The sequence below is a fragment of the Achromobacter sp. 46006 genome (assembly GCF_059761975.1).
In genome coordinates, this window is the sequence record NZ_JCBANN010000011.1 from 54105 (window position 1) to 108987 (window position 54883).

At 67.0% G+C, this 54883-nt stretch carries 55 protein-coding genes and 3 pseudogenes (2 of these 58 only partly in view); 37 read left to right on the forward strand and 21 right to left on the reverse strand.

All coding sequences use genetic code 11. From position 1 onward, the window contains the following. The 4 genes in view from ctaD to AC6LKG_RS08590 are tightly spaced (at most 38 nt apart) and all read left to right on the forward strand, a layout consistent with a single transcriptional unit that may run on beyond the window. A protein-coding gene (gene ctaD, locus AC6LKG_RS08575; protein WP_498163919.1) for a cytochrome c oxidase subunit I crosses the window boundary here: on the forward strand, positions 1 to 95 show its end. 1513 nt of this gene lie to the left of the window's left edge; 95 of the gene's 1608 nt are visible here — the last part of the coding sequence; the start codon falls outside the window, past its left edge; its stop codon occupies positions 93 to 95. A 35-nt stretch (positions 96 to 130) separates the two neighbouring features. Beyond that, entirely contained in the window at positions 131 to 259 is a 129-nt protein-coding gene (locus AC6LKG_RS08580) for a cytochrome oxidase small assembly protein (protein WP_020925592.1), read from the forward strand. An 11-nt stretch (positions 260 to 270) separates the two neighbouring features. Then, entirely contained in the window at positions 271 to 495 is a 225-nt protein-coding gene (locus AC6LKG_RS08585; protein WP_053497776.1) for a DUF2970 domain-containing protein, read from the forward strand. Positions 496 to 533: 38 nt separating this feature from the next. Beyond that, positions 534 to 1409 (forward strand): cytochrome c oxidase subunit 3, encoded by an 876-nt coding sequence (locus AC6LKG_RS08590; RefSeq protein ID WP_498163920.1) that lies wholly within the window; start codon positions 534 to 536, stop codon positions 1407 to 1409. Between the two features lie 161 nt (positions 1410 to 1570). On the opposite strand, the gene AC6LKG_RS08595 is transcribed toward AC6LKG_RS08590, so the two are convergent. Continuing rightward, on the reverse strand, positions 1571 to 1771 hold the full coding sequence (locus AC6LKG_RS08595; RefSeq protein ID WP_498163921.1) for a twin transmembrane helix small protein: 201 nt from the start codon (positions 1769 to 1771) through the stop codon (positions 1571 to 1573). A gap of 36 nt (positions 1772 to 1807) precedes the next feature. Between AC6LKG_RS08595 and AC6LKG_RS08600 the strand changes: the two genes are divergently transcribed. The 5 genes from AC6LKG_RS08600 to AC6LKG_RS08620 are packed head-to-tail and all read left to right on the forward strand — an operon-like array spanning position 1808 to position 5848. Next, positions 1808 to 2605, forward strand: a complete 798-nt coding sequence (locus AC6LKG_RS08600; RefSeq protein WP_498163922.1) for an SURF1 family protein — start codon at positions 1808 to 1810, stop codon at positions 2603 to 2605. A 45-nt stretch (positions 2606 to 2650) separates the two neighbouring features. Continuing rightward, positions 2651 to 3265, forward strand: a complete 615-nt coding sequence (locus tag AC6LKG_RS08605) for an SCO family protein (RefSeq protein WP_498163923.1) — start codon at positions 2651 to 2653, stop codon at positions 3263 to 3265. 21 nt (positions 3266 to 3286) lie between these two features. Beyond that, complete coding sequence (locus AC6LKG_RS08610; protein ID WP_498163924.1) at positions 3287 to 4321, forward strand: COX15/CtaA family protein; 1035 nt, start codon at positions 3287 to 3289, stop codon at positions 4319 to 4321. A gap of 13 nt (positions 4322 to 4334) precedes the next feature. Beyond that, entirely contained in the window at positions 4335 to 5225 is an 891-nt protein-coding gene (gene cyoE / locus AC6LKG_RS08615; protein ID WP_498163970.1) for a heme o synthase, read from the forward strand. Positions 5226 to 5242: 17 nt separating this feature from the next. Continuing rightward, entirely contained in the window at positions 5243 to 5848 is a 606-nt protein-coding gene (locus tag AC6LKG_RS08620; RefSeq protein WP_498163925.1) for an SCO family protein, read from the forward strand. Between the two features lie 87 nt (positions 5849 to 5935). Here the strand turns inward: AC6LKG_RS08620 and AC6LKG_RS08625 are convergent, their stop codons facing one another. After that, positions 5936 to 6157, reverse strand: coding sequence for a DUF3717 domain-containing protein (locus AC6LKG_RS08625; protein WP_498163926.1), 222 nt, complete (start codon positions 6155 to 6157; stop codon positions 5936 to 5938). A gap of 131 nt (positions 6158 to 6288) precedes the next feature. Between AC6LKG_RS08625 and AC6LKG_RS08630 the strand changes: the two genes are divergently transcribed. The 6 genes from AC6LKG_RS08630 to AC6LKG_RS08655 all read left to right on the forward strand — a co-directional run bounded on the left by AC6LKG_RS08630 (position 6289) and on the right by AC6LKG_RS08655 (position 13137). Then, entirely contained in the window at positions 6289 to 6945 is a 657-nt protein-coding gene (locus tag AC6LKG_RS08630) for an outer membrane lipoprotein (protein ID WP_498163927.1), read from the forward strand. Between the two features lie 43 nt (positions 6946 to 6988). Continuing rightward, positions 6989 to 7777 carry a PhaM family polyhydroxyalkanoate granule multifunctional regulatory protein gene (locus AC6LKG_RS08635; protein WP_498163928.1) on the forward strand — a complete coding sequence of 263 codons (789 nt, stop codon included), beginning with the start codon at positions 6989 to 6991 and terminating at the stop codon, positions 7775 to 7777. Positions 7778 to 7838: 61 nt separating this feature from the next. After that, on the forward strand, positions 7839 to 9212 hold the full coding sequence (glmU, locus tag AC6LKG_RS08640; RefSeq protein WP_498163929.1) for a bifunctional UDP-N-acetylglucosamine diphosphorylase/glucosamine-1-phosphate N-acetyltransferase GlmU: 1374 nt from the start codon (positions 7839 to 7841) through the stop codon (positions 9210 to 9212). Further along, on the forward strand, positions 9209 to 10609 hold the full coding sequence (locus AC6LKG_RS08645; RefSeq protein WP_498163930.1) for an MFS transporter: 1401 nt from the start codon (positions 9209 to 9211) through the stop codon (positions 10607 to 10609). The genes glmU and AC6LKG_RS08645 overlap by 4 nt, the downstream gene beginning before the upstream one ends. A 147-nt stretch (positions 10610 to 10756) precedes the next feature. Beyond that, positions 10757 to 12079: a UDP-glucose dehydrogenase family protein gene (locus tag AC6LKG_RS08650; RefSeq protein ID WP_498163931.1), complete on the forward strand. Its 1323-nt coding sequence runs from the start codon at positions 10757 to 10759 to the stop codon at positions 12077 to 12079. Further along, complete coding sequence (locus tag AC6LKG_RS08655; RefSeq protein ID WP_498163932.1) at positions 12076 to 13137, forward strand: glycosyltransferase family 4 protein; 1062 nt, start codon at positions 12076 to 12078, stop codon at positions 13135 to 13137. Before AC6LKG_RS08650 ends, AC6LKG_RS08655 begins: the two co-directional genes overlap by 4 nt. Before the next feature lie 9 nt (positions 13138 to 13146). Here the strand turns inward: AC6LKG_RS08655 and AC6LKG_RS08660 are convergent, their stop codons facing one another. Beyond that, positions 13147 to 13638, reverse strand: a complete 492-nt coding sequence (locus AC6LKG_RS08660; RefSeq protein WP_498163933.1) for an Lrp/AsnC family transcriptional regulator — start codon at positions 13636 to 13638, stop codon at positions 13147 to 13149. Between the two features lie 151 nt (positions 13639 to 13789). Between AC6LKG_RS08660 and glmS the strand changes: the two genes are divergently transcribed. From glmS to AC6LKG_RS08685, 5 genes and pseudogenes are all read left to right on the forward strand, one after another. After that, positions 13790 to 15622, forward strand: a complete 1833-nt coding sequence (gene glmS, locus AC6LKG_RS08665; protein ID WP_498163934.1) for a glutamine--fructose-6-phosphate transaminase (isomerizing) — start codon at positions 13790 to 13792, stop codon at positions 15620 to 15622. 463 nt (positions 15623 to 16085) lie between these two features. Next, positions 16086 to 16235: pseudogene (locus tag AC6LKG_RS08670) on the forward strand (helix-turn-helix domain-containing protein); the annotation flags it as partial. After that, a pseudogene (locus AC6LKG_RS08675) lies at positions 16215 to 16403 on the forward strand (VRR-NUC domain-containing protein); the annotation flags it as partial. The pseudogenes AC6LKG_RS08670 and AC6LKG_RS08675, both read left to right, overlap by 21 nt. Positions 16404 to 16861: 458 nt before the next feature. Further along, positions 16862 to 17719, forward strand: coding sequence for a type VI immunity family protein (locus AC6LKG_RS08680; RefSeq protein WP_498163935.1), 858 nt, complete (start codon positions 16862 to 16864; stop codon positions 17717 to 17719). Continuing rightward, positions 17611 to 18039, forward strand: coding sequence for an amidase family protein (locus tag AC6LKG_RS08685; protein ID WP_498163971.1), 429 nt, complete (start codon positions 17611 to 17613; stop codon positions 18037 to 18039). Before AC6LKG_RS08680 ends, AC6LKG_RS08685 begins: the two co-directional genes overlap by 109 nt. A gap of 119 nt (positions 18040 to 18158) precedes the next feature. Here AC6LKG_RS08685 and AC6LKG_RS08690 read toward each other — a convergent pair whose 3' ends face one another. Further along, positions 18159 to 18626: a nuclear transport factor 2 family protein gene (locus AC6LKG_RS08690; RefSeq protein ID WP_498163936.1), complete on the reverse strand. Its 468-nt coding sequence runs from the start codon at positions 18624 to 18626 to the stop codon at positions 18159 to 18161. A gap of 117 nt (positions 18627 to 18743) precedes the next feature. On the opposite strand from AC6LKG_RS08690, the gene AC6LKG_RS08695 reads away from it, so the two are divergent. Then, a complete protein-coding gene (locus tag AC6LKG_RS08695; RefSeq protein WP_498163937.1) occupies positions 18744 to 19313 on the forward strand; it encodes a TetR/AcrR family transcriptional regulator in 570 nt (189 codons plus the stop codon). An 81-nt stretch (positions 19314 to 19394) separates the two neighbouring features. On the opposite strand, the gene AC6LKG_RS08700 is transcribed toward AC6LKG_RS08695, so the two are convergent. From AC6LKG_RS08700 to AC6LKG_RS08710, 3 genes and pseudogenes are all read right to left on the reverse strand, one after another. Continuing rightward, positions 19395 to 19619: a hypothetical protein gene (locus tag AC6LKG_RS08700; RefSeq protein ID WP_498163974.1), complete on the reverse strand. Its 225-nt coding sequence runs from the start codon at positions 19617 to 19619 to the stop codon at positions 19395 to 19397. Between the two features lie 124 nt (positions 19620 to 19743). Next, the gene (locus AC6LKG_RS08705; RefSeq protein WP_498163938.1) at positions 19744 to 20757 is read right to left on the reverse strand and encodes an alpha/beta hydrolase; all 1014 of its coding nucleotides are present in this window, start codon (positions 20755 to 20757) and stop codon (positions 19744 to 19746) included. A 64-nt stretch (positions 20758 to 20821) separates the two neighbouring features. Beyond that, a pseudogene (locus AC6LKG_RS08710) lies at positions 20822 to 20998 on the reverse strand (OsmC family protein); the annotation flags it as partial. Between the two features lie 100 nt (positions 20999 to 21098). Here AC6LKG_RS08710 and AC6LKG_RS08715 point away from each other — a divergent pair. Then, positions 21099 to 21971 (forward strand): cupin domain-containing protein, encoded by an 873-nt coding sequence (locus AC6LKG_RS08715; RefSeq protein ID WP_498163939.1) that lies wholly within the window; start codon positions 21099 to 21101, stop codon positions 21969 to 21971. A 190-nt stretch (positions 21972 to 22161) separates the two neighbouring features. Beyond that, positions 22162 to 22452 (forward strand): hypothetical protein, encoded by a 291-nt coding sequence (locus tag AC6LKG_RS08720; protein WP_498163940.1) that lies wholly within the window; start codon positions 22162 to 22164, stop codon positions 22450 to 22452. A 113-nt stretch (positions 22453 to 22565) separates the two neighbouring features. Here AC6LKG_RS08720 and AC6LKG_RS08725 read toward each other — a convergent pair whose 3' ends face one another. After that, the gene (locus AC6LKG_RS08725; RefSeq protein ID WP_498163941.1) at positions 22566 to 23060 is read right to left on the reverse strand and encodes a hypothetical protein; all 495 of its coding nucleotides are present in this window, start codon (positions 23058 to 23060) and stop codon (positions 22566 to 22568) included. A 92-nt stretch (positions 23061 to 23152) separates the two neighbouring features. Beyond that, positions 23153 to 24229 carry a hypothetical protein gene (locus tag AC6LKG_RS08730; RefSeq protein ID WP_498163942.1) on the reverse strand — a complete coding sequence of 359 codons (1077 nt, stop codon included), beginning with the start codon at positions 24227 to 24229 and terminating at the stop codon, positions 23153 to 23155. Between the two features lie 176 nt (positions 24230 to 24405). Between AC6LKG_RS08730 and AC6LKG_RS08735 the strand changes: the two genes are divergently transcribed. The 4 genes from AC6LKG_RS08735 (at position 24406) to AC6LKG_RS08750 (ending at position 27286) form a co-directional block, all read left to right on the forward strand. Next, positions 24406 to 25203, forward strand: coding sequence for a fused MFS/spermidine synthase (locus tag AC6LKG_RS08735; RefSeq protein WP_498163943.1), 798 nt, complete (start codon positions 24406 to 24408; stop codon positions 25201 to 25203). Positions 25204 to 25450: 247 nt separating this feature from the next. Beyond that, positions 25451 to 26128, forward strand: coding sequence for a CsgG/HfaB family protein (locus AC6LKG_RS08740; protein ID WP_498163944.1), 678 nt, complete (start codon positions 25451 to 25453; stop codon positions 26126 to 26128). A 74-nt stretch (positions 26129 to 26202) separates the two neighbouring features. Beyond that, positions 26203 to 26628 (forward strand): DUF4810 domain-containing protein, encoded by a 426-nt coding sequence (locus AC6LKG_RS08745; RefSeq protein WP_498163972.1) that lies wholly within the window; start codon positions 26203 to 26205, stop codon positions 26626 to 26628. Between the two features lies 1 nt (position 26629). Beyond that, entirely contained in the window at positions 26630 to 27286 is a 657-nt protein-coding gene (locus AC6LKG_RS08750; RefSeq protein ID WP_498163945.1) for a DUF799 domain-containing protein, read from the forward strand. 95 nt (positions 27287 to 27381) lie between these two features. Here the strand turns inward: AC6LKG_RS08750 and nadB are convergent, their stop codons facing one another. The 3 genes from nadB to AC6LKG_RS08765 form a co-directional block, all read right to left on the reverse strand. Continuing rightward, positions 27382 to 28947, reverse strand: a complete 1566-nt coding sequence (nadB, locus tag AC6LKG_RS08755) for an L-aspartate oxidase (protein WP_498163946.1) — start codon at positions 28945 to 28947, stop codon at positions 27382 to 27384. Between the two features lie 23 nt (positions 28948 to 28970). Next, positions 28971 to 30107, reverse strand: coding sequence for a quinolinate synthase NadA (gene nadA / locus AC6LKG_RS08760; protein WP_498163947.1), 1137 nt, complete (start codon positions 30105 to 30107; stop codon positions 28971 to 28973). A 247-nt stretch (positions 30108 to 30354) separates the two neighbouring features. Further along, entirely contained in the window at positions 30355 to 31593 is a 1239-nt protein-coding gene (locus tag AC6LKG_RS08765; protein WP_498163948.1) for an MFS transporter, read from the reverse strand. Between the two features lie 112 nt (positions 31594 to 31705). Between AC6LKG_RS08765 and AC6LKG_RS08770 the strand changes: the two genes are divergently transcribed. Both AC6LKG_RS08770 and ocd read left to right on the forward strand, forming a co-directional pair. After that, positions 31706 to 32653, forward strand: a complete 948-nt coding sequence (locus AC6LKG_RS08770; protein WP_498163949.1) for a LysR family transcriptional regulator — start codon at positions 31706 to 31708, stop codon at positions 32651 to 32653. A 153-nt stretch (positions 32654 to 32806) separates the two neighbouring features. Continuing rightward, positions 32807 to 33865, forward strand: a complete 1059-nt coding sequence (ocd, locus tag AC6LKG_RS08775; protein WP_498163950.1) for an ornithine cyclodeaminase — start codon at positions 32807 to 32809, stop codon at positions 33863 to 33865. 18 nt (positions 33866 to 33883) lie between these two features. Here ocd and AC6LKG_RS08780 read toward each other — a convergent pair whose 3' ends face one another. From AC6LKG_RS08780 to AC6LKG_RS08795, 4 genes are all read right to left on the reverse strand, one after another. Continuing rightward, positions 33884 to 35965, reverse strand: a complete 2082-nt coding sequence (locus AC6LKG_RS08780) for a putative bifunctional diguanylate cyclase/phosphodiesterase (RefSeq protein WP_498163951.1) — start codon at positions 35963 to 35965, stop codon at positions 33884 to 33886. A gap of 167 nt (positions 35966 to 36132) precedes the next feature. Further along, the gene (locus AC6LKG_RS08785) at positions 36133 to 37242 is read right to left on the reverse strand and encodes a GTPase family protein (RefSeq protein WP_498163952.1); all 1110 of its coding nucleotides are present in this window, start codon (positions 37240 to 37242) and stop codon (positions 36133 to 36135) included. An 83-nt stretch (positions 37243 to 37325) separates the two neighbouring features. Beyond that, positions 37326 to 38156 (reverse strand): 3-methyl-2-oxobutanoate hydroxymethyltransferase, encoded by an 831-nt coding sequence (panB, locus tag AC6LKG_RS08790; protein WP_498163953.1) that lies wholly within the window; start codon positions 38154 to 38156, stop codon positions 37326 to 37328. Positions 38157 to 38217: 61 nt separating this feature from the next. Then, positions 38218 to 39135: a LysR family transcriptional regulator gene (locus AC6LKG_RS08795; RefSeq protein ID WP_498163954.1), complete on the reverse strand. Its 918-nt coding sequence runs from the start codon at positions 39133 to 39135 to the stop codon at positions 38218 to 38220. A gap of 253 nt (positions 39136 to 39388) precedes the next feature. Between AC6LKG_RS08795 and AC6LKG_RS08800 the strand changes: the two genes are divergently transcribed. Both AC6LKG_RS08800 and speB read left to right on the forward strand, forming a co-directional pair. Further along, positions 39389 to 40789: a sodium:solute symporter family protein gene (locus AC6LKG_RS08800; protein ID WP_498163955.1), complete on the forward strand. Its 1401-nt coding sequence runs from the start codon at positions 39389 to 39391 to the stop codon at positions 40787 to 40789. Next, positions 40786 to 41832, forward strand: coding sequence for an agmatinase (gene speB / locus AC6LKG_RS08805; protein ID WP_498163956.1), 1047 nt, complete (start codon positions 40786 to 40788; stop codon positions 41830 to 41832). The genes AC6LKG_RS08800 and speB overlap by 4 nt, the downstream gene beginning before the upstream one ends. Before the next feature lie 92 nt (positions 41833 to 41924). On the opposite strand, the gene AC6LKG_RS08810 is transcribed toward speB, so the two are convergent. After that, the gene (locus tag AC6LKG_RS08810; protein WP_498163957.1) at positions 41925 to 43034 is read right to left on the reverse strand and encodes an S-(hydroxymethyl)glutathione dehydrogenase/class III alcohol dehydrogenase; all 1110 of its coding nucleotides are present in this window, start codon (positions 43032 to 43034) and stop codon (positions 41925 to 41927) included. Positions 43035 to 43060: 26 nt separating this feature from the next. Continuing rightward, positions 43061 to 43351: a metal/formaldehyde-sensitive transcriptional repressor gene (locus tag AC6LKG_RS08815; protein WP_498163958.1), complete on the reverse strand. Its 291-nt coding sequence runs from the start codon at positions 43349 to 43351 to the stop codon at positions 43061 to 43063. Positions 43352 to 43484: 133 nt separating this feature from the next. Between AC6LKG_RS08815 and hutC the strand changes: the two genes are divergently transcribed. The 5 genes from hutC to hutI all read left to right on the forward strand — a co-directional run bounded on the left by hutC (position 43485) and on the right by hutI (position 49499). After that, a complete protein-coding gene (gene hutC, locus AC6LKG_RS08820) occupies positions 43485 to 44228 on the forward strand; it encodes a histidine utilization transcriptional repressor HutC (protein WP_498163959.1) in 744 nt (247 codons plus the stop codon). Continuing rightward, positions 44225 to 44842, forward strand: a complete 618-nt coding sequence (locus tag AC6LKG_RS08825; RefSeq protein ID WP_498163960.1) for a HutD/Ves family protein — start codon at positions 44225 to 44227, stop codon at positions 44840 to 44842. The genes hutC and AC6LKG_RS08825 overlap by 4 nt, the downstream gene beginning before the upstream one ends. A gap of 134 nt (positions 44843 to 44976) precedes the next feature. Further along, positions 44977 to 46668: a urocanate hydratase gene (gene hutU, locus AC6LKG_RS08830; RefSeq protein WP_498163973.1), complete on the forward strand. Its 1692-nt coding sequence runs from the start codon at positions 44977 to 44979 to the stop codon at positions 46666 to 46668. Between the two features lie 56 nt (positions 46669 to 46724). Then, positions 46725 to 48254, forward strand: coding sequence for a histidine ammonia-lyase (hutH, locus tag AC6LKG_RS08835; RefSeq protein WP_498163961.1), 1530 nt, complete (start codon positions 46725 to 46727; stop codon positions 48252 to 48254). 27 nt (positions 48255 to 48281) lie between these two features. Continuing rightward, complete coding sequence (gene hutI / locus AC6LKG_RS08840) at positions 48282 to 49499, forward strand: imidazolonepropionase (RefSeq protein WP_498163962.1); 1218 nt, start codon at positions 48282 to 48284, stop codon at positions 49497 to 49499. A 47-nt stretch (positions 49500 to 49546) separates the two neighbouring features. Here hutI and AC6LKG_RS08845 read toward each other — a convergent pair whose 3' ends face one another. Together AC6LKG_RS08845 and AC6LKG_RS08850 are read right to left on the reverse strand one after the other, a co-directional pair. Next, positions 49547 to 51166: a methyl-accepting chemotaxis protein gene (locus AC6LKG_RS08845; protein WP_498163963.1), complete on the reverse strand. Its 1620-nt coding sequence runs from the start codon at positions 51164 to 51166 to the stop codon at positions 49547 to 49549. A gap of 142 nt (positions 51167 to 51308) precedes the next feature. Beyond that, on the reverse strand, positions 51309 to 52718 hold the full coding sequence (locus tag AC6LKG_RS08850) for an MFS transporter (protein ID WP_498163964.1): 1410 nt from the start codon (positions 52716 to 52718) through the stop codon (positions 51309 to 51311). A gap of 201 nt (positions 52719 to 52919) precedes the next feature. Between AC6LKG_RS08850 and AC6LKG_RS08855 the strand changes: the two genes are divergently transcribed. Further along, positions 52920 to 53570 (forward strand): spore coat protein U domain-containing protein, encoded by a 651-nt coding sequence (locus AC6LKG_RS08855; RefSeq protein ID WP_498163965.1) that lies wholly within the window; start codon positions 52920 to 52922, stop codon positions 53568 to 53570. On the opposite strand, the gene AC6LKG_RS08860 is transcribed toward AC6LKG_RS08855, so the two are convergent. Next, a protein-coding gene (locus AC6LKG_RS08860) for a site-specific recombinase (RefSeq protein ID WP_498163966.1) crosses the window boundary here: on the reverse strand, positions 53560 to 54883 show its 3' portion. Its footprint extends 737 nt past the window's final position; only the last 1324 of its 2061 coding nucleotides appear in the window; the start codon falls outside the window, past its right edge; its stop codon occupies positions 53560 to 53562. The two genes, AC6LKG_RS08855 and AC6LKG_RS08860, sit on opposite strands and share 11 nt — an antisense overlap.

The window sequence follows — 54883 nt, forward strand, 5'->3', positions numbered from 1 at the left end:
CGGCAAAGCCGTGGGAAGGCGCCGAAGGGCTGGAATGGACGGTGCCGTCGCCCGCGCCGTTCCACACCTTCGAGACGCCGCCCGAAGTCAAGTGAGCGCCACTCCGAAACCCGCAACAGGCAGCATGGCCATGACACCCGAGCAGCGCCGACGCAACAAGATCGCAGGACTGGTCCTGCTGGTATTTGTCATCGCCGTGTTTGCCTGGACCGTGTTCCGCGGTTCGGCGCTGCTGGCGGGCAAGGCCATCGGCGGCTAGCGGGCCACGAGATGAGCGACGACCTGCGTGAATCCGCCCAGCGCAAGCTGAGCTTCTTCCAGACGATGAAGGCGGTGGCGTGGGGATTTTTCGGCGTCCGCAAGGGCGCGGGCTACCGCGAGGACAGCGCCAGGCTCAATCCCGTGCACGTGATCGTGGCGGGATTGTTGGCGGCGGCGATCTTCGTGACCGTGCTGGTGTTAATTGTGCGTTGGGCGGTATCCAGCCTGACTTGAATCACTTAATTCTATAAATCAGTACCAGGGAGAAAGCCATGAGTGCAAGCCACTCGGTTCAAGGTAAAGAGGCACCCTATTACTACGTGCCCGCCGATTCGGGACACCCCGTGCGCACGGCGGTGGCGCTGCTGCTCATGGGCCTGGGCGCCGCCGGCTGGGTCAACGGCGTGAGCTGGGCCAAGTGGTCGGTGCTGGTCGGCTTCATCGCGCTGATCGTGGTGCTGTACTACTGGTTCGGCGACGCCATCCAGGAATCCGAGGCCGGCATGAACAGCAAGCGCATCGACGGTTCGTACCGTTGGGGCATGAGCTGGTTCATCTTCTCGGAAGTGATGTTCTTCGCGGCGTTCTTCGGCGCCCTCTGGTACGTGCGCACCATCACCACGCCGTGGCTGGGCGACATGGACCACCGCCTGATGCTGTGGCCCGACTTCCAGGCGGTGTGGCCCAACTTCGGTCCGGCCGGTGTGGTCGAGCACTTCCAGACCGTGGGCCCCTTCTGGCTGCCGACCATCAACACCGCGCTGCTGCTGAGTTCGGGCGTGACGCTGACCATCGCCCATCACGCGCTGCGCGAGAACCATCGCGGCAAGACCATGTTCTGGCTGGCCGCCACGGTCATCCTGGGTTTCATCTTCGTGGCCTGCCAGGCCGCCGAATACCACCATGCGTACACCGAGCTGAACCTGAAGTTCAATTCGGGCGCCTATGGTTCGCTGTTCTACATGCTGACGGGCTTTCACGGCTTCCACGTGATCCTGGGCGCGACCATGCTGACGGTCATCCTGATCCGCCTGATGCGCGGCCATTTCCGGCCCGACCATCACTTCGGCTTCGAGGGGGCCGCCTGGTACTGGCACTTCGTCGACGTGGTGTGGCTGGGCCTGTATCTGTTCGTCTACTGGTTCTGAGAACCTGGCCCGGCCGCGCCGGGCCAGGTGGTTGGACGGGGCGAGGCTGGCGGGCCGCCGGGAAACCGGTGCCGCGGGTCTCGCCCTTCGCTCGATGGCGGTCCGTGTTCCAATACGGCTGGAGCGCGCGGGCCGTTCTGGGGAACCGGTGGCGCGCTGGCCTATCTAAAACCGGTGCTTTCGATCCAGCCCATGTAATGGGCGAACAGCACGAACAGGAACAGCGCCACTGACAGCCCGATGCGCACCGTCAGCGCATTGACCGTGCGGTTGGTGCTGCCTTTGTCCCGCATCAGGTAGACCAGGGCGGATGCCAGACTGGCCAGGATACCGATGAAGGCCAGTACGACGAAAACGCGCATGATGGTCTCCGGACAAAATCGATTGATTCAAGACAAATGGCCCGACCGCATTCAACCCGCTACACGGTAGCCGCCTTGCTCCTGCTGGGGATCGCCGTGGTGATCCTGGCCTCGCTGGGCCAATGGCAACTGCGGCGGGCCGACGAGCGACGCGACATTCTGGCGGCTATCGAGGCCGGCCGCAAGCAAGCGCCGCTGGTGCTGGCGCCGTCGACCGACCCGGCCGACATGAAGCCGTGGCGCGTGGCGCAGGCCAGCGGCACCTGGCTGCCCGAATTCAGTGTACTGCTGGACAACCGCAACCACGACGGCAAACCGGGCTATTGGCTGGCCACGCCGCTACTGCTGGACGCCGGCAGCCGCAGCGCGGTGCTGGTGCTGCGCGGCTGGTTGCCGCGGGTGATGCAGGGCCAGGGCGCGCCGGTGCTGCCGGCCACGCCCGAGGGCGTGCAGACCATCAAGGGCGAGCTGTCGCCGCGCGTGCCGCGCATGTTCGAGCTGTGGTCGCTGGGCGGCCAGGACGCTTCCAGCCTGCCGGCCAGGCTGCCGGCCGCCGGCGGCGCCGTGCCGCAGGTGCAGAACCTGCCGCTGGACGCCTACGCGAAAGTCACTGGCCTGACGCTGCTGCCCGCCGTCATGAGCCAGTTCGGCACTGGCGAGGACGACGGCCTGGTGCATGACTGGCCGCAACCATCGGTGAATTTCCAGCAGAACACCGTCTATGCCGTGGAATGGTTTTCCTTCGCCTTGTTTGCCGCCATCGCGTGGCTGGTGGTGCTGGGGGGCGCCATCAAGCGCATGCGCCAACGCGCGGCCAACGACCCGGCGGCCTGACCGCCTTTTCCGACAACAGAATCCATGACCCAGGTGGCTCGCGACATGACTGCTTCCCAACCCGCCCGGCGTTCGCTGACGCCGATGGTGCTGGTGTTCCTGTGCACGCTGGCGCCGATCGTGGCGGCCTTCGTGGTCTACATGAACCCGCAATGGTGGCCGGCGGACGCCAGCAACTACGGCCAACTGGTCGAACCGCAGCGGCCGATGCCCGCGCCCGAGGCGCTCAAGTTGACCACGCTGGACGGCAAGCCGTTCGACCTGCAAAGCCTGAAGGGCAAATGGCTGCTGGTCGCGGCCGACGGCGCGGCCTGCCCGGAAAGCTGCGCCCGCAAGCTCTACATCACCCGCAACACCCACGCCAGCCAGGGCAAGAACGTCGACCGCCTGGCACGGGTCTGGTTCATCACTGACGACGGCCCGGTGCCGGACAAGGTGCTGCAGGCTTACCAGGGCACGATCATGCTGCGCGCCGATCCGGACCAATTGGCGCGCTTCCTGCTGGCGCGCGACGCCGCGGCCGGCCAGCCCGGCCTGGCGCAGCCGATCTGGGTGATCGATCCCCTGGGCAACCTGATGATGCAGTATCCCGCCGACGCCGACGGCGTGAAGGTGCGCAAGGACATCAGCAAGCTGGTCTATAACTCGCGCATCGGTTGAATCGGTATTTAGTTGATTTCCATGGAACGCATCAAAGCGCGGTATCGCAAACTCGTCTTCTTCACCTGGTTCCTGACGCTGGACCTGATCATGTTCGGCGCCTTCGTGCGCCTGACCGACTCGGGCCTGGGGTGCCCGGACTGGCCCGGCTGCTACGGCAGCGTCACGCCGTTGGGAGCGATGGGCGACATCCACCAGGCTTCGCAGGCCATGCCGTTCGGCCCGGTGACGCTGTCCAAGGCCTGGATCGAGATGATCCATCGCTATGTCGGCTCTATCCTGGGCATGCTGATCATCGGCATCGTCTACATGGCCTGGCGCTACCGCCGCGAGTTGGGCCGTTCGCCGGCCCTGGCGGTGGCGGCGCTGGTGGCGGTGTGCGTGCAGGGTGCGTTCGGCGCCTGGACCGTGACGCACAAGCTGATGCCCGCCGTGGTCACGGCGCACCTGGTGTTCGGCCTGTCGGTGCTGGCGCTGATGACCTGGCTGTCGGCGCGCGAGCGGCCACACCATGCCGTGGCCGCCGCGGCGCGGCGCTTCAAACCGTGGGTGATCGGCGGCTTCGTGCTGCTGCTGATCCAGGTGACGCTGGGCGGCTGGGTCAGCACCAACTACGCGGCCCTGGCCTGCATGGATTTCCCCATGTGCCATGGCAAATGGGTGCCTGACATGGATTTCCATGGCGGCTATTCGATCATCCGCGGGCTGGGCGAGCTGCCGTCCGGCGAGATGATCTCGCAGCCGGCGCTGACGGCCATCCACTGGGTGCACCGCAATTTCGCCTTCGTCGTGTTCGCCTACCTGGGCGTGCTGGCCTGGCGCCTGCGCGCCGACCGCGGCCTGCGCGGCCCGGCCACGCTGATGTTGGCGTTGCTGGGGGCGCAGTTGCTGACCGGGCTGACGACCATCTTCTTCCAGTGGCCTTTGTTGATCGCGGTGTTGCACAATGGTGGGGCCGCCGGCCTGACGCTGGCCGCGGTGGTCCTGATGGTGCGCCTGTCCACCGCGGGCGGGGCGCCGGCCCGGGGCTGCGGCCCCAATTCGGTGCGCGTTTAAAATAGGGTGCATGATGACCAGTCTTGCCGCTCCCCAACCCGGATTGCTCCGCCAGTATTTCGTTCTCACCAAGCCGCGCGTCACCCAATTGGCGGTGTTCTGCGCGGTGATCGGCATGTTCCTGGCCGTGCCGGGGGTGCCGGACATGCGCCGCGTGCTGTTCGGCACGCTCGGCATCTGGCTGCTGGCGGCCGCCGCCTTCGCCATCAACTGCCTGATCGAACAGGAAGTCGACGCCCGCATGCTGCGCACGGCGCGGCGCGCCACTGCGCGCGGCACCATTTCCGCGTTCCAGGTGCTGAGCCTGTCGGGCCTGTTGGGCGGGGCCGGCATGTTCGTGCTTTACACGCTGGTCAACCCGCTGACCATGTGGCTGACCTTCGCCACCTTCGTCGGCTACGCCGTCATCTACACCATCATCCTGAAGCCGCGCACGCCGCAGAACATCGTCATCGGCGGCCTGTCGGGTGCGATGCCGCCGGCGCTGGGCTGGGCGGCGGTGGCCGATTCGGTGCCGGCCGAGGCCTGGCTGCTGGTACTGATCATCTTCATCTGGACGCCGCCGCATTTCTGGGCGCTGGCCCTGTATCGCAACCATGACTACGTCAAGGCCGGCCTGCCGATGCTGCCGGTCACGCATGGCCAGCAGTTCACCCGCCTGCAGATCCTGCTCTACAGCATCGCGCTGGTCGCCACCACGCTGCTGCCCACCGCGATCCGCATGAGCGGCGCGTTGTACCTGGCGGCGGCGCTGGTGCTGGGCGGCATGTTCGTGTCGTACGCCTGGCGGCTGTACCGCAACTACAGCGACGAGCTGGCGCGCAGCATGTTCCGTTTTTCCATCCTCTACCTGGCGCTGCTGTTCGGCGCCCTGCTGGTGGACCACTGGGTCGCGCTGATCTGACCCCCTGGAGAGAGTCGATGTCCGTATTTTCCGCCAGCCGGCGCCTGGCCCTGCGCCTGGCCACGGCCGCCGTATTCACCGCCGCGCTGGCCGCCTGCGGCGACAACGCGCCCCAGTTCAAAGGCAGCGACATCAGCGGCACGCAACTCGGACGTGGTCTCGAACTGTCGGACTACAACGGCAAGGCGCGCACGCTGCAGGACTTCGCCGGCAAGGTGGTGGTGGTGTTCTTCGGCTTCACGCAGTGTCCCGATGTCTGCCCGACCTCTCTGGCCGAACTGACCGAGGTCATGAAGAAGTTGGGGCCGGACGCCGAGCGCGTCCAGGTGCTGCTGATCACGGTGGATCCCGAGCGCGACACGGCGGAAGTGCTCAAGCAATACGTAACCGCATTCGACCCGCGTTTTCTGGGTTTGACCGGCACGCCGGACCAGGTGAAGAAGGCAGCGGCCGCGTTCAAGGCTTATTACGCCAAGGCGCCGACCAAGGACGGCAACTACACCATGGATCACACCGCGGCGTTCTACCTGCTCGACGGCAAGGGCGAATCGCGGGTGCTGGCCAACAACAACATCGGGGTGGATGCCCTGGTGCACGACATCCAGGCCCTGCTCAAGGGCTGAGACCGCGACCTTCGCGGGCCCGCCCCGGGCCGGCTGGCGCGGACGGACGCCGCGACTGGTCGGCGACGCGTGTTCAAGGGGGCGGCGTCATTCACCGCCGGCCGCGCGCCAGCGGGCCAGCGCGTCGCGCGCCGGGTCGGCGAGTTCCGCCTCGGGCACTTCGCGGCGGTGCGACATGATCATCAGCGCATAGGGGGCGGCCAGCGCGGCCGCTTCGGGACACAGGCGGGATTCGTCGCCGGTCGAGGGCGAGAGGTTACGCCAATAGTTGATGGCCGCTTCGATCTGAGGCAAGGTGATGGCATTCATGAGCCTATTGTCCACGAATGCCGGGAGCTGTCCAATCGCATTGATGCGGCAATGAAGCGTCACCATCGCAACATGCCGAAACCGCGTCAGGGTGCTATACCACAGCCGGTTAGTAACGATGGAGCACCGTCATGAATTATCCCGCCCCTGCCGAATCATCCTCCCGCCGCGGCCTGCATCCGCTGGTCGCGGCCGCCGCCATTGCGGTGATCGTCATGTGTTCGGTCGGCGTGGCCGCCGTGATGGGCTGGCTGCCGACGCCGTCAGCCACGCCCCATGCCGACGATCCGGCGCTGGCGCAGGCTGGCCCGGAGGGCGCCAACCTGGCGCCGGTCCCGCCTGGCGCCGCTGGCCGGCCGCAGGCACCGGCCACGCGACCACCGGCGGCCCAGGCCCAGGCGCAAGGCCGGCCAGCACCCGCGCCGGCCGCGCAGGCCTGCCGTACCTGCGGCGTGGTGGAAACCATTCGCCAGGTGCAGGTGCCAGTCAAGGACAATAGCGACCACCTGGTCGGCACCATCGCCGGCGGCGTCGCTGGCGGGGTGGTGGGCAACCAGTTCGGCGGCGGTAGCGGCAAGACCGCGCTGACGGTGCTGGGCGCGGTGGGCGGCGCTTTGGCAGGCCGTGAAGTTGAGCGTAATATCAGGCAGCAACAAACGGTGACGCACTATGAGCTCACGGTCCGCATGAACGACGGCAGCACGCGCCAGTTCCGCAGCGCGCAGCCGTTCGCTTTCGCGTCCGGCGACCACGTGCGCGTGGAGAACAACCAGCTGCTGCCGGGATGACCGTGCCGGCCGGCAGCGTTTCTTGATCTATGGGAAGACCGGAATGAGCGACCAACACAGCAACCCGTTCGTCCTGCCCGGCATGGGCCAGAATTCCGACCTGTCGGGCAACCCGTTGCTGGCCAGCATGGAAATGATGCGCCAGGCCTGGGCCGGCCTGACCGGGCCGGGCGGGCTGGCGAGCAGCCTGCCGATGGCGCCGCCCATGAACCTGGAAGACCTGGATCGACGCATCGCCGAGCTGCGCTCGGTGGAGAACTGGCTGCGCATGAACCTGTCGATGCTGTCCAGCACGATCCAGGGCATGGAAGTGCAGCGTTCCACCATCAGCACCTTGCGGGCCTTTGTCGACTCGGCCGCCAATCTGGACCTGGGCGCGGTGCGCGAAAGCGGCGCCGCATCGCCGCTGGAAGTGGTGCTGGGCCTGAAGCCGGCGCCGGCCGCCAAGCCCGCGCCGTCCAAGGCCTCCCCTGAAGCAGCCGCCGGAGCGGCCGATGCCAAGGAGGCGCCGGCCGGCGGTGGCGAAGGCCACGCGCCCCAGCCGGGCATGAGCGAGCAGATGGGCGCGGCGGCGCAATCGGCCTCCAAGGCCTGGTGGGACCTGTTGCAACAGCAGTTCAGCCAGATCGCCGCGGCCACGGCCGCGTCGATGCCTGGCGGCCAGGCGGACGCGGGCCAGCCCAAGTCCAGGCCGGCAGGCCCTCAGGCCGCGGCCGCGCCGGCGGCCAAGGCCACCAGGACGGCGGCCAAGTCCGCCGCCCGCAAGACCGCGCGTAAACCGGCCGCCAAGGCGGCCGCCAGAAACAGCGGGCCTGCCGACGGCAAGCCCTGATTTTTTCAATCCAGGCCCGGCCCGCGGCACGCGGCGCCGGGCATTTTCGATACCGGAACCTATGCTCAATGTAGTGATTCTCGCCGCCGGACTCGGCAAGCGCATGCAGTCCGACCTGCCCAAGGTGCTGCACACCCTGGCTGGCAAACCGATGCTGGCCCACGTGCTGGACAGCGCCCGCCAGCTCGAACCGGCACGCATCATCGTCGTGGTTGGCCATGGCGCCGACCGCGTCAAGCAGGCCTTCGCGGGCCAGGACGACCTGCAGTTCGCGCTGCAGCAGCCGCAGCAGGGCACCGGCCACGCGGTGCAGCAGGCCGTGCCGCTGTTGCGCGAAGGCGATGGCAAGGACGACGTGACCCTGGTGTTGTATGGCGACGTGCCGCTGGTGCAGCCCGAGACGCTGCGTCGCCTGTTGCAGGCGCGTGGCGCCGGCGCCGCCGTGCTGACCGAAGTATTGGCCGACTCCACCGGCTATGGCCGCATCGTGCGCGATGGCGCCGGCAATGTCTGCCGCATCGTCGAGCACAAGGACGCCTCCGAGGCCGAGCGCGCCCTCAAGGAAGTGAACACCGGCATCCTGGCCGCGCCGACCGCGCAGCTCAAGGACTGGCTCTCGCGCATCGATAACAACAACGCCCAGGGCGAGTACTACCTGACCGACGTGGTCGGGCTGGCCGTGGCCGATGGCGTGCCGGTGGGCGCGGCCCAGCCGGGCGCATCCTGGGAGACGCTGGGCGTGAACAGCCGCGTGCAGCAGGCCGAACTGGAGCGCCGCTGGCAAGGCGAGCAGGCGCGCCGCCAACTCGAAGCCGGCGTGACGCTGGCCGATCCGGCGCGTTTCGACGTGCGGGGCACGCTGACTTGCGGCCGCGATGTGTTCATTGACGTGGGTTGCGTGTTCGAGGGCCAGGTGACGCTGGCCGACGGCGTGCGCGTCGGTCCGCATTGCGTGCTGCGCGACGTGAACGTCGGCGGGGGTACGCAGATCGAGGCATTCAGCCATCTGCAGCAGGCCAGGGTTGGCGCTGACGCGCGCATTGGTCCGTACGCCCGCCTTCGTCCCGGCGCCGAGCTGGGCGACCGCACCCATGTCGGCAACTTCGTCGAGATCAAGAAAAGCGTGCTGGGCGCCGACAGCAAGGCCAACCACCTGGCCTACATCGGCGACGCCGATATCGGCGCGCGCGTGAACGTGGGCGCGGGCACCATCACCTGCAACTACGACGGCGTCAACAAGCACCGTACCGTCGTCGAGGATGACGTCTTCATCGGATCGGATACGCAACTGGTGGCCCCGGTGCGCGTGGGCCGCGGCGCGACCCTGGGCGCCGGCACCACCCTGACCCGCGATGCGCCGGCCGACAAGCTGACGGTGTCGCGCGGCAAACAGGTCACAGTCGACGGTTGGCAACGGCCGGTCAAGAAGTCGTGACGCCGCCGGCGTCACAGGCGCCGTCCGGCGGCGCCAGGTCCGCCGTCCCGGACGGCCTGCCGGTACCGCGCCGCTACTGGGCGGCGGCGACCGTCATGACCGGCATCAGCCTGTCGGTGCTGGACACCACCATCGCCAACGTCGCCCTGCCGACCATCGCCACCGACCTGAACGCCTCGCCGGCACAGGCGGTGTGGGTGGTCAACGCCTACAACCTGGCGGTGGTGATGATGTTGCTGCCCTTGTCGGCGCTGGCTGAGCGCATCGGCTTCCGGCGCATGTTCACTTTCGGGTTGGTGCTGTTTACGCTGGCTTCGCTGGGTTGCGCCCTGGCCGGCACACTGCTGCAGTTGACGTTGGCGCGCGTGTTCCAGGGGGTGGGCGCGGCCACGCTGATGTGCCTGTTCGGCGGGCTGGTGCGCAATATCTATCCGCTCCAGATGCTGGGGCGCGGCATCAGCATCAACGCTACCACCGTGGCGGTGATGTCGGTGCTGGGGCCGACCATCGGTTCGGCGATCCTGTCGGTGGCGCCGTGGCCCTGGATCTTCGCGGTCAATCTGCCGATCTGCGTGCTGGCCATGTTCGGCCTGCGCCACTTGCCGGAAGTGCCGCGCAACGACGTGCGGCTGGACTGGGTCAGCGCATTGCTGTGCATGGTGACGCTGGGGGTGTTCATTTCCGGTGTCGACATGATGGGCGAGGACCTGCTGCGCGGGATCGGCCTGGTGGCAATCGCCGCCGTGGCCGGCCTGGTGCTGGTGCGCCGCGCCAGCCGCCAGCCCGCGCCCCTGGTGCCGGTGGACCTGTTGCGCATCCGGCCGTTGGCATTCGCGGTGGGCGCCTCCGCCTGCACCTTCGCGGCCCAGATGGCTTCGTATGTTTCGCTGCCGTTCTATTTCCAGCAGGTGCTGGGCCGGCCGTACCTCGAAGTGGGCATGCTGATGGGCGCGTGGCCGGTGGGCACGGCGCTGATCGCGCCACTGGCCGGCCGCCTGTCGGATCGCTATTCGGCCGCCACCCTGAGCGGGATCGGCGCGGCCACCATGGTAGCCGGCATGTTGTGGCTGGCGGCGCTGCCGGCCACGGTGGGCAACGTGTCGATCATGGCCGGCATGTTCGTGGCCGGGGTGGGCTTCGGTTTCTTCCAGACGCCGAACAACCGCGCCATGCTGTCGGCCGCGCCACGCGCGCGCAGCGGCGCGGCGGGTGGCCTGCAGGCCACCACGCGGGTCTTCGGGCAGAGCTTCGGCACCGCGCTGGTGGCCATCGCCTTCAGCATCAGTCTGGCGCATGGCCCCGGGCTGGCGCTGGTGCTGGGCACGATCTGCGCCGCGCTGGCGGTGGTCGTGAATACGGTGCGCTTCAGCAAGCTGCGGGCGCCTTCGGGGCCGTGACGTCCGTTGCGGGCGCACTGACATAGGGCAGCCCGCGGCGGCCGCGCGGGCATGGCCGCCCGCCGGTTGGCCGGCTTCTATAATGGCGGCCTGCGCTGCGGCGAATGGGCCCGGCGCGATGATTACCTATTCTTAAGGCGTTCAGGCATGAAGATCACGGTCGTGGGTACCGGTTACGTAGGGTTGGTGTCGGGGGCGTGCCTGGCCGATATGGGCAACGACGTCATGTGCCTGGACGTGGACGCGGCCAAGATCGCCCTGCTGCGCCAGGGTGGCATCCCCATCTACGAGCCCGGCCTGGAAGACCTGGTGCGGCGCAACGTGCAGGCCGGCCGCCTGCATTTCACCGACGACGTGGCCCAGAGCGTGGCCTTTGGCGACGTGCAGTTCATCGCCGTGGGCACACCGCCCGGCGAGGACGGTTCGGCCGACCTGAAGTACGTGCTGGCCGCGGCCCGCAACATCGCCCGTCACATGACCGGCCGCAAGTTGATCGTGGACAAATCCACCGTGCCGGTCGGCACCGCCGACAAGGTGCGCGCCGCGGTGGCCGAGGAATTGGCCAGGCGCGGCGTCGAGGTGCCGTTCAGTGTCGCCTCCAACCCGGAATTCCTGAAGGAAGGCGCGGCGATCAACGACTTCATGAGCCCGGACCGCGTCATCGTCGGCGCCGACGATGACTACACCATCGGCGTCATGCGCCGCATCTACGAGCCGTTCCAGCGCACCCACGATCGCCTGATGGTGATGGACGTGCGCTCGGCCGAGCTGACCAAGTACGCCGCCAATGCCATGCTGGCCACCCGCATCTCGTTCATGAACGAGATGGCCAACCTGGCCGAAGCGCTGGGCGCCGACATCGAGCAGGTGCGCCGCGGCATCGGCGCCGATCCGCGCATCGGCTATCACTTCCTGTATCCGGGCGCGGGCTATGGCGGCTCGTGTTTCCCCAAGGACGTGCAGGCGCTGGTCAACACCGCCGCCGAGAATGCGCTGCCGATGCGCGTCATCGAGGCGGCCGAGGCCGCCAACCACGCGCAGAAGTTCCGCCTGTCGGAAAAGCTGGTGGCCCGCTACGGCGAGGACCTGCGCGGCCGCAGGATCGCGCTGTGGGGCCTGTCGTTCAAGCCCAACACCGATGACATGCGCGAGGCGCCCAGCCTGACCGTGATCGCCGAGCTGACGCGCCGTGGCGCCACCGTGCGCGCTTACGATCCGGTGGCCATGCACGAGGCCGCCCGCGTCCTCGATGGCAAGGCCGGCGTGAGCTTCGCCACCGACATGTACGACGCGCTCGACGGCGCCGACGCGCTGCTGATCGCCACCGAGTGGAAGGTGTTCCGCGCGCCCGACTTCGACCGCGTCAAGGCCCTGCTCAAGACGCCGCTGATCATCGACGGCCGCAATCTCTACACGCCGGCCGATGTGCGCGCCCAGGGCTTCGAGTACTCGGGCATCGGCCGCGCATGAAGATCCTGCAGCTCAACTTCGAGAAGGGCTGGCGCGGCGGCGAACGGCAGACGCTGTATTGCATGCGCGCCTTCCGCAATGCCGGCCACCAGGTCGAAGTGCTGTGCCGCGAAGGCGGACCGCTGGCCGAACGCGTGCGCCAGGAGGGCTTCGTGGCGCACACCGTCCGTAACGTGCCGGCGCAACTGGCGTTTCTGGCGCGCGCCGGCAGCGGCTATGACATCATCCACGCCCAGACCGCCAACACCATCACCTGGGCGGTGCTGACCAAGTGGCTGCACCGGCGCCCGGTGGCGTTCTCGCGCCGCACCTCGTTCGTGGTCAAGCCGAACGAGGAATGGAAGACCGGCTACAAGTGGCGCCACACCGACCTGTTCGTGGCGATCAGCGACATGGCCGCGAGCGAGCCGCGGCGCCTGGGGCTGGACCCGGTCATCATCCGCAGCGCGGTCGAGCCGCACCAGATCAACCAGGACAACGTCGCCGCGCTGGTGCGCGAGTTCGATCTGGAAGGCAAGAAAGTCATGGCCACGTCGGCCGCGCTGATCCGCGACAAGGATCCGGTGACGCTGGTGCGCGCGGTGGCCGAATTGGCCAGGACGCGGCGCGATTTCGTCTTCCTGCACTTCGGCGCCGGCGGCGATCGCGAGCAGCAGGCGCGCGACGAGGCGCGCGCGCTGGGCGTCGAGGACGTCTACCGCTTCGCGGGCTTTCGCAAGGGCGTCGAGGATTTCTACAGCATCCTGGACGTGTTCGTCATGAGTTCCGAGGAGGAGGCGCTGGGCAGCAGCGTGCTGGACGCCTTCCTGCAACGCGTGCCGGTGGTGTCCACCGATGCCGGCGGCTTGAAGGAAAGCCTGGCCGACGGGCGCGGCGTGCTGTGCGCGGTGGCCGATTTCCATGCCATGGCGCAGGGCATGGCGCGTTGCCTGGACGATGCCGCGTTCCGCCAGGAGATCACCGAGCGCGCGTATCAGTACGTGCGCGACGAGCACGACGTGCAGAAGATGGGCAATCGTTATTTGGCGCAGTTCGAGCGGTTGCTGGCGGCCCGCTGAGGCGCGGCGCTATGGCGCCCGCAGGTCGATGCGGGTCTCGAACTTGGCGCGGTGCACCGAGAAGAACGTGCGCACGTTGCGCACGTTGGCGTGCGCGGTGAAGGCGCGGTGCGCCAGCGCGTGATAGGCCGGCATGTCGCGGACCTGTGCGATCACCACGAAATCCGGCCCCGGCGACACGCGGTAGCACTGCAGCACGGCGGGCTCGGCCAGCATGATCTGCTCGAAGGCGTCCAGGCTTTCGGCTGCCTGCACGTCCAGCGTGATCTCGACGATGGCGGTCAGCGCGCTACCCAGTTTCTCGGCTGCCAGGATGGCCACCTGACGCGCAATAACCCCTTCTTCCACCAGGCGCCGCACCCGCCGCAGGCAGGTTGGCGGCGAGGCGTGCACGCGCGCGGCCAGCTCCTGGTTGGTCAGCGAGTTGTCGTCCTGCAATTGTTCCAGGATGCGCAGGTCCAGATCGTCCAGATCCGGCAGGGCCATCGGCTGGTTTTGCATTATTAATTCATTAGTTGGTTTTTGGTGAAATATTATTTAATCACAAATATGTAAGCGAATAAACTGTCAAATATGAGCAGATAAAGAAATCAAATTTCTTGTTGGTGCGCGCACAATGCGTTCCGTACTCGAACTTTCAGGAGCCCCTCCTATGTGCGGCATTGTTGGCGCCGTCGCCCAGCGCGACATCACCCCCATCCTGGTCGAAGGCCTCAAGCGCCTGGAATACCGCGGCTATGACTCCTGCGGCGTGGCGGTGTACGCGGACGGCCACCTGCGCCGCACCCGCAGCACCCAGCGCGTCGCCGAGCTGGCCGAACAGGTCGCGCAGGACAAAGTGCAAGGCTTCACCGGCATCGCCCACACCCGCTGGGCCACTCACGGCGTGCCGGCCACGCACAACGCCCATCCGCATTTCTCGCATCTGGGCAACGACGAACCGCGCATCGCGCTGGTGCACAACGGCATCATCGAGAACCACGACGAACTGCGCGCCGAGCTGCAGGCTGCGGGCTACGTGTTCGAAAGCCAGACCGACACCGAAGTGATTGCGCACCTGGTCAATCACCTGTACGCCGGCGACCTGTTCGAGGCCGTGCAGAATGCCGTGCGCCGCCTGCATGGCGCCTACGCCATCGCCGTGTTCTGCCGCGACGAGCCGCATCGCGTGGTCGGCGCACGCCAGGGCTCGCCGCTGGTCGTGGGCGTGGGCCAGAACGAGAACTTCCTGGCCTCGGATGCGCTGGCGCTGGCCGGCACCACCGACCAGATCATCTACCTGGAAGACGGCGACGTCGTCGACCTGCAACTGGCGCGCGTCTGGATCGTGGATGCCCAGGGCAAGAACGTGGAACGCCAGGTGCACACGGTGCACGTGCATACGGGCGCGGCCGAACTCGGCCCGTACCGCCACTACATGCAGAAGGAGATCTTCGAGCAGCCGCGCGCCGTCGGCGACACGCTGCAGGACATCGAGGCCATCACGCCCGAACTGTTTGGCGACGACGCCTACAAGATCTTCAAGGACATCGATTCACTGCTGATCCTGGCCTGCGGCACCAGCTATTACGCCGGCCTGACCGCCAAGTATTGGATCGAATCGATCGCCAGGATCCCCGTGGCCGTCGAAATCGCCAGCGAATACCGCTACCGCGACAGCGTGCCGAACCCGCGTTCGCTGGTCGTCACGATCTCGCAGTCGGGCGAAACCGCCGACACCCTGGCCGCGCTCAAACACGCCCGCTCGCTGGGCATGGAAAACACGCTGACCATCTGCAACGTGTCCACCAGCGCCATGGTGCGCGAGTGCAAGCTGTCGTACATCACCCGCGCTGGCGTCGAAATCGGCGTGGCCTCGACCAAGGCCTTCACCACGCAACTGACCGCGCTGTTCCTCTTGACGCTGGCGCTGGCGCAGGTGCGCGGCCGTCTGACCGACGAGCAAGAGGCCGAGCACCTGAAGGCGCTGCGCCACCTGCCCGTGGCCATCGGCTCGGTGCTGGCGTTGGAACCGCAGATCATGGCCTGGGCCGACCGCTTCGCCTCGAAGGAAAACGCGCTGTTCCTGGGCCGCGGGATGCATTACCCGATCGCGCTGGAAGGCGCGCTCAAGCTCAAGGAAATCAGCTACATCCACGCCGAGGCCTATCCGGCCGGTGAACTCAAGCACGGCCCGCTGGCCCTGGTGACCGAGCACATGCCCGTGGTCACCATCGCGCCCAAGGACGAGCTGCTGGAAAAGCTGAAGTCCAACATGCAGGAAGTGCGCGCGCGCGGCGGCGAGTTGTACGTGTTCGCCGATGCCGACAGCAAGATCCAGAGCGCCGAAGGCATGCACGTGATCCGCATGCCGGAGCACTACGGCAAGCTGTCGCCGATCCTGCACACGGTGCCGCTGCAGCTGCTGTCGTATCACACGGCCTGCGCCCGCGGCACCGACGTGGACAAGCCGCGCAACCTGGCCAAGAGCGTGACGGTGGAGTGAACCGGCGGGCGCGGCCGGAGGTTTTGAAAACTGGAAATAAAGACGGTCGCGCGGAATAAAGTCGGTCGCGTAGTAACGTCGGTTATTTTTGGGCTATCTTGGTCCAAGATCGCTGATTGCGTTCGAAAGGGGCGCTAATGCGCCCCGCTTCTTCTAAACCATGTGCTCTCCACATGTGTGCCGTTGACATCGGCATCGCGCTCCGTTGCTCTAGGCGGGCGTACGAAAGATTGTCGCAAAGGAATCCGTTCATCAAGCAAGATGAAGGGATTGCGCATTGTGGAGGCGCGGTCGCCGCGCGCATGGCTGGCGTCGTCACTGATGGCTGGCAGCGCCAGCCGACAGCGAGAGCTGTGGCTGTTGATTTGCAGGCAGAGTTGACCCACTTTTACGTTTGATTTGCATTTAATTCTGACCCACCTCGTGAACACTATCCTGCCCGGTACCCATGCAGGAGACAGGAGTGATCGACGTGGCTCTTCTCAGCATTAATCGCCGTTGGCACTTGCGTGATCATGTCTCTTTACGAGAGATTGCCAAGCGACTTGGCATATCGCGCAACACGGTGCGACGCTATCTGCGCTCGGGCACCATTGAACCAACCTACAGCCGTGCGGCTGGGCCAACGTGGAAACCGAACCGCAGCTATGTTCGGCGTCCCGATGTAGTGATCGTCAATGACCCGACGAGCTCGCCCACGCAAGACAACATCCGCATGGTGGTGGAGATCAAATTCCCCAACGACGACCTGGGCGATGGTCAGTTAGAGGCATACATAAGAATCGCCGGCAGTTTCGATAAAACTGTGCTGCTCGAATCTTCGGAATGCGACTGCAACCAGGTGGAGGAGCGCGAACGCAAGACCGAAGAGCTAGACAAGTACGCCGTACCGGCGAGCCAGGCGCTTTACATTTTGCTGCGGATGTATATGCGCGGCCGCCTGCCCCCCCTTGCCCGGTGGAATCCCTGCGCCCGCCCCCGCAGTACCCTGAGACGACCTATGACAGACTTTCATCCCGAAATGAGCCGCGAGGCGTTTGCCGCAGCACTTCGCGAGAACACGCAGGCGCAGCAGTTCCCCGGGGCGATGCTCATGCCCAAGAGCCGTCACGACTATGTGGGCGCGGTCATCGCCATCACAGGCACCTTGTATTTTGAGGGGGGCCATACACAGGTCAAGCGGGACGCAATCGCACACTGCTTTGAGGATTACCTGGCGCAGGTGGGCGATGCACTCACATGGCTGTGGCGTGGAGAGCCCCGTCAGGCCCGCCGTGCATGCCCTACGCCAAAGCTCCGAAGATCCGCGATTTTTTCAAAACGCTCGACGAAGACGAGAAGCTCGACCTGCAATACACGAGCGGTACCAAGCGCGAGGACGCCGGTCCCTATTCCTTTTATGTCAACGCCGCACCGGCGTGGGCCGCCAAAAAAACAGGCCGTCTGGACGTGCTTCGGTTTGCTGTGCCCTTTGTGGATATTGTCGAGCAGCCCAAAGCCTTTCAAGCCTTGTTCGTCGAGTTCGCAGGCCGGCTGCAAGCGCTGCATGGCCATGGTGGTTTTGGTTTTGTGCTGTCCCCGTCGGAATGGAACAGTAACCAGCCCACCGAAGCCTTCGCGTCGGAGCAGGCCCGCAGCGTTGACGTGGGGGCGCCAGTGTTCTCCGCCATGGTGCTCAAACCTAACACACTCAAGACGGTGTCTTGGCTGACCGCAATCAATCGCGACATGGTGGCGCAGGCCGGCGGCTTGCACACGTTGCGCTCGGAATTGCCTCCGGATTGGTTTGCCTTCTATGACTATGGCGCCGGCATCGTCATTCAGGCTGGCAATGAACCTGACCTGGCTGCGACGGCTATCGACCCTAAGCCTCCGCAGTACGCGCTACCTAACGCAGCGCTCAAACCGCTGCGCAGTGCTGCGTTCGGGCTACACCTGGCAGCAAGTGCCGCCGGCGAACCGCGGCTGACTGGACTGAAAGGCGAAGCCTGGATAGAGCGTTTCGATGTGTCCGAAGACGAGCTACTCGATGTGAAAGCACGACTGCTGGATACGCCGCGGCTGGATTCAAGTCACTCTCTGGACGACAGACTGTAGCCACTTTCAGAAGCTGTGACGCGTGGATCGCACCGGTCAAACAGAATTTTCCGCCGATCTATCCCGGCGATTTCCCCACCGCCGACGCGGAAGCGGCAATGGAAAGTCGTTGCTTTGGACCCACTCGACCGGCAAACGTTTTTAATCTCTGCGCCAGCGCGCTGCCACTCGGGCTGCACGATGAACGATTGCCCGCCGCGTTGCAATTATTGGCGCCGGCGGGCCAAGAGGCGCGCTTGCTGGGGCTATCGATTGCCTGCGAGGAAGTGCTGGGCTCCGCCAGTCTGCCGGACATGTCGAGTTGGTTGCACTCAACTTGAAAAGCGCGGCGCTGAGCCCCCCCGTTGCGTCCCGAAAGTCGGGCTGTATAAGGCGCAATGGAGCGCGGAGGCCAATCCCGCTCGGACTGGATGCTCCGGCTCACTAGTCTTGCGGTCGTTCAGAGTCCCAGTTCCGACAAGCCCGGATGATCGTCGGGCCGGCGGCCGAGAGGCCAGTGGAACTTCCGCTCCGATTCCTTGATCGGCATGTCGTTGACGCAGGCATAGCGACGATGCATCAGTCCATCAGGCATGAACTCCCAGTTTTCGTTGCCGTAAGAGCGGAACCAGTTGCCCGCGTCATCGTGCCACTCGTAGGCATAACGCACGGCGATCCGGTTGCCATCGTGGGCCCAGAGCTCCTTGATGAGCCGGTAGTCGAGTTCCTTCTTCCATTTCCGATCCAGGAAGGCTTGGGCTTCCGTCCGATTATTGGCGAACTCGGCGCGATTGCGCCATTTGGTATCCAGCGTGTAGGCCAGTGCGACCTTCGCGGCGTCGCGCGAGTTCCAGCCATCTTCGGCGAGCCTCACCTTCTGAATGGCGGTTTCCTTGGTGAACGGCGGCAGCGGGGGGCGAGTTTCCATGATTGCTCCTGGGACAAAGTGCGTAGAACGGTCTGTCTACATGCGCAGATTAATGCGTGTGGAACGATCTGTCTACTACTGATTGCGGATGGTGGACCGATCTGTCTACAATACGTCATGACACGCAACACTCCCCCCGTCGACACGCGCTCGCCCCGTGAACGCATCCTGCATGCGGCCCATGCCTTGTTTTATGGCCAGGGCATCCGCGCCACCGGGGTCGACAAGATCATCGAAGCCGCAGCTGTCACCAAGGTGACGTTCTATCGGCACTATCCCAGCAAGGAATTGCTGGTGATGGCCTATCTTGAGTTCCGCCACGAACGCTGGATGCGGTGGTTTCGAGAGAGTCTGGCGTCCAACCTGGCCGCCGGCGCCTCGCAGATCGACTCGCTGGCGCTCACGCTGCGCGACTGGTTCGACAGCGAGGATTTCCGCGGTTGTGCTTTTCTGAATGCCGCGGCCGAGTTCGGCTCAACGCATCCCGCCATATTGAAGATCGTGCGCGAGCACAAGAAAGACGTCGCGAGATGTCTGGACGAGCTTTTCGAGAGCCCTGGCCACGCCCTGGGTGCCCCTCTTACGGTCGCGATTGACGGCGCCATCGTGCATGCCCAGATGGGCGAATCCACCGATCGCGCCATCGATGCGATGCGGAGTCTCTCGCACTGCGTTCTGGATGATTGACGGCCGGGAAGGCGATGGCTTCCGGCAGCTTGCTGGCCATCGCCATGCGGTTGATGGTGGCGCGCTGCGTTTCCAGCAGCGTCAGCCATTCATGTGGATATGGGCCGCAGTCGGTGGCCCCAGCCAACGGTAATCCGCTGGTCCGACTGCTTGGTCTCGGCCGGCGCGGCCGAGCAGCCACATCTTGGCGATGATCGCCCTATCGGATGCCTGAAACTGCAGCCGGTTCTGGCGCACTGTCCGTTCGATGCCGGGAGGCAAATCGAACGCCTGCCATGCCTTGAGTCGTTCGATGTGCTGCAGCATGTACCGTGAAATGGGCTTGACTGGTCACTGGCGCAGCCAGGCCAGCCAAGTTCACGCGGTTCATCAGCAAAAATAGCCGCGCCCAAACCGGATACCCCTATGGCTTGGGTGCGGCCATTTCATGTCAGCGCAAACGAGCCTTCAATTCTTCACTAGCTTGATGCAGGGCGGCGCGCGTAGCTGGCACGTCAGCTAGCACATTGAGCAGGCCGAAGTCGTGAATCATGCCGTTATAGCGGGTTGAGACCACGTTCACACCTGCGGCGTCCAGCTTGCGTGCGTAGGCTTCGCCTTCATCGCGCAGCACGTCCTTCTCGGCCGTTTGGATCAGCGTCGGGGGAAGCCCCTTCAACTGCTCGGGTGTCGCCAGCAGCGGCGAGGCGTAAATCTCCTGGCGCTGCTTCGGGTCGGTGGTATAGGCATCCCAGAACCACTTCATCATGCCCTTGGTCAGGAAGTGGCCGTTGGCATATTCGTCGTATGACGCATTCTCGAAGTTGGCGTTGGTGACGGGCCAGAACAGTACTTGCGAGCGCAGCTTGGGCGTGCCCTTGGCCTTGGCCATCAGCGCCACCACCGTGGCCATGTTGCCGCCTACGCTGTTGCCCACAATGGCCAGCCGCTTGCCATCCACATTTATCTGCGAGCCGTTTTCAGCCACCCACTTGGTGGCAGCGTAGATTTCGTTGATGGCCACGGGGTAACGCGCCTCGGGCGAAGGGGTGTAGTTCACGAAAACCCCCACCGCGCCAGAGTCGGCGACCAGATCGCGAACGAAGCGCTCGTGAGTCGGAAAATCGCCCAGAATCCAGCCGCCGCCATGCACGAAGATGAACGCGGGCAATACGCCTTTGGAGCCGGTGGGACGAACGATGTTCAACACGATCGGCTTGCCATCAACGGTGATGGTTTTCTCGCTGACGTCGGCGGGCGCTAGCTTCGCGCCTTTCTGTGCGCCAACAAGCACCTGGCGGGCATCGGCAGGCGACAGGGTTTCCAGTGGCTGGCCACCGCCTTTAGCCAAGGCTTCGAGGAAGGCTTGGGTATTGCGCTCGACACCAGGACTGCCGGCCGCCAGGGACAGGGTGGACGCCAGAGCCATGGCAGACGCGGCGATGAGCTTGTTCGTGAACTTCATGATGCTGATCCTTTGGTTGAAGATGAATAGGGCCGTGAGACTCAAACGAGGCTCAAACGCACAACGCGGAGTAGCCAGCGGCAAACATCCGCTCTGGGTCGGTGCCAGGACCGCCAACGCCACCAAGTTCGCGTGGTGTGGGGAGCCGGACTTTCAGGACGCCATCCGATGAGGTGGCGTTCCCTTCACGGTCGCCGATGGCTGTGGCTTGGGCGCGGTACAGGAGTATTTCGATCGACATCAGGTACTCCTTGTGATTTGAGGTTGAATGGAGCCGGGCGGCTGAACGAACTTTAGAACTGGACGCGGTGTTTTTAGCTACATAAAATACAAAAAACTTGATGCAGAGTTCCAAATTGACCGATGCATGTACTGACCGCTTGGCGGCGCTGCTGAATCACTTCCCGGTACGCGTACGCATGTTTCATTCGGGTGCCATGTGCGGCATCACCGATTTCTCCGCCCCAAAGGAGGGTGGCCAGATGCATTTGGTCAGGACTGGGGCGGTGGAGGTCATCCATCCTGGGCATCCCCCACTCCAGGTGAACGTTCCAAGCCTGCTGCTCTATCCGCGCCCCATGTCCAGGCGCTTTATGACTGACACCCAGCGCGGCGCAGACCTGGTATGTGCAGATCTTCAATTCGATGGTGGAATTTCAAATCCGGTGGCGGGTGCGCTGCCGGACGTTATCTGCTTGGCGCTGGATGACGTCGATGGTGTCGATCAAGTGCTGACACTGCTGTTCGATGAGGCATTCGGCAACAACTGCGGTCGGCATGTGCTAATTGACCGGCTGTTCGAGGTTGTGTTGATTCAGGTGTTGCGGCACTTGATGGAGGCAGGGAAGATCAGTGGTGGCATGCTGGCCGGTTTGTCGCATCCCAAGTTGCGCCAAGCCCTCGTGGCAATGCACGATCAACCGCGGCAAGCATGGTCACTAGATGCGTTGGCCGGCATTTCGGGGATGTCACGTACCGTATTCGCCAACAGTTTCCGTAGCGTTGTCGGTTGTACCCCAGGTGTTTATTTACAGGGCTGGCGTATCAGGTTGGCGCAGCGGGCGTTGCGGCAGGGGCGACCGTTGAAGATGATCGCGATTGAGGTTGGTTATGGCAGTGAAGCCGCGCTTTCGCGCGCATTCAAGGCTCATTGCAGCATGACCCCACGAGAATGGCGAAACGGCACGCTTCCCGATAGTGCAAGCGTCCGCTGAAAGCGGCCTCGCGTGCTTCATTGTCCGTTCAAGCCGCACCCATCCGAGAATCTTCACGATTGCCGTCGCCTATCTGAGTCGCTGGTATCTCTCCGGCGGCATGGCGCCAGGCTCATTCAGGGGGGCATTGTGGCGGCATGATACTGGGCAACGTAAAATGCCAGGCTTCCAGCCTCTACATGCTTCCGTTATGAACCTTGAACGACTGCGTCGCGAATTTCCCGACTTCGACGTAACAACCCTGCCGCCCATACCCGAAGGTTACGTCGACGCGTCGAGTTACATCGATGCAGCGCCTTCGTTCGAGAACGAGGAGCGCGGCTTGAAGGTGTATGTCGACTACGCCAACTATGCCGACCGCGAATCCGGCAGGAGCCAGCGCTTCTGTGTTTCCCGATATGACGAGGAAGCGGGCGACTATGAGGACGTCGCCTTATCGACCAACGACTGGGACGAAGTCATACGCTTCCTGACCGCCTGACATCCCTCGCCAGGAGCGAGCGGTTTCCGCTGTCTCTCCATCCAGTAAGGCGTCTGCGATGCAGCAGCGCGTGATGGGACCGCGCGCCCGGCACCGTTGCCGAGTCGCTGCGGTCAGTCGATGACTTTGCCGTTACGGTCGATGGTCTGCCACTGGCCGCCCGACCACCAGCGGTGTTCGCCGTCGCTGTTCTCATGGCAGCCGACGCCGGCCTTGGCGCGGCCGTCTTCGAAAGGCAAGGCGCAATCGTAGATCGGCGCGATGACGATGGCGCCGGTCTCTTCATCCGCATAGCCGATCTTGCCCTTCAGGCGGATACGGTAGCGGCCATCCCGAGGGTAGTCCGGGCCGTTGTCGAACAGGTAGACCTGGTAGGGTTCTTGCTGGTGCCGGTCGACGACGCGGAACCCGCCGCGCTGCTTGTCCAGGTAGATGCAATAGCGGAAGGGGTTGGTGGCGGAGAAGCACTCGTCGATCCAGCCCGGGTCCTCGGCCTGTTGCTTCAGGGTCTCGCGCGTTCGCGCGGCCTCGGCGTCGGTATCGATCTGGGCGGTGGCGAGGAAAGGAACGAGCAGGCAGGCGAGGCAGAGCGGGCGGATGAAAGGCATTGCGGGGCGGCGTCCGGCGTGGCGGGAGGTCCATCATATGCCGAGCGCTGCCGGCGCCGGGCCTGGCCCGGGGATGCCGGTGGGTGGCCGGCTCAGGCCGGGGCGGCGGGGGCGGCGCCGCCACCGTCGATTGCCCCAGCGCTCATGGCCCCGCCATCGAGGCTGCTGGCCTGCTCGCCACCGGAACCGGCGTCCGTGCCGCTGTCCAGGGTGCCGCCTTCGATTGCGCGCGCGCTTTTTTCGGCTTCGGCCAGGGCGTCGCGCACCTCGGCGACCTGTTTCTGGGCTTGCGTGTCCTGTTGCCGCAGCTTGCTCTTGAGCATGGCGAGCAGTTCCTTCATGGCGCGGATGGTATCGCGCACGGCCTGGGCGTCGTCCTGGCGGCGCTGCCGGGCCTCGCGCGAGGCGCCGTTGACGCTGCGCCTGTCGTCCTGGCCGCCGGTATTTTCGGCGTCGGCGGACGCAGCTGTGTCCTTCGCGGCGGCGCGGGCCGGGGCGGCTTCGTCTTGCGCCGCCGGCCCGGCGGAAGGCGCGCCAGCCGTATCGGTGTCGGCGGTGGAAGCCGTGGCGGCGTCGCTGGCGGCGGCATAGGCCGACAAGGCGCGCGAGGCGGCGGTGGAGGCTGGCGCCTGCGGCTGGCCGTCGGTATCGGCGCCTTCGGCCGTGGCGTCTGGAGACGCAGCGGCGCTGCCGGCGGTTGCCGGGGCGCCATCCACGCGCACCACGGCGGCAGCGCCAGGCGACCCGCCGGCGGCGGGTTGCGCGCCGCCGCTGTCCTTGAGCGCGCTGGCGGCCTGGCCGAGTTCGCCGGCCAGTTGGCGCAGTTCGCGCAGGATGACCTTGGCTGCGGCCTTGCCCAGGAACATCAGCATCTTCTTGAGCGTGTCGATGCGCTGCTTGATCTGCGCGATGCGGGCGCGCGCCAGGTCCTGGCGCGATTGGGCCGCGTCGGCGGCGATGTGGATCGCGGCCTTGCGTGCCTTGGCGGCGCGTTCCAGCGCGTCGTCGCTGAGGATGACGCGGATCGAGACGGGTTGGCTGGCTTGCGCGTCATCGCGCTCTTGCCCGAAGCCGGCGGCCGTATCCGTGGCGCGGCGCGCGGCGGCGCGGGCATCGCGGCCCGTGGGGGCTGCTTGCGCAAGATGGTTGTCGGGGGCCAGGGGTTGCATGGAAGATATTCCGGGAAGGCGGGACTCGTGGGGTCATGGCGGGCCGGCATGGCCGGCGCTCGAAACGCCGTGGTGACATGGGTTGTACGGCAGTCCGGCGTACATTCTTTAACTGTGGCCGCCATGGAGCCAGTCCGAGAATTGGCATGACCCGCGGCGGTGGTATCTTCTGCCCCATGTCCGCCCCAGATCCTTCCCTGTCCCCGTCCGCCCTGCCGCGGACGCCGGATGCCGCCGGCCTCGATGCCGGATCGGCCCGGCCTTATGTGCACGCTTCCGGCACGACGCGCACCCTGCATTTTTCCGACAAGGTCATCCAGAGCCGCATGTCCACCCTCAGCCCGGACGCGCTGGACCTGGAGTACACGCGCATGATGATGGGATTCGTACTGTTTGCGCCGGCGCCCGCGGACATCCTGATGGTGGGGCTGGGCGGCGGCTCGCTGGCCAAGTTCTGTCATCGCTACCTGACCCGGTCGCGCATCGAGGTGGTCGAGATCGACCCCGGGGTCATTGCGCTGCGCGATGCGTTCATGGTGCCGCCTGATGGCGAGCGCTTCAAGGTGGTCCGGGCCGACGCGGCCGAGCATCTGCGCGGGTTGCGCGAAGCCGCCGACGTGCTGCTGCTGGATGGCTTCGACGACGCCGGCATCCCGCCCGCGCTGTGTTCCGAGGAGTTCTACGCGGACTGCCATGGTGCGCTGCGCGCCGATGGCATCCTGGTGATCAATTTCCATGTGAACCATCCGCTTCACCATGTGTATCTCGAGCGGGTGCGCGCCGCGTTCGGCGGCGCCATGTTCGAAGTGGTGGACGACGACATGACCAACAGCATCGTGTTCGCCTGCAAGGGGGACTTGCTGGACGATCCGGCCGTGGCCGACCTGAAGCGCCCGGCGGTCATTCCCAAGGACGCCTGGCGCCAGTTGATGCCGACCCTGCGCGTCATCGGCGCGACGCGGGAATTGAAGTGAAGCCGGGCGGTGCGCAACGCCTGTTCAAGACATCATGGGCTGGCCAGCGAGGCGGCGGAGCAACGTGGTGTTTTGGGGGAAGCCTTGAAGATGTCCGCCATTGCCTGTTTTTAGGACAAAATAACCGGCTTTTATCCATCAATTCTAATTATTGCTGTTGTATGTAATTGTATATACTCGCTGCCTGATTCCTTCATTTCACGCTACGCGCGGCGCGGTTCGAGTGCCGGGTCCGCAGGAGAAAGGCATGTCGATCAAGGCAGTAAAGCTTGGCGCAATGACGATCCTGTCATTGCTGATGGCCGGTTGCGCCACGGAACGTTCCCAATCGGTCGCGGTGCCCGCCGTCGCGGCCGCCAGCAAGCCCTACCAGGGCGTGCGCAGCCCGATCTCGGTCGGCAAGTTCGATAACCGTACCAACTACCTGCGTGGCGTGTTCTCCGACGGCGTGGATCGCCTCGGCGGTCAGGCCAAGACCATCCTGGTGAGCCACCTGCAGCGCAGCGGCCGGTTCCAGGTGATGGACCGCGACAACCTGTCGGAAATCGCCCAGGAAGCGGCCTTCAACAAGAAGGCCAGCCAGATCAAGGGGGCGCGTTACGTCATCACCGGTGACGTGACGGCGTTCGGTCGCAAGGTGACCGGCGACCAGCAACTGTTCGGCATCCTCGGCCGCGGCAAGGAGCAGGTGGCCTACGCCAAGGTCGACCTCAACGTGGTCGACGCAAGCACCTCCGAAGTGGTCTATTCGGCATCGGGCGCGGGCGAGTACAGCCTGTCCAACCGCGAGGTCATCGGCTTTGGCGGCACCGCCGGCTACGACTCCACGCTGAACGGCAAGGTGCTGGACCTGGCGATCCGCGAGGCCGTCGATCGCCTGGTGGAAGGCATCGAGCAGGGTGCCTGGCAACCGGTCCAACCTTGATGGGTATGTCCATGTCGAACAATCTGGTTAATGTGCCTTCGCGGGCAATCGCGCGCGCGGGCCGTGTCTTGGCTGTGGCCGCCCTGGCGGCGCTGGTGAGCGCGTGCGCGCAACCCGCCAAGAGCATGTACTCCTGGCAGTCATATCAGCCTTCGGTCTATGCCTATCTCAAGGACGATGGCGCAGACTACGCGGCGCAAAGCCTGGCGATGGAGAAGAACATCGAGACCGCGCGCTCGGCCGATGCGCAATTGCCGCCGGGCTTTCGAGCGCACCTGGGCATGCTGTACCTGAAGATGGGCGAAGGAGCCAAAGGCGTGGAACAGTTCGAGGGCGAGAAAGCGGCCTTTCCCGAATCCAAGCCGTTCATGGATTTCCTGCTGCGCAATGCGAGGACGGCCGACAGCGCCGCGCAACCCGCGCCCGACCCCGCCGTGGCTCCGGCCGACACGCCGGCAGCCTCCCCCAGCCAACCGCAAGCCGCCGGCAAGGGAGCCTGACATGAACACCATCATGCGTATCACGGTGCTGGCGATGGTCGCGCTGCTGGCGGGCTGCGCCGCGCCGCAGCGCCACGAGGTGGACTATGCGGCATTCCGCGAGAGCAAGCCGGCGTCGATCCTGGTGCTGCCGCCGCTGAATACCTCCGTGGATGTGGCTGCCGGGGCGGCGGTGCTGTCGCAGGCGACCATGCCGTTGGCGGAGTCCGGCTATTACGTCGTGCCGGTCGCCGTCATGGAAGAGACCTTCAAGCAGAACGGCCTGGCCAACGCGGATGAAATCCACGAACTGCCGGCCAAGCGGCTGCGCGATATCTTCGGCGCGGATGCCGCGCTGTACATGACCGTCAAGCAATACGGGTCGAGCTATGCGGTGTTGTCCAGCTCGATCACGGTCTCGATCGACGCGGCATTGGTAGACCTGCGCACGGGCGCCAAGCTGTGGAATGGCAGTAAAGAGGTGGTGCACGCCAGCAACAACAACAATGGCGGCCTGATCGGCATGCTGGTGCAGGCGGTGGTGGACCAGGTCGTCAATACCCTGTCGGACCGCAGTTACAGCGTGGCGGGCATGGCGGACAACATGCTGCTCAGCGCCGGCACCCCGGGCGGCATTCTGTACGGCCCGCGTTCTCCGCGTTACGCCGCTCAACCCTGAGCACGGCCACGGCACGTTCCGCCCTCGAACCCGGCAGCCTGGGTCGAGGGCGGTTGCGCATCCACCGCCGTGCTCAGTCCGGGCCCGCCGGCGGTTCAAAGCGGCGTGGCCTGGTTTGATTGCGCGCCCGCATGGTCTGGCCAGTCCTGGTTGAAATGCGCGCCGCGGCTCTCGCGGCGGGTTTGGGCATCGGCCACGATCAGGTCGGCGACCAGGGCCAGGTTGCGCAGTTCCAGCAGCGCCAGGCCATCGTCGGCGGGGTCGCTTGCCTCGAGCGCGCGGCGCAATGCGCGGATGTGGTCGGCGGCCCGCCGCAGCGAGGCATCGCTGCGCACGATACCGGCATCGCGGCTCATCGCGGCCCGCAGTGCCTGGCGCTGCCGCGCCATGCGCGCGGTCATCGGCGCGCGGTCGGCCGGCTTCGCATGGGCGGGCGCCTCGGTGGCCGGCATGGCGGCGCCGGAGGGCATGGCGACGGCGCCGGCCAGGATGTCGCGGGCGGCGGCGCGCCCGGTGACGACACATTCCAGCAGCGAATTGCTGGCGAGGCGGTTGGCGCCGTGCAGGCCGGTGCAGGCGGCCTCGCCCACCGCGTACAGGCCGGGCACGCTGCTGCGGCCGTCGGTGTCGGTGGCAATCCCGCCACAGGTGTAGTGGGCGGTGGGCGCCACGGGGATGGGCGTGGCCGAGATATCCAGGCCCAGCGTCAGGCAGCGCCCATGGATCAGGGGAAAGTGCGACCGCACGAAATCGCGGGGCAGGTGGCTGATGTCCAGATGGACGCAATCCAGCGCATGGCGCTGCATCTCGGCATGGATGGCGCGCGCCACGATGTCGCGCGGCGCCAGTTCCGCGCGCGGATCATGGGCGGGCATGAATCGGCTGCCGTCCGGCAGGCACAGGCGGCCGCCTTCGCCGCGCACGGCCTCCGAGATCAGGAATCCGTCGGCGCGCGGGTGGTGCAGGCCGGTGGGGTGGAATTGCGTGAACGCCAGGTTGGCGAGGCGGGCGCCGGCGCGCGCGGCCATGGCGATGCCGTCGCCGGTGGCGCCGGGCGGCGCGGTGGTGGTGGCGTAGACCTGGCCGGCTCCGCCGGTGGCGATCACGACATGCGCGGCGGCGATATCGCGGCGCAGGCCACGGTCCAGATCCAGCAGGCGCACGCCTTGACAGCGGGCGCCGGGCCCATCGGACAGCAGCAGGTCCACGGCGCAGTGCCGCGCCAGCACGGTGATCGCGGGTTGCTGTTCGACCCTTGTTTCGAGCGCGGCGATGATGGCGCGGCCGGTGGCGTCGGCGGCATGGGCGATGCGGCGCTGGCCGTGGCCGCCCTCGCGCGTCAGATGCAGTTGCGTCCCCTCGGTCGAAAAGGCCACTCCCTGCTCCTGCAACCAGGTGATGGCCGCGCAAGCCTGGTCGATGATGGCCTGCGCGGCGTTCGCGTCGCACAGACCGGCGCCGGCGGCCAGGGTGTCGCGCAGGTGCGCGGCCACGCTGTCTTGCGGGCCCAGCGGGGCGGCGATGCCGCCTTGCGCGTGCGGGCTGGCGCCCGAACGCAGCGCGCCTTTGCTGACCAGGGCCACGCGCCGGCGCGGCGCGAGTTCCAGGGCGGCGGCCAGGCCGGCCAGGCCGCTGCCGATGATGATGACGTCGAATGCCATGGCGGGGTCTCCGGATGCGGCAATCATGCCGGTCCGACCCGCTGGAACAGCGCGCCATCGCGCGCCAGGTCGCCGCTGGCGCGTACCGGGCGCTTGCGCTTGTCGGCGAAGTCCAGCATGCGGTCGATCGGCGCCTTGGCGCGCCGCGCCAGCGCCGGGTCCAGCAGGATTTCGTTGGCGCTGTGTTCGAGCGTGTGGGCCAGGCCGGCCAATCCGTTCATCGCCATCCAGGGACAGTGGGCGCAGCTCTTGCAGGTGGCGCTGTCGCCGGCGGTGGGAGCCGCCAGGAAAGTCTTGCCGGGCGCCTGTTGGCGCATCTTGTGCAGGATGCCCTGGTCGGTGGCGACGATCAGGCGTGGCGCGTCCAGGCGCCGGGCGGCTTCGATCAGGTGGGTCGTGGAACCCACCACATCGGCCTGCGCCAGGACCGACGCCGGCGACTCGGGGTGGGCCAGTACGCGCGCGTCGGGATCGGCCGCCCGCATCAGCTCCAGCTCGGCGCCCTTGAATTCGTCGTGCACCAGGCAGGCGCCCTGCCACAGCAGCATGTCGGCGCCGGTCTGGTTCTGCACATAGCGGCCCAGATGGCGGTCGGGCGCCCAGAGGATCTTTTCGCCGCGCGCATGCAGGTCTGCGATCAGGTCGAGCGCGATAGACGAGGTTACGACCCAGTCGGCGCGCGCTTTCACGGCGGCGCTGGTGTTGGCGTAAACCACCACGGTGCGATCCGGATGGGCGTTGCACCAGTCGGTGAAGGCCGGGGCGGGACAGCCCAGGTCGAGCGAACAACTGGCTTCGAGGTCCGGCATCAGCACACGCTTGGCGGGGCTTAGGATCTTGGCGGTCTCGCCCATGAAGCGTACGCCGGCGACCACCAGGGTCGCGGCCGGGTGGTCGCGGCCAAAGCGCGCCATCTCCAGCGAATCCCCGACACAGCCACCGGTGGCTTCGGCCAGCTCCTGGACGTCGCCGTCGACGTAGTAATGCGCCACCAGGACGGCGTTTTCGCGTGCCAGCAACGCGCGGATGCGTTGTGCCGCCGCGGCGCGTCCGGCGGTCGACAGTGGCGCGGGTACGCGGGCCCAGGCCTGGCCGACGGCGCCGTGATGGCCGTCGGTGGGCAGGTCGAATGCGACGGAGCGCAGGGTTGCGGCGGTCATGATGGGTTCCTTGGGTACGTATAAATGCTCAATATGAGCATTTATTGGGTAAAAAAAGAGAGCTGATTTATGCTTTTGGTGAGCATAATTCAGTTCCAGCGGATTTCCACCCATGTTTTCCCGGGGGTTGCGGCCCACGTTCTCCCGGGCAAAGCCGAGGTGGAGGGGAGCCAAGGGGGCGCCGCGGGGGCGGGGGACGCCTCCCGGCACCCACCCGCCCTGCCCGGCGCCGTGCTGCCGCCCGGTGTCAGGCCGCGCAGCCTGCCCGGGCGCGGCGTCCGCCCGAAGCCGGCCAGAGGCGCAGCAGCAGCGCGCCGCCGGCTGCCGCCGTGGCCACCAGCGTCACGCCGAGCCAGCCCCACCGCGCCAGCGCCAGGCTGCCCAGCGCTCCGCCGGCGGCCATGCCAATGAAGACGCTGACCATCAGCACGGCATTGAGCCGGCTGCGGGCGGCCGGGTCGATGCCGTAGACGATGCTCTGGTGCGCGATCAGCGCCACCTGGATGCCCAGGTCGAAGCCGATCGCGCTGGCAGCGATCAGCCACAGGCCGGATTGGGCCGACAGCAGGGGCAGCAGCGCCATGGTTGCGAACGACAAGGTTGTGAGCGCGGCGCCCAGGCGGCTGACGGCGCCCGGACCGCGCCGGTCGGCGTAGCGTCCGGCCAGCGGCGCGGCCAACGCGCCGGCCGCGCCGGCCAGGCCGAAGGCGCCGGCGGCGGCGGCGCCGAGATGGAATGGGGCTTCGTGCAGCATCACCGCCAGCGTCGACCAGAACGCGCTGAAACCCAGCGACAGCAGGCCTTGAGCCGTGGCGGCGCGGCGCAGTTCGCCATGCTGGCGCCACAGCCGCGGCAGCGAGGCCAATAGTTCGAGATAGGGCAACCGGGTGGTTGGCGCGAATGCCGGCAGGCCGCGCCACAGGGCCGCGCCCAGCGCCAGGATGGAGACTGCCGCCGCCACGAACATGCTGCGCCAGCCTAGCTGCTCGGCCACTACGCCGCTGATGACGCGCGACAACAGGATGCCCAGCAACAGGCCAGTCATCACCGTGCCGACGATGCGGCCGCGGTGCGCCGCAGGCGCCAGCGCGGCCGCGGCCGGCACGATGTCCTGGGCCAGGGTGGCGGACAGGCCGATGGCGAAACTGGCGGCCAGCAGCACCCCGATGGCGGGCGCGACGGCGGCCAGCAGCAGGGCCGCGCTGAGTGCGGCGGCCTTGACCAGGACGATGCGCTTGCGGTCGTAGCGGTCGCCCAGCGGGGCCAATAGCAATATGCCGAACGCATAACCAAGCTGGGTCAGCGTAGGGATCCAGCCGAGCGCGGCGGGGCTGGCGCGCAGGTCCGCGCCGAGGATGCCGAGCATGGGCTGGTTGTAGTACAGCGACGCGACTGCCAGGCCGGCGCCGATCGCCAGCAGCAGCACCAGACTGGCGGACAGCTCTTGGGTGGGGGGCGCGGGGTGCGCCCGGGTATCGGAGGACATAGGAGGATCCGTTCGGGAAAAGGCACCACGAGGTGCGTACGGCGCAAATTCTGAGCGCATGGACGGACTCTGGGTAGCCGTCGACCGAGTAGATCCGTTATACGATAGGCGTATGACCATCTCCGCCCTGCCCGCCCCGACCGGTACCGACCGCATGCTCTTGATCGAGACCTTCGTGCGCATTGTGGAGGCCGGCAGCCTGTCGGCCGCCGCGGCGCAATTGGGGGCCACGCAGCCCACGGTCAGCCGCCGCCTGCAACAACTGGAACGTTCCCTGGCGGTGCGCTTGCTGCAGCGTTCGACCCACGCCATCAGCCTGACCGAGGATGGCCAGCGCTGCTATGAACGCGCCAAGGAGCTACTGGTTTCCTGGCAGGCGTTCGAGAGCGACGTGCGCGGGGCCGGCGAGGAACTGGCGGGCACGCTGCGCGTGGTGGCGCCGCATGCGTTCGGCCAGAACCAGTTCATGGAAGCGCTGGCGCAGTACCTGCGCCAGTACCCGCGCATGCGGGTCGAATGGCTGCTGCATGACCGGTTGCCGGATTTCATCGCCGAAAACATCGATTGCGCCATCAAGGTCGGCGCGGTGCAGGACCCGTCGGTGGTGGCGGTCAAGCTGGGCGAGGTACCGCGCAGCGTGATGGCGGCGCCGTCGCTGTTGGGCGGCGGTCCGGTCCCCGCCCACCCGTCGGAACTGGCCGGCCTGCCCTGGCTGGCGCTGCGCACCTTCTATCGCGACCAGGTCAGCCTGACCCATGTGGAGACCGGCGAGGTTGCGAATTTCGAGATCCAGCCGCGCCTGTCGACCGACGGCCTGTATGCGCTGCGCAAGGCGGCCGTGCTGGGCCTGGGCGCGGGCATCGCATCGGCGTGGGCCCTGCGCGACGAGCTGGCCAGTGGCCAGTTGGTGCAATTGGCGCCGCAATGGCGCGCCGCGCCGCTGCCGGTGTACCTGGTCTATGCGCCGTCGCGGCTGCAGCCGGCGCGCCTGCGGCGTTTCATAGAAACCATGCGCGAACACCTGCCGATGGAGTTGCGCGCCGACGCGCGTCCGGCCTGAAGGCTTTTCCGGGTGGGTGGCGGCGGATTGCGACAAGTGGCACCGGCGGTTGCCGAAATGGCAGATTCCTTGCATTTTGTGTGGAAAGTGGGCGCTAGGCACTGACCTGGGCATCGGACAGAATTTCTGTACCAGGACCATCAGGGGACAACAATGACGACACTGCTCACCACCACCGACGTTGCGAAAATCGTGGCCGCACAGGGCCCGCGCAAGGTTTTCGAGGATCTGCTGGATTACCTGCTGGCCGACTTCCTGCGCTGGCCGGAGTTCGACAAAAGCGCGCGCGTCGCCAGCCATTCCGCCGCCGGCGTGATCGAGTTGATGCCCACCGCCGATCATGAGCTCTACAGTTTCAAGTACGTCAACGGCCATCCCGGCAATCCGGCGGCCGGCCTGAGCACCGTGATGGCCTTCGGCGCCCTGGCGCAGGTCAGCACCGGCGAACCCCTGCTGATCAGTGAGCTGACCCTGACCACCGCGCTGCGCACCGCCGCCACCTCGGCGCTGGCCGCGCGCGCCCTGGCCCGGCCGGGGGCGCGCAGCATGGCGCTGATCGGCAATGGCGCGCAGAGCGAATTCCAGGCGCTGGCGTTCCACCACATCCTTGGCATCGACACGCTGCACCTGCATGATGTCGACCCGGCTGCCAGCGACAAGCTGGCGCGCAACCTGGCCGAGGTGCCGGGCTTGCGCCTGCGACGTTTCGACAGCACCGCCGCCGCCGCCAAGGGCGTGGATATCGTGACCACGGTGACGGCCGACAAGGCCTACGCCACCATCCTCACCGCGGACATGGTCGAGCCCGGCATGCACATCAATGCTGTCGGCGGCGACTGCCCCGGCAAGACCGAGCTGCATGCCGACGTGCTGCGCGCCGGCCCGGTGTTTGTCGAATACGAGCCGCAGACACGCATCGAAGGCGATCTGCAGCAGATGCCGGCCGACTTCGCGGTGACCGAACTGTGGCGCGTGCTGACCGGCCAGCGCGCCGGCCGCAAGGATGAGCGCGACATCACCGTGTTCGATTCGGTCGGCTTCGCCCTGGAGGATTTCTCGGCCCTGCGCTGGTTGCGCGACAGCGCTTTCAAGCATGGTGCCGGCACGCGCGTCGAAGTGGCGCCGAACCTGGCCGATCCGAAGAACCTGTACGAGCTGGTGCGCGGCCGTCAGGCCTCGGCCCGCGCCAGCCAGGCGCTATTGCGAGGCTGATGCGCGACTGCGAAGACGCTATTGGGATTGTGGCGGTTCGTGCGATACCGGCCGGCCCAGCAGGAAACCCTGGAAGTGCGAGCAGCCTTCCTGGGTCAGCCGTTCGAGCTGCGCCGGCGTCTCGACGCCTTCGGCGGTGGTGGGGATATCCAGGCTGCGGCCGATGCCGTTGATGGCGCGGATAATGGCCAGCGCTTCCTTGCTCGATTCGACATCCTGCGTGAAGGACTTGTCGATCTTGATCTTGTCGAACTCGAAGGTGCGCAGATAGCCGAGCGAGGAGTAGCCCGTGCCGAAGTCATCCAGCGCCACCTTCACGCCCAGTTGCTTGAGCCGGTTCAGCGTGTTCAGGTTGGCCTCGGAGTTGGCCAGCAGCACCGATTCGGTGATCTCCAGCTCCAGCCGGCTTGCCGCCAGGCCGGAGGTGGCCAGGGCCGACTCCACCAGTGACACCAGGGCACTGTTGGTGAACTGCGTGGGCGATAGGTTGACCGCCACGGTTTCATGCGCGTCCCAGGTCATGGCCTCGCGGCAGGCTTCGTGCAGGGTGAAGGCGCCCAGTTCATGAATCAACCCGGTTTCCTCGGCGATCGGGATGAAGTCGTTGGGCATGATCAGGCCCTTGACCGGATGCCGCCAACGCATCAGGGCTTCGCGGCCCACCGTGCGCACGTGGCTGATGTCTTTGATGGGCTGGTAGTACAGCTGCAACTGCTGCGACAGGATCGCCTGGCGCAGGTCCATTTCCATTTCGTGGCGCCTGAGCGCGGCGGTCTCCATTTCGGGCTTGAAGAACGCCAGGCAGTTGCGGCCGTTGCGCTTGGCTTCGTACAGCGCCATGTCGGCGTAGCGCAGGAGCTGGTCGGCGCCTCCCTCCTGCGAGGTGGCGCGCGCGATGCCGATGCTGACGCTGACCGGCACGGTGTGGCCGTCGACCTGAAATGGCTCGCGTACCGCGTCGATCAGGCGTTGCGCCATCTGGCGCAGGTCGTCGGCTTTCTCGACGCCGGGCAGCACGACCGCGAATTCGTCACCGCCCAGGCGCGCCAGCGTGTCCTGTTCGCGCAGGTTCTTGGCCAGGCGTCGCGCCAGTTGGCGCAGCAGTTCGTCGCCGTACGGGTGGCCCAGCGTATCGTTGACGCTCTTGAAATTGTCCAGGTCCAGGCATAGCACCGCGGCACTGCGTTCGCGGCCCTCAGGCGCCAGGGCCTTGAGCAGCCGTTCGCGGAACAGCCGGCGGTTGGGCATGCCGGTCAGGGTATCGTGGTGCGCCATGTAGCGCACCTGGGCTTGCGCGGCGTTCTCGTCGGTGACGTCGTCGGCGATCAGCAGCACGTAGCGCGAGCGCGGGTCGCTGCTGTGGAACACGAGCGTCCGGCTGCGCAGCGCGCGCGGGCCGCGCCCGGTCATCACCTCTTCCTGGCCGGCCTCGCGCAACGCGCCATCCGAGCGCAGGGCGTCGTTGGTCAGGCGCTCGAAGAATTCATGCACGGCGGGCGGCAGGCATTGCTGCATGGTCCGCCCCTGCATCTGTTCGCGGCGGGAACCGAAGGCAGCCTCGGTCTGGCGGTTGGCCAGCACGATGCGGCGCGACACGGCGTCCAGCACCAGCACACACGAGGGAATGTGCGAGACCACCGCCTCCAGGAAGCTCGATAGCGAGGTCAGCTCGCTGTTGTAGCGTTCGGCCAGATCCTTGGCTTGCAGCAGTTGCAACTCGCGCTCGCGCCGTTCGGTGCAGTCGCGCGTGATCTTGGCGTAGCCGATGAGGGAGCCGGCATCGTCGTGGATGGCGTCGATCACGACGTGGGCCCAGAACGGCTTGCCATCCTTGCGGATGCGCCAACCCTCGGCCTCGAAGCGGCCTTGCTCGCGGGCGGTGGCCAGGCCGCGGGCGGGCAGGCCGGCGGCCTGGTCGGCAGCGCTGTAGAAGCAGGAAAAGTGCCGCCCCACGATTTCGTCGCGCGTATAGCCTTTGGCGCGCTGCGCGCCGGCGTTCCAGTTGGCGACTGTGCCATCGGGGTTCAACATGTAGATTGCGTAGTCAACGACACCTTGCACGAGGTGCCGGTACATGACGTCGGAATTGTCGATGATCATTGGATAGGGCTGGCGTTGCGGGATTCGCGGCACGTACGTTTACGTCGTGCCGGCGCGATTATTCACCGGCAAGGCGCGGAAAGGCGCATTCTTGCCGAACTTGATGCATTAAGTCGGATCCTTGCGCCGGGTAACAGGCCCGCGCAAGCAGGAGGCGTGTGCCGCGCCTAGCGTCCCATGCGCTGTTTCAGCGCCTGCGTGATTATCGTGATGTCGAGATCCTGGCCGGGATGCTTCTGGCAGAAGTCGTACAACACGGCGATGTAGGCGTTGCCGAGCAGCTTGGTGATGGCGCCGGCGGTGGTGGCGGCGATGGTGCCGCCCACCGCGCTGCCCGCGCCGGGAATGAACTTGAGCAGGCCCGATACCACTGACCGTCCGACCAGCGTGGCCGCTGACGCGCCCAGCGACGAGGTCACCAGCGTGCTGATGGCGGTGGTGTTCAGTTCCATGCCGAAGGTGATGCCGATCTTGGCGATCATGCCGACCTGGATCGGCACCAGGGCCACCGCGTCCGAGAACGGGATCGGCGCGGCGGCGGCCGACGCGGCCAGGCCGGCGGCGACGTTGACCTCTATTTCAGCCCGCTTTTTTTTTACTTCCAGCGCCTTGAGATTGCGGCTCGAGAGTGCGTTGGCGTAGGCGCGCTGCTGCGACTCGGGGATGTATTGGGCGGTGGCGTCGATCAGCGCATCCAACCCCATCGGCGGCAGGTCCGCGCCCAGCTCCTCGATGTGTTCGGGCAGGGCGCGCACCGCCACCACCTGCCTTGCGCGCGGCAGCAGCGCCCGGGCCTGTTCCAGGAACGGGCTGTTCTTGCGGGCCTTGGTGAGCACGGCGATGACCGGAATGCCGGCATCGGCCAGCAGCGCGCTCAGTTCGATCTCGGCGTCTTCGACACGATGGCTGCTGTCCTGGATGCAGAGCCAGGCCACGTGCAGGTGCCGGTCCTGGTCTTGCGCTGCTGCGCGCTCGCGGATCAGGTCGGCCAGTTGCTGGCGCGAGCGGGCGTAGTCGCCGACTTCCAGGCCGCGGGTGTCGATGATGGTGAGCGGGTGGCCAGGCCGCGAGAACTCCTGAGTGGTCTGCGTGACCGGCTTGCCGGCGCCGGTCCGGGCCAGATCGCCGCGAAACACCGCATTGATGAGGGTGCTCTTGCCGACGCCGGTCTTGCCCGCGACCAGGATGTTGACGCGGCCGGCGCCGCGCGTGGCGGTGCTGATCGCATCGGCGATCGCGTCCTGCAACTGCGGGGTGTCATGGCGAGGCGGATTCATGGCAGGCGGTCGGCGCGGAAGTCGGCATGGCCTGATTCTAGCGACAAATGCGCGCCCGGCCCGGCGTGCCGGGGCTGGCCGCCTCAGCCGTACAGGTGTTCCGCCTGGGGGAAGCGCCGTGCCCGCACGTCGGCGGCGTAGTCGCGGGCGGCGGCCTGGATGCGGGCGGCCAGGGCGTCATAGCGTTTGACGAAGCGGGCGGTGCGGTCGAACATGCCGAGCAGGTCGTCCACCACCAGCACCTGGCCGTCGCAGCCTGCCGAGGCGCCGATGCCGATGGTGGGGCAGGCAATGGCCTCGGTAACGGCCAGCGCCAGCGGTTCGACCACCCCCTCGATCACCACGGCGAACGCGCCAGCCTCGGCCACGGCCTTGGCGTCGGCGGCGATGCGGGCGTACTCGGCCTCGCCGCGGCCGCGCGCGCCGTAGCCGCCGAGAAGATTGACGGCCTGCGGGGTCAGGCCGATGTGCGCCATCACGGGAATGCCGCGCGCCGTCAGGCAGGCGATGGCCGGCGCCATGGCCTGGCCGCCCTCCAGCTTGACGGCGCTGGCGCCGGTTTCCTTCAGGACGCGCGCGGCCGAATGGAACGCCTGCTCGGGGCTTGCTTCATAGCTGCCGAAAGGCATGTCGACGACGACCAATGCCTGGCGCGCGCCGCGCACCACGGCGGCGCCGTGCGCGATCATCATGTCCAGCGTGACGGGCACCGTGGACGGCAGGCCATAGATGGTCTGCGCCAGGCTGTCGCCCACCAGCAGCGCGTCACAGTGCGGGTCCAGCAGTTCGGCCATGCGCGCGGTGTAGGCGGTGAGCATGACCAGCGGTTCGGCGCGCTTGCGGGCGCGGAAGGCCGGGACGGTCATGCGGCGCGGCGCGCCGGCGGCGGAATTCAGGGTGGCGGTGGTGGACATGGGGGCTCCTGTGTGCAGCGCGCGGGGCCGGTGGACGGGTGCCGTGCGCGGCACAGGTATATCACGGCGCGGTGCCGGGCGCAGCCAGCAGCGCCGCGCGCATGTCCTCCAGGAAGGCGGCGGCAATGTCGTCGAGTTGGCTGCGCCGCTTGGCCACCATGCTGATCTCCACGTCGTACTGATAGGTGTCGGCATCCAGCGCATGCAGCAGGCCGGCCGCGACATAGGGCGCGGCATAGTGTTCGGGCAGATAACCCAGGTGCGCGCCGGACAGGATCAGGATCAGCGCGGCCTCCATGTTGTCGGCTTCCGAGGTGATGCGGCGCGGGCGGCCGGCGAACGAGGATTCGGGCAGCGGGTAGGTGCGCCAAGTCCAGTCGGCATCGGCCAGATCGGGCTCGGTGACACGGCCGGCGCGGTCGGCCAGCGGATGGGTGGCGCCGCAGTAGGCGATCTGCCGTTCCTGGAACAGCGGCGTGTAGTCGAGCATTGGCACCCGGTGCAGGAAGTAGCCGACAGCCACCTGTATTTCGTCCTTCAGGATCAGTTCTTCGAGTTCGCGCGGGCTGCGGATCAGCACCGACAGGCGCACGGCTTCGTCGCGCCGGCGGAATCTCTCGATGGCGTGGCCGATGCGCGCGTTCTGCGCCATGGTGGCATTGCCGATCAGGCCCAGCGTGAGGTTGCCGACCAGTTGCCGGTGCATGTTGCGGGCCTGTGCGCTGAAGTCGTCCAGCGCGGCCAGCGCGCGCCGCGCCAGCTTGTCGAAGCGCTGCCCCCTGGCGCTGAGGCGAAAGCCGCCGCGCCCGCGCTCGCACAGCGTGAAGCCGAGCCGCGTTTCGAGCGTGGCGAGCTGGCTGCTGATGGTGGACTGGCCCACGCCCAGCAGGGCCTGCGCGGCCGACACGCCGCCGGCGTCGACGATGGTGAGGAAGACGCGGATCAGGCGCAGGTCGAGGTCGGAGACGTTGGAGAGCATAGGGTAATCACGGACGAAACATTGATGGGCATCGATGTGAATTTTCCGAACTAGGCATGGATGGAAAAAGTTCGGATTCCTATTATTCCACCAGTGTTATCGATTCGACCCGGCAGCGGTGCCGTCGCCGGAGGGCGGGCGAATCGAGTGCTGGAAAGCCCGTTTTTCCGGAATCACTTCTACATCAATAGGTGTTTTGCCGGCGGTAGCCAATACGCGTGCGGGTCGCACGCGAACGGACAAGGGGAAGGACATGTTTGTCGATATAGGCGTGGTCGTGGCCTATCTGGCCGCGATGCTGCTGCTGGGCTGGTACGGCATGCGCCGCGCCAGGACGCAGGAGGATTTCCTGGTGGCGGGCCGCAATCTCGGACCGGCCTTCTACATGGGCACGATGGCTGCCACGGTGCTGGGTGGCGCCAGCACCGTCGGCACGGTGCGGCTGGGATATGTGCACGGCATCTCCGGCTTCTGGCTGTGTGCCATGCTGGGCCTGGGCATCGTCGTGCTCAATGTGTGCCTGGCCAGGCCGCTGCTGAAGTTGCGCATCTACACGGTGACGCAGATCCTGGAGTTCCGCTACAGCGCGCGCACGCGGCACGTCAGCGCCCTGGTGATGATGGCCTACGCGCTGATGCTGGCGGCGACCTCGGTGATCGCGACCGGCACGGTGATGCAGGTGCTGTTCGACATGCCTTTCTGGCTGGCGATCCTGGTGGGCGGCGGCGTGGTGGTGGTGTATTCGGCGGTGGGTGGCATGTGGTCGCTGACCCTGACCGACATCGTGCAGTTCCTGATCAAGACCATCGGCCTGATGGCGGTGCTGCTGCCGATCTGCCTGTACCGGGTGGGCGGCTGGGACCAACTGGTGGCGAAGCTGCCGGCAAGCAGCTTCGAGGCAACCGCGATCGGCTGGCCCACCATCGTCACGTACTTCCTGATCTACTTCTTCGGCATCCTGATCGGCCAGGACATCTGGCAGCGCGTATTCACCGCCCGCAGCGAGCGGGTGGCGCGCCTGGCGGGTGCGGCGGCCGGGCTGTATTGCATCGTCTACGGCCTGGTGGGGGCATTGATCGGCATGACCGCCAAGGTGCTTTTGCCGGATCTGGCCAACGTCAATAATGCCTTTGCCGCCATCGTGCAGGCCGAGCTGCCAGCCGGCATCCGCGGCCTGGTGATCGCGGCGGCGCTGGCGGCGATGATGTCCACCGCCAGCGCCGCGATGCTGGCCTCGGCCACGGTGCTGGCCGAAGACCTGTTGCCAGCCCTGCGTGGCGGGCGCGGCTTCACCCACGTGCGCAGCCACCGCCTGATGACGCTGCTGGCCGGCCTGGCCACGCTTGGCATCGCGCTGGCGGTGGACGATGTGCTCGATGCGCTGACCTGCGCCTACAACTTGCTGGTGGGCGGCATGCTGGTGCCGATCCTGGGCGCGATCTGGTGGCGCCGCGCGACCACGGCGGGCGCCATCGCCAGCATGTTGCTGGGCTGCGCCACGGCGGTCGGCTTCATGATTCGCGACGGGCTCGCGGCCAATACGCCGATCTACGCCAGCCTGGCCGTCAGCGCCTTCAGTTTCCTTGTTGTCAGCCTGATGGGACGCGCTTCCGAGCCGGCCCCCGGCGCAACCTCTTCCAGGAGTGCTCCATGAGTTTCACGCCCGAGAAACTGGCCGCCTTGCGCGCCCGGTTCGGTGGATCCAACGAGGCCGTCATCCACGACGCGCATTTTCGCGCGGTGGCGGCCAATGTCATTGACGACAGCGGCACTCGCAGCGCGCCCTATGCGGGCATGCCGACGTTGTTGGATGCGCCGGCAAGGCCGATCGATTGGCAGCGGCCGGATTTCGGCGACCTGCAGGTGGCGCTGCTGGGCGTGCCCATGGACCTGGGCGCAAGCAACCGCAGCGGCTGTCGTTTCGGGCCGCGCGCCTTGCGCGCCATCGAGCGGGTCGGACCCTACAACCACGCGCTCAAATGCGCGCCGGTGCGCGAGTTGCGTGTGGCCGACATCGGCGATGTGCCGATGCGCAGCCGCTTCAGCCTGGAGCAGTCGCACGCGGATATCCACGCGGCCTATGAGAAGATCGTGGCGGCGGGCGTCACGCCGCTGTCGGTCGGCGGCGATCATTCCGTGACGCTGCCGATCCTGCGCGCGCTGGGCGCCCGGCAGCCGGTGGCGCTGGTGCACTTCGATGCGCACTGCGACACCGGCGGCCCGTTCGACGGCAGTCGTTTTCATCATGGCGGCCCGTTCCGCCAGGCGGTGCTGGAAGGCGTGCTCGATCCCACGCGCACCATCCAGATCGGTATCCGCGGATCGGCCGAGTATCTGTGGGAGTTCTCGTACGAGTCCGGCATGACCGTGATCCATGCCGAGGACATTCCGCGCCTGGGGGTGGACGCCATCATCGCCCGGGCGCGGGCCATCGTCGGCGATGCGCCCGTGTACGTGTCGTTCGACATCGATTGCCTGGATCCCGCCTTCGCGCCGGGCACCGGCACGCCCGAGGTCGGCGGCGTGACGGTGCGCGAGGCCCAGGCCATGCTGCGCGGACTGGCGGGGCTGGACATCGTCGGCGGTGACCTGGTGGAAGTGGCGCCGTCGTACGACGCCACCGCCAATACGGCGCACGCGGGCGCGCAGATCCTGTTCGAGATCCTGAGCCTGATGCGACTGCGCGGCGCGCGCTGAGACCGTGCCGCGCCGCCGGTGGCGTTGAAGCTGAGGACGATCAGCTTGTCGGTGCGGTCCGGGTCCAGCGGCAGCCAGCCGCCGCCGTGGCGTCAATAGTGGATCACGGTGCGGATCGACTTGCCTTCATGCATCAGGTCGAAGGCTTCGTTGATGCGGCTCAGCGGCAGGGTGTGGGTGACGAACGGATCCAGGTCGATCTTGCCGCTCATGGCGTCCTCGACCATGCCGGGCAACTGCGTGCGGCCCTTGACGCCGCCGAAGGCCGAGCCGCGCCAGACGCGGCCGGTGACCAATTGGAACGGACGCGTGCTGATTTCCTGGCCGGCGCCGGCCACGCCGATGATGATGCTTTCGCCCCAGCCCTTGTGGCAGCATTCGAGCGCGGCCCGCATCACGTGCACGTTGCCGATGCATTCGAACGAGAAATCCACGCCGCCGTCGGTCAGTTCGACGATCACTTCCTGGATCGGCTTGTCATAGTCCTTGGGGTTGATGCAGTCGGTGGCGCCCATGGCGCTGGCCAGCACGAATTTGTTGGGATTGGTGTCGACCGCGATGATGCGGCCGGCCTTGGCCTGCACCGCGCCCTGGATCACCGCCAGGCCGATGCCGCCCAGGCCGAACACGGCCACGGTGTCGCCTTCCTTGACCTTGGCGGTGTTGTGCACCGCGCCCAGGCCGGTGGTGACGCCGCAGCCCAGCAGGCAGACCTTCTCGTGCGGCGCGGCCGGGTTGATCTTGGCCAGCGAGATCTCGTTGACCACGGTGTACTCGCTGAAGGTCGAGCAGCCCATGTAGTGGTACAGCGGCTTGCCTTCGTAGCTGAAGCGCGAGGTGCCGTCGGGCATCACGCCCTTGCCTTGGGTGGCGCGCACTTTCTGGCACAGGTTGGTCTTGCCCGACAGGCAGAACTTGCACTCGCGGCATTCGGCGGTGTAGAGCGGGATGACGTGATCGCCCGGCTTGAGCGAAGTCACGCCCTCGCCGACCTCGACCACCACGCCGGCGCCTTCGTGGCCCAGCACGGCGGGGAACAGGCCTTCGGGGTCGTCGCCGCTCAGGGTGAAGGCGTCGGTGTGACAGACGCCGGTGTGCGTGATCTGCACCAGTACTTCGCCGCGTTGGGGCGGCGCGACGTCGATTTCAACGATTTCCAGCGGCTTGCCAGGGCCGAATGCGACGGCTGCGCGTGATTTCATAAGGGGCTCCACGAGGTCGGATGGGGTTATTTCAGGTAGGAACGGACGATGCGCATGATCTGGTCGATCTCGGCTTCGGGTTCGACCGCCGCGCCGGGCCGTCCGCCCTGCGAGGATTGCAGGAAGGTTTCCCGGAGATGGCTTTCGAGCACTTCGGCCATCAGGCCGGTGGCCGCGCCGCGCAGGGCGGCCAATTGCTGCAGCAGCGCGCCGCATTCCGTCCCCTCGTTGACGGCGCGCTCGAGCGCCAGCGCCTGGCCCTGGATGCGGCGCAGGCGGGTGGTGACACGTTTTTTCTCTGCGGGGGAATGGGGCACGGCTGCCTCCGGTAGATACAGGGGGGGAGTATACGCAGGCGCGGCTGCGGCGTCCAGCCCGGGCCGCCTGTCTGTACATGTCCAGTGGACCCTATAATCGCCTTTCGTTCCTCGGCACGACACAGGATAACCCTTGGCTTCCTCCCCGCTCCGCCTGCCGGCCTCGCCTGGCGTGCTGCCGGCGCCGCGCTACGCACAGCTCAAGCAGATGATCGCCCAGCAGATCCACAGCGGCGCCTGGCCGGCGCATTACCGCGTGCCTTCGGAAAGCGAGCTGGTGCAGGAACTGGGCTATTCGCGCATGACGGTCAACCGCGCGCTGCGCGAACTGACGGCAGAGGGCCTGCTGGTGCGCATGCAGGGCGTGGGCACATTCGTGGCGCAGCCCAAGGCCCGCTCGGCGCTGTTCGCCGTCAACAACATCGCCGATGAAATCGCCGCCCGCGGCCATCGGCACCACAGCCGCGTGGTGCGCCTGGCGCAGGAGCCGGCCGCTGCCGAGCAGGCCGCGGCGCTCGACATCCGCGAAGGCCAGCCGGTGTTCCACTCGCTGATCGTGCACTTCGAGGACGATGTGCCAATCCAGCTCGAAGACCGCTACGTTAACGTGCGCCTGGCGCCCGATTACCTGGCGCAGGACTTCACCCGGCATACGCCCTACGAATACCTGACGCGCGTGGCGCCGCTGACCGAGGGCGAGCACGTGGTCGAGGCGATTGTCGCCAAGCCGCGCGAATGCCAGTTGCTGCAGATCGAGCGCACCGAACCGTGCCTGCTGATCCGTCGCCGCACCTGGTCGGGCGAGCGCGCTGTCACCATGGCGCGGCTGATCCATCCCGGGTCGCGCCACCGCCTCGAAGGAAAATTCACCACATGACTCCGCTTGACGTGCGCCTGTACCGGGCACAGGACTATCCGCGCATGCCCTGGCGCAATGGTGGCGGCACCACGCAGGAAGTGGCCTGCAACGATGGCGGCAGCACGGCCGCGTTCGAGTGGCGCCTGTCGATCGCCGATGTGGCGCGCGACGGCGGTTTCTCGCTGTTCGGCGGCCTGCAGCGCATCATCACGGTGCTCGAAGGCCAGGGCATCGCGCTGACCGTCGACGGCCAGGCGCAGGCGCCGCTGCGGCCGCGCCAGACCTTTGCCTTCCGCGGCGATGCCCAGGTCGACTGCCGTCTGCTGGGCGGCGCCATCCGCGACTTCAACCTGATCTACTCGCCGCGCCACTACTTCGCGCGGCTGCAATGGATCGGCGGGGCGCGCGATGCTTCGTTCCATACCTGCGCCGGCACGGTGCTGCTGCTGAACGCCGGCCAGCCACTGGCGGCATGGCGCGACGGCGCGACATTGCCCGTGGCGGGGCGCTATGACTGCCTGCGCGTGGAGTCCGGCGCGGACAAGGACCAGGACGGGCCGGCCCACTACCGGCTGGAGTCGCCGGCACCGCTGGATGCCTGCCTGATCGAGTTGCTGCCGCGCCGCGCATGACCCCGTAGACGGCGCGCCGTCTACGGGAAATCCCTGGCCGGCGACAGAGTTCCATAGCTTGTATATACAAGAATAGGCATCCTATGATTCCAGCAATCGGCCGCGCCGGCTTCCGCCCGGGCGGCGCCGCGTTGATGGAGACTGCCTTGGAAAGATCGAATCGATACCGCGATGTCGAGATCCGCGCGCCGCGCGGCAACCAACTGACCGCCAAGAGCTGGTTGACCGAAGCGCCGCTGCGCATGCTGATGAACAATCTCGATCCCGAGGTGGCCGAGAATCCCCAAGAACTGGTGGTCTATGGCGGCATTGGCCGCGCGGCGCGCGACTGGGACTGCTATGACAAAATCGTCGAGACGCTCAGGCGGTTGGAGGACGACGAGACCCTGCTGGTGCAGTCAGGCAAGCCGGTGGGCGTGTTCAAGACGCATGCCAACGCGCCGCGCGTGCTGATCGCCAACTCCAACCTGGTGCCGCACTGGGCCACCTGGGAACACTTCAACGAACTGGACGCCCGCGGCCTGGCGATGTACGGCCAGATGACCGCGGGTAGCTGGATCTATATCGGCAGCCAGGGCATCGTGCAGGGCACTTACGAAACGTTTGTCGAGGCCGGGCGCCAGCACTATGGCGGTGACCTGACGGGCCGCTGGGTGCTGACCGCGGGCCTGGGCGGCATGGGGGGCGCGCAGCCGCTGGCGGCCACGCTGGCTGGCGCCTGCTCGCTGACAATCGAATGCCAGCAGTCCAGGATCGATTTTCGCCTGCGCACCCGCTACGTCGATGAGCAGGCCGGCGACCTGGATGACGCGCTGGCGCGCATTGCCCGATACACCGCGGCAGGCCGTGCCGTGTCGGTGGCGCTATGCGGCAACGCCGCCGAGGTGCTGCCCGAACTGGTGCGGCACGGCGTCCGCCCCGACCTGCTGACCGATCAGACCAGCGCCCACGATCCGCTCAACGGCTACCTGCCGGCAGGCTGGACCTGGGCCGGATACCGCGAGCGCGCCCGGCGCGAACCGGCCGCCGTGGTCAAGGCCGCCAAGCAGTCGATGGCCGTCCACGTGCGTGCGATGCTGGCCTTTCAACAGCAGGGCGTGCCGACTTTCGACTACGGCAACAACATCCGTCAGATGGCCAGGGACGAAGGCGTTGCCAACGCCTTCGATTTCCCCGGTTTCGTGCCGGCCTACATCCGGCCGCTGTTCTGCCGCGGCATCGGCCCGTTCCGCTGGGCCGCCTTGTCGGGCGATCCGCAGGACATCCACAAGACCGACGCCAAGGTCAAGGAACTGATTCCCGACGACGCCCACCTGCACCGCTGGCTCGACATGGCGCGTGAACGCATTCGTTTCCAGGGCCTGCCGGCGCGCATCTGCTGGGTCGGCCTGGGCCAGCGCGCCAGGCTGGGCCTGGCGTTCAACGAGATGGTGCGCAGCGGCGAGCTGGCGGCGCCGGTGGTGATCGGGCGCGATCACCTGGACTCCGGATCGGTGGCCAGCCCCAACCGCGAGACCGAGGCCATGCGCGACGGGTCCGATGCCGTTTCCGACTGGCCCCTGCTCAACGCACTGCTGAACACCGCCGGCGGCGCCACCTGGGTCTCGCTGCATCACGGCGGTGGCGTCGGCATGGGCTTCTCGCAGCACGCCGGCATGGTGATCGTGTGCGACGGCACCCAGGCGGCGGCCGAGCGCATCGCGCGGGTGTTGACCAACGATCCCGGCACCGGCGTGATGCGCCACGCCGATGCCGGCTATGACAGCGCGATCGCATGCGCGCGCGAGCAGGGCCTGAACCTGCCGATGATCGAAACGCCGCGCTGAAGCGGCCGCGCCCGCCGGTAGCGCCTGACCTCATTGCCGTCCTGGAGAACAAGAAGATGGATCTGCACCTCGAACCCGGCCAACTGACACTGGCGCAATTGCGCCAGGTGTACCAGCAGCCGGTGCGCCTGACGCTGGACCCGGCCGCCCACGGCCCGATCGATGCCAGCGTCGCCTGCGTCGAACGCATCATCGCCGAAGGCCGCACGGCCTACGGCATCAATACCGGCTTCGGCCTGCTGGCCTCCACCCGTATCGCGCGCGAGGATCTGCAAGCGCTGCAAAGCTCGCTGGTGCTGTCGCACGCGGCCGGCGTGGGCGAGGCGCTGGACGATGCCATGGTGCGGTTGATCATGGTGCTCAAGATCAACAGCCTGGCGCGCGGCCGCTCGGGCATCCGCCGCCAGGTCATCGACAGCCTGATCGCGCTGGTCAACGCCGGCGTCCATCCGCACATCCCCCTCAAGGGCTCGGTCGGCGCCTCCGGCGACTTGGCGCCGCTGGCACACATGTCGCTGCTGCTGCTGGGCGAGAGCCGCGCCCGCTGCGAGGGGGCGTGGCTGCCCGCCAGGGCGGCGCTGGCGCGCGCCGGGCTGGAGCCGCTGACGCTGGCGGCCAAGGAGGGCCTGGCGCTGCTGAACGGAACCCAGGTGTCCACGGCCTACGCGTTGCGCGGTCTGTTCGAGGCCGAAGACCTGCTGGCCGCCGGGCTGGTCTGCGGCAGCCTCAGTGTCGAGGCCATGCTCGGCTCGCGCGTGCCGTTCGACGCGCGCATTCACGAGGCGCGCGGACAGCCCGGGCAGATCGACGTGGCCGCGGTCTACCGCGAGCTGCTGACCGAAGACAGCGAGGTGGGCCACTCGCACGCCGATTGCGACAAGGTTCAGGACCCCTACTCGTTGCGTTGCCAGCCGCAGGTCATGGGCGCCTGCCTGACGCAGATCCGCCATGTGGCGCAGGTGCTGCGGATCGAGGCCAACGCGGTGTCGGACAACCCGTTGGTGTTCGCCGAACAGGGCGAGGTGCTGTCAGGCGGCAATTTCCATGCCGAGCCGGTGGCGCTGGTGGCCGACAACCTGGCCTTGGCGCTGGCCGAGATCGGCGCGCTGTCCGAGCGCCGCATCTCGCTGATGATGGACAAGCACATGTCGCAGTTGCCGCCGTTCCTGGTGAGCAATGGCGGCGTCAATTCCGGCTTCATGATCGCCCAGGTCACCGCCGCGGCGCTGGCCAGCGACAACAAGGCGCTGGCCCACCCGGCCAGCGTCGACAGCCTGCCGACCTCGGCCAACCAGGAGGACCATGTATCGATGGCGCCCAACGCCGGCAAGCGGCTCTGGGCCATGGCCGACAATGTGCGGGACATCCTGGCGATCGAGTGGCTTGGGGCCTGCCAGGGGCTGGACTTTCGCGCCGGCCTGAAGACCGCGCCCAAGCTGGAGCGCGCCCGCAGCCTGTTGCGTGAAAAGGTGGCGCACTACGAGAAGGACCGTTTCTTCGCCCCGGACATCGAGGCCGCCAGCCAATTGATCGCCGCTCGCCGCCTGAATGCGCTGATGCCGGCAGGCCTGCTGCCCAGTATGTGACGGAGCCGCGATGACAGGAGCAAGCCCATGAGGCGGATCTGGCGCAACTGCCACGTGGCGACGATGGCTGGCGGTGAATACGCGGCCGTCGAGCGGGCCGCGTTGGTGACGCGCGGCCCGCGCATCGAATGGATCGGCCCGGAAAGCGCCCTGCCGCGCGGCGGCGAGGCCCCGGTGCACGACCTGGGCGGCGCCTGGGTGACGCCGGGGCTGATCGACTGCCATACCCACCTGGTGTTTGGCGGCGACCGCAGCCGCGAGTTTGAGCAGCGCCTGCAGGGCGTGGACTACGCCGCGATCGCGGCCCGTGGCGGCGGCATCGCCAGCACCGTGCGCGCCACCCGGGCCGCCAGTGAGCAGGCGCTGTACGCCAGTGCCCGTCAACGCGCGTTGCATCTGCTGCGCGATGGCGTGACCACGCTGGAGGTCAAGTCCGGTTATGGCCTGGATTTGCCCAATGAACGCAAGATGCTGCGCGTGGCGCGCCAGCTGGGACGGACCCTGCCCTTGACGGTCCGCGCCACTTGCCTGGCGGCGCATGCGTTGCCGCCGGAATTCGCCGGCCGCGCCGACGACTATATCGAAGAGGTGGCGTGCCGCATGCTGCCGGCGCTGGCGGCCGAGGGGCTGGTGGACGCAGTGGACGCGTTCTGCGAGCACCTGGCCTTTTCGCCCGCCCAGGTCGAACGGGTATTCCAGGCTGCCGCCCGGCTGGGCCTGCCGGTCAAGCTGCATGCCGAGCAGTTGTCGTCGCGCCATGGCGCCAGTCTGGCCGCGCGCCATGGCGCGCTATCGGCCGACCATCTGGAATACCTCACCGAAGCCGACGTGCGCGCCATGGCCGCGGCCGGCACGGTGGCGGTGTTGCTGCCGGGCGCTTTCCATGTCCTGCGCGAAACCCGCTTGCCGCCCGTCGATCTGCTGCGCCGCCACGGCGTGCCCATCGCGATTTCCAGCGACATGAATCCCGGCACCTCGCCGGTTTTGTCACTGCGGTTGATGTTGAGCATGGCGTGCACGCTGTTCCGACTGACGCCCGAAGAGGCGCTGGCTGGCGCGACGATCCACGCGGCGCGCGCGCTGGGCCTGCAGGCAAGCCATGGCGTACTCGCCGCGGGCAGGGTCGCGGACTTCGTGGCGTGGGATGTCGCGCACCCCGCCGAGCTGGCCTACTGGATCGGCGGCGACCTGCCCAAGCGGGTCATCCGCCATGGTGAACAGGTCTGCGCCACCGCGCCGGCGTGACGCCGCCGCGCGCAGGCAAGGCCCGCGCGCGGCATGGCCTTGGCTGTTCAGGCCGACAGCGCCAGCCGTTCGCGCAGCGGCATCGCCGGGGCGTCGCGGCCGGCCTGATGGGTCGGCAGCCGGAAGGCGCTGACCGATTGCTGCAACCGCTGGGCCTGCGATTCGAGCGACGAGGCGGCCGCGGCCGCCTGCTCGACCAGGGCCGCGTTCTGTTGCGTGACCTGGTCCATCTGCGTGACCGCCGTATTGACTTGGCCGATGCCCGTAACCTGTTCGTGCGAGGCGCTGGCGATGTCGCTGACCAGGGTGGTCAGCCGCTCGATCGCCGCCTGGATCTCTTCCATGGTGCGGCCGGCCGTTTCCACCTGGACCGCGCCGGCCTGCACGGTTGAGCCCGAGGCAGCCAGCAATTGCTTGATTTCCTTGGCGGCGCTGGCGCTGCGCTGCGCCAGCGAGCGCACTTCGCCGGCCACCACCGCGAAGCCCTTGCCCTGCTCCCCGGCCCGGGCCGCCTCCACGGCGGCGTTCAGGGCCAGGATGTTGGTCTGGAAGGCAATGCCGTCGATGACGCCGACGATGTCCTCGATGCGCCCGGAGTCCTGGGCGATTTCACGCATGGTGCTGACTGCACTCTGCACCGCCGCGCCGCCGCGTCTGGCGACGTCCGAGGCTTCGGTGGCCATGGCGTTGGCCTGGCGCGCGTTTTCCGCATTGCTGGTGACGGTGGCCAGCAGTTGTTCCATGCTGGCCGCGGTTTCCTCGAGCGAGGCGGCCTGTTGCTCGGTGCGGCTGGACAGATCCTGGTTGCCGGCGGCGATTTCGCTGGAACCCGTGTTGATCTCGGCCACGCCGTCACGCACCGCGTGCACCGTGCGCACCAGGCTGGATTGCATTTCCTGCAGATAGGGAACCAGTTGGCCGACACAGTTGCCGCCGAAGGGCGCGATGGGCGCGGTCAGGTCGCCGGCGGCGATATGCTGGAAATGCCGCTTGATGTCATCCAGCGGCCGGCGCACGAAATGCACCACGTAGCGGTCGCCCAGGAACAGCAGCAGCAGCGACACGCCCAGCACGATGCCGATGCCGGCGTAGGCGCTGTGGCGCTCGCCTACCGCGCTTTCGCGCATGGCATCCTGGCGCTCCTGCGCATAGGTCTCGTATTTCTCGATGCTCGCGCCAAAGGCCCGGCTGGCGGCGATCACCGGGCCGGTGGCATGGGTGCGCGCCTTCGCGATCTCGCCGGCGGCGAGCAACTGGCGCTGCGTGGCGATATCGCCGACCAGGGCGTCGAAGCCGCGCCGCAGCGGCTCCAGGATGGCAGCGGGGGTATCGTCCTGGGCCGAGGCCAGGAAGGCCGCCTGGTACTTTCGCGCCAACTCCATTGCGGCGTCGATGCTGCGGTTTTCCTCGGCCGCCGGCCCTGCCAGGCCGTCGTGCGCATATTCCAACTGGCGCGTCAGCCGCAGGCGGGCCCGCATGATCTGGTCGTTGACGCGGGAGAGGGCTGAGACTTCATTCAGTAGCGTATAGCTGGCGGTGAGGGCTTCTCCGGAGTTGCGCAGGCCTTTTACGCTGATGGCCGACTGGCCGGCAAGCAGGGCGCTGATCATGAGCAAGGTGCACAGGATCATGCGGCGGATGGTGATGTCTTTCAGGAACTTTGTCATACGCGTCGTTCTAGGGTGTAGGAGACTGCTACATCCCGGACAACGGCCCCGCGCCACCGATATTTAGCGGGTGTTGCACATCTTACGTATATGTCCGCCGTCGCGTGATTTATAACGACATAAAACGAAATAAAGGGCGGGCTCAGCGGGCGGCTGGCATGTGCGCCGGCTCGATCGCGCCAAAGCGCAGCCGCGCGAAGCTGGCCAGGCTCGCCAGCGCGGCGCACAGCCCGCCTAGCCACAACGCCATCACTGCGCCGTGGCTGCTCGATACATTGAAGCAGGCAGCCACCAGGGCCGCACCGGTGGCCTGCCCGAGCAATCGCACGGTGCCGATCATGCCGCTGGCGCCGCCGGCGCGCGAGGGCGGCGCCGAGGTCATGATGGCGCGCAGGTTGGGCGACTGGAAGAAGCCGAAGCCGGCGCCGCACAGCGCCATGCGCCAGGCGATGTCCCATGCCGACGGCGCCGTAGGCAGCAGGGCCAGCGAGGCCATGCCCAGGGCCAGCAGCGCCAGGCCGACTCCGCCCAGCATGCCGGCAGGATAGCGGTCCGACAGGCGCCCGGCGATGGGCGCCATGAAGGCCACCACGACCGGCCAGGGCGTGATCAGAAAACCGGTGTGCACCTGGCTGTAGCCCAGTACGGTCTGGAACAGGAACGGCAGCGACACGAAGGCCAGCGCCTGCGCCGCGAAAGCGCAGACGGCGGTGGCGGCGGACAGCGCGAACAGCGGCCGGCGCAGCAGGTCCACCGCCAGGATCGGCGCCGGATGGCCGGCCTGGCGCCGCATCAGCAGCCAGAGGCAGGCGGCCGTCAGGCCCCATTCCAGGGCGATGCGTTGCCACGGCGCGCTGTGCGCCAGTTCGTTCGACCCCAGCACGAACAGCCCCAGTGTCAGTGCGCACAGGACCGCGGCAAAGCCATCGAAGCCATGCGGCGCGCGGGTGGTCGGTGGCAGGCCGCGCAGGCCCAGGCCGACCGCCAGCAGGCCGATAGGCACGTTGATCAGGAACAGCCAGTGCCACGAGCCCAGCAGCAGGATGGCCGATGCCGCGGTCGGCCCGGCGGCGAACGACAGGCCCACCACCATGGCATTCAGGCCCATGCCGCGTCCCAGCACCGGCGCGGGGTAGATAAAGCGCAGCAAGGCGGCGTTCACGCTCATGACGCCGGCGGCGCCCAGCCCCTGCAGAATGCGGGCCGCCACCAGCGCCGGCAGCGATGGCGCCAGCCCGCAGGCCAGCGAGGCCAATGTGAAGACCGCGATGCCGACCATGTAGACGCGGCGGTGTCCCAGGATTTCGCCCAGCGCGGCAGCCGGCAGCAGGCCGGCGACCATGGCCAGTTGGTAGCCGCTGATGACCCAGATGGAGCCGGCATCGCTGGCGCGCAGGTCGCGGGCGATGGTCGGCAGCGCGGTGTTGGCGATAGCGGTGTCGAGACTGGCCATGCAGACGGCCAGCATCACGGCCAGCAGCGCGCCCAGGCGCTCGGAAGCCGGCAGGCCCTGGCCCGCGGGATGGATGGTGGTGCGTGAGAAGGAGAGCATGGGGCGCCGCGGCAGGATACCGGGGCGCAAGCGCGCGCCGGCTGTGGGTGAGGGTTGATTCTAGTGCGACATGCCGATTCAACGCTTCGTCAGGCGGCACGGCCTTTCGTGCGTGGTGGCGTTTCCGTACCGGCATGACCCGGCGCGGCCCCTGCCTACGCTGGGGCCGTTCGTCTGCCAGCCGTTGCAGGAGGCGAGCCCATGAAACCGACCCTGTTCGCCTTGCTGCTGCTGGGGGCGGGCGGCGCCGTCGATGCCCGGGCCACCTCGTGTTCGTTGGGCGCCGCTACCACCGGCACGGTCAACTTCGGCGCCGTCAATCCCTTGCTGTCCAACGACACGTTCGCCGACGGCAACAGCGTGGCGGTGACGTGCAATTTCACGGCGCTGGCGTTCGGCGCGCGCCTGTGCTTTTCCGCAGGCGTGGGCACCACCAGTGCCTCGACGGCCGCGCGCGCGATGGGCGCGGGTGGTTACCGCATGAATTACAACCTGTACACCGACAGCGGCCACAGCCAGGTCTGGAGCGACGCGACCACCTCCGCCCCGACCTCCATACTGCTGGCCGGCCCTGTGTTGTCGACCGGCTCCGCGTCGACCTCGTTTTCCTACTACGCGAAATTGCCGGGCGGACAGACCACCGTGTCGACCGTCGGCAACGCCAATACCCTGTACAGCGAGAACTACAGCACCACTGTCCGTGTCGACATCGCCTGGGGGCTGCTGTCGACCCTGCTGGTGAATTGCCCGATCGCGGCGCCCAGCCAGACCTTGTACGTGCCGCTGACCGCGCAGGCCACGCCGCGCCCGGGCAACTATAGCGATACCGTCCTGGTCACGATCACGTTCTGAGGTCGGCGCGCGGCTTGACCGGCCAGAACAGCGTGGCCGGCCGCTGCCAGATGCGGCGGCGCACGCCCAGCGCCAACGCCTTGCGATCGCCGCGGCGCAGATTGCGCGAACGCAGCGCCACGTCGAAAGCCAGCGCGAAGCTGACGCCCACGTTCAACGCGCCGGTCAGCGCGGTGCCTGCGATCGCCAGCCAGAACGCCTGCGTGTGCACCACGTCCCAGCCCAGCGCGCCGATGGCCGAGCCGACCTGGCCCGCGCTCAGCGTGACGTGGCGAACTTCGACGTGCGGACCGAAGAAGCTGACGATGGCAGGACCCAGGCCCAGCATCAGCCCCAGCGACACATTGCCGGCGATACCGGAGATATTGCGCTGCCAGAAGCCGGCCCAGCGCGCCGCGCCGCGCGCGCCGAACAGGTGGCGCATGCGGCGGTCGTAGGCCATCACGTCGTGCACGCGGTGCAGCGCGAACCAATTGTCGGCCCAGCCGGCGATCAGGCTGGACAGCCACAGCAGCACACCGGTGGCGGCCGCGTAGATGGGCGTCGGTCCCCAGATCGAAAAGGAGTCCAGCGTCGCCTGCGCCTTCTGCGCATCGATCAGAGGCCGTTGCAAGCCGTGCTGCGCCACCCATTGCGCCGCCCACGCCAGCGGGAACACCACCGCCAGGTTGCCCAGGATGGCCGCGGCATTCGAGCGGATCATCGACAGGGTGTCGTCGAGGAAGGCTTCGCGGCCCTCGGGCGTGTTGGCCTGGTCCAGGCGGTGCGCCAGGGCCGGTCCCGTCATGGCGGGCTGTTTCGTTGCCAGCGTGAAATGGCAGAAATGAATGGCCAGGAAGCCGCCGGCGTAGTTCAGCGAGGCCAGCAGCCCTTCGATGAACTTGTCCAGGTGCAGCGAAACGATGAAGAACTTCAGGTAGACGGTCAGCACCATCAACAGGCCGCCGCCGGCCGAGGCCTTCAACATTGCCAGGTATTCCGCACTGTCGCGCGCGATGTAGTGCTCGCCGGTCTCGGCGGTGCGGTCCATGACGCGGCGCGCCAACTGGGCGAAAGACGACGCCGCCAGGTGGCGGATGCTGCTGCGCGCCTGGGTCGAGCGGATCAGCTCGGCGATCAGGTGCACGTACTTGTTGCGCTGCGTCGGATCGACCCACACGCCCAGCAGCAGTTCGATGCGCGCCAGCCGCAGTTTCATGCGTTCGATCTGGAAGACCACTTCGACCGACACGCCGTTTTGCTCCAGTTCGGCATAAACATGCCGCGAAGCGGCGCGGCAGCTATCGAGTTGCGCGCGGAACAGGTTGAGGCGG

Coding starts and splice junctions, on each gene's coding strand:
- AC6LKG_RS08580 (WP_020925592.1), top strand. CDS start 131: ATGACACCCGAGCAGCGCCGACGCAACAAGATCGCAGGACTGGTCCTG.
- AC6LKG_RS08585 (WP_053497776.1), top strand. CDS start 271: ATGAGCGACGACCTGCGTGAATCCGCCCAGCGCAAGCTGAGCTTCTTC.
- AC6LKG_RS08590 (WP_498163920.1), top strand. CDS start 534: ATGAGTGCAAGCCACTCGGTTCAAGGTAAAGAGGCACCCTATTACTAC.
- AC6LKG_RS08595 (WP_498163921.1), bottom strand. CDS start 1,771: ATGCGCGTTTTCGTCGTACTGGCCTTCATCGGTATCCTGGCCAGTCTG.
- AC6LKG_RS08600 (WP_498163922.1), top strand. CDS start 1,808: ATGGCCCGACCGCATTCAACCCGCTACACGGTAGCCGCCTTGCTCCTG.
- AC6LKG_RS08605 (WP_498163923.1), top strand. CDS start 2,651: ATGACTGCTTCCCAACCCGCCCGGCGTTCGCTGACGCCGATGGTGCTG.
- AC6LKG_RS08610 (WP_498163924.1), top strand. CDS start 3,287: ATGGAACGCATCAAAGCGCGGTATCGCAAACTCGTCTTCTTCACCTGG.
- cyoE (WP_498163970.1), top strand. CDS start 4,335: ATGACCAGTCTTGCCGCTCCCCAACCCGGATTGCTCCGCCAGTATTTC.
- AC6LKG_RS08620 (WP_498163925.1), top strand. CDS start 5,243: ATGTCCGTATTTTCCGCCAGCCGGCGCCTGGCCCTGCGCCTGGCCACG.
- AC6LKG_RS08625 (WP_498163926.1), bottom strand. CDS start 6,157: ATGAATGCCATCACCTTGCCTCAGATCGAAGCGGCCATCAACTATTGG.
- AC6LKG_RS08630 (WP_498163927.1), top strand. CDS start 6,289: ATGAATTATCCCGCCCCTGCCGAATCATCCTCCCGCCGCGGCCTGCAT.
- AC6LKG_RS08635 (WP_498163928.1), top strand. CDS start 6,989: ATGAGCGACCAACACAGCAACCCGTTCGTCCTGCCCGGCATGGGCCAG.
- glmU (WP_498163929.1), top strand. CDS start 7,839: ATGCTCAATGTAGTGATTCTCGCCGCCGGACTCGGCAAGCGCATGCAG.
- AC6LKG_RS08650 (WP_498163931.1), top strand. CDS start 10,757: ATGAAGATCACGGTCGTGGGTACCGGTTACGTAGGGTTGGTGTCGGGG.
- AC6LKG_RS08655 (WP_498163932.1), top strand. CDS start 12,076: ATGAAGATCCTGCAGCTCAACTTCGAGAAGGGCTGGCGCGGCGGCGAA.
- AC6LKG_RS08660 (WP_498163933.1), bottom strand. CDS start 13,638: ATGCAAAACCAGCCGATGGCCCTGCCGGATCTGGACGATCTGGACCTG.
- glmS (WP_498163934.1), top strand. CDS start 13,790: ATGTGCGGCATTGTTGGCGCCGTCGCCCAGCGCGACATCACCCCCATC.
- AC6LKG_RS08680 (WP_498163935.1), top strand. CDS start 16,862: ATGGCTGTGGCGTGGAGAGCCCCGTCAGGCCCGCCGTGCATGCCCTAC.
- AC6LKG_RS08690 (WP_498163936.1), bottom strand. CDS start 18,626: ATGGAAACTCGCCCCCCGCTGCCGCCGTTCACCAAGGAAACCGCCATT.
- AC6LKG_RS08695 (WP_498163937.1), top strand. CDS start 18,744: ATGACACGCAACACTCCCCCCGTCGACACGCGCTCGCCCCGTGAACGC.
- AC6LKG_RS08700 (WP_498163974.1), bottom strand. CDS start 19,619: ATGCTGCAGCACATCGAACGACTCAAGGCATGGCAGGCGTTCGATTTG.
- AC6LKG_RS08705 (WP_498163938.1), bottom strand. CDS start 20,757: ATGAAGTTCACGAACAAGCTCATCGCCGCGTCTGCCATGGCTCTGGCG.
- AC6LKG_RS08715 (WP_498163939.1), top strand. CDS start 21,099: ATGCAGAGTTCCAAATTGACCGATGCATGTACTGACCGCTTGGCGGCG.
- AC6LKG_RS08720 (WP_498163940.1), top strand. CDS start 22,162: ATGAACCTTGAACGACTGCGTCGCGAATTTCCCGACTTCGACGTAACA.
- AC6LKG_RS08725 (WP_498163941.1), bottom strand. CDS start 23,060: ATGCCTTTCATCCGCCCGCTCTGCCTCGCCTGCCTGCTCGTTCCTTTC.
- AC6LKG_RS08730 (WP_498163942.1), bottom strand. CDS start 24,229: ATGCAACCCCTGGCCCCCGACAACCATCTTGCGCAAGCAGCCCCCACG.
- AC6LKG_RS08735 (WP_498163943.1), top strand. CDS start 24,406: ATGTCCGCCCCAGATCCTTCCCTGTCCCCGTCCGCCCTGCCGCGGACG.
- AC6LKG_RS08740 (WP_498163944.1), top strand. CDS start 25,451: ATGTCGATCAAGGCAGTAAAGCTTGGCGCAATGACGATCCTGTCATTG.
- AC6LKG_RS08750 (WP_498163945.1), top strand. CDS start 26,630: ATGAACACCATCATGCGTATCACGGTGCTGGCGATGGTCGCGCTGCTG.
- nadB (WP_498163946.1), bottom strand. CDS start 28,947: ATGGCATTCGACGTCATCATCATCGGCAGCGGCCTGGCCGGCCTGGCC.
- nadA (WP_498163947.1), bottom strand. CDS start 30,107: ATGACCGCCGCAACCCTGCGCTCCGTCGCATTCGACCTGCCCACCGAC.
- AC6LKG_RS08765 (WP_498163948.1), bottom strand. CDS start 31,593: ATGTCCTCCGATACCCGGGCGCACCCCGCGCCCCCCACCCAAGAGCTG.
- AC6LKG_RS08770 (WP_498163949.1), top strand. CDS start 31,706: ATGACCATCTCCGCCCTGCCCGCCCCGACCGGTACCGACCGCATGCTC.
- ocd (WP_498163950.1), top strand. CDS start 32,807: ATGACGACACTGCTCACCACCACCGACGTTGCGAAAATCGTGGCCGCA.
- AC6LKG_RS08780 (WP_498163951.1), bottom strand. CDS start 35,965: ATGATCATCGACAATTCCGACGTCATGTACCGGCACCTCGTGCAAGGT.
- AC6LKG_RS08785 (WP_498163952.1), bottom strand. CDS start 37,242: ATGAATCCGCCTCGCCATGACACCCCGCAGTTGCAGGACGCGATCGCC.
- panB (WP_498163953.1), bottom strand. CDS start 38,156: ATGTCCACCACCGCCACCCTGAATTCCGCCGCCGGCGCGCCGCGCCGC.
- AC6LKG_RS08795 (WP_498163954.1), bottom strand. CDS start 39,135: ATGCTCTCCAACGTCTCCGACCTCGACCTGCGCCTGATCCGCGTCTTC.
- AC6LKG_RS08800 (WP_498163955.1), top strand. CDS start 39,389: ATGTTTGTCGATATAGGCGTGGTCGTGGCCTATCTGGCCGCGATGCTG.
- speB (WP_498163956.1), top strand. CDS start 40,786: ATGAGTTTCACGCCCGAGAAACTGGCCGCCTTGCGCGCCCGGTTCGGT.
- AC6LKG_RS08810 (WP_498163957.1), bottom strand. CDS start 43,034: ATGAAATCACGCGCAGCCGTCGCATTCGGCCCTGGCAAGCCGCTGGAA.
- AC6LKG_RS08825 (WP_498163960.1), top strand. CDS start 44,225: ATGACTCCGCTTGACGTGCGCCTGTACCGGGCACAGGACTATCCGCGC.
- hutU (WP_498163973.1), top strand. CDS start 44,977: ATGGAGACTGCCTTGGAAAGATCGAATCGATACCGCGATGTCGAGATC.
- hutH (WP_498163961.1), top strand. CDS start 46,725: ATGGATCTGCACCTCGAACCCGGCCAACTGACACTGGCGCAATTGCGC.
- hutI (WP_498163962.1), top strand. CDS start 48,282: ATGAGGCGGATCTGGCGCAACTGCCACGTGGCGACGATGGCTGGCGGT.
- AC6LKG_RS08845 (WP_498163963.1), bottom strand. CDS start 51,166: ATGACAAAGTTCCTGAAAGACATCACCATCCGCCGCATGATCCTGTGC.
- AC6LKG_RS08850 (WP_498163964.1), bottom strand. CDS start 52,718: ATGCTCTCCTTCTCACGCACCACCATCCATCCCGCGGGCCAGGGCCTG.
- AC6LKG_RS08855 (WP_498163965.1), top strand. CDS start 52,920: ATGAAACCGACCCTGTTCGCCTTGCTGCTGCTGGGGGCGGGCGGCGCC.